The sequence below is a fragment of the Ruegeria sp. HKCCA5763 genome (assembly GCF_013034545.1).
In the GTDB taxonomy this organism is placed as follows: domain Bacteria; phylum Pseudomonadota; class Alphaproteobacteria; order Rhodobacterales; family Rhodobacteraceae; genus Ruegeria.
On sequence record NZ_WQGF01000001.1, the window covers coordinates 681,124 to 738,794 of the forward strand.

General features: G+C 55.9%; 51 protein-coding genes and 1 tRNA gene (1 of these 52 running past the window's edge). 23 read left to right on the top strand and 29 right to left on the bottom strand.

All coding sequences use genetic code 11. The features are described 5' to 3' along the window. The 3 genes in view from GOV89_RS03340 to GOV89_RS03350 are tightly spaced (at most 1 nt apart) and all read right to left on the bottom strand, a layout consistent with a single transcriptional unit that may run on beyond the window. Window positions 1-175: the 5' portion of a MarC family protein gene (locus GOV89_RS03340; RefSeq protein WP_171174478.1), read on the bottom strand. The gene continues 443 nt to the left of window position 1, outside the view; only the first 175 of its 618 coding nucleotides appear in the window; its start codon is at window positions 173-175; its stop codon lies off the left edge, out of view. A gap of 1 nt (window position 176) precedes the next feature. Beyond that, window positions 177-566, bottom strand: coding sequence for an ACT domain-containing protein (locus GOV89_RS03345; protein WP_171237459.1), 390 nt, complete (start codon window positions 564-566; stop codon window positions 177-179). Beyond that, window positions 563-2,413, bottom strand: coding sequence for an ABC-F family ATP-binding cassette domain-containing protein (locus GOV89_RS03350; RefSeq protein WP_171237460.1), 1,851 nt, complete (start codon window positions 2,411-2,413; stop codon window positions 563-565). Before GOV89_RS03350 ends, GOV89_RS03345 begins: the two co-directional genes overlap by 4 nt. Window positions 2,414-2,520: 107 nt before the next feature. Between GOV89_RS03350 and GOV89_RS03355 the strand changes: the two genes are divergently transcribed. Continuing rightward, a complete protein-coding gene (locus tag GOV89_RS03355) occupies window positions 2,521-3,723 on the top strand; it encodes a multidrug effflux MFS transporter (protein WP_171237461.1) in 1,203 nt (400 codons plus the stop codon). A gap of 115 nt (window positions 3,724-3,838) precedes the next feature. After that, the gene (ndk, locus tag GOV89_RS03360; RefSeq protein ID WP_155143779.1) at window positions 3,839-4,261 is read left to right on the top strand and encodes a nucleoside-diphosphate kinase; all 423 of its coding nucleotides are present in this window, start codon (window positions 3,839-3,841) and stop codon (window positions 4,259-4,261) included. Window positions 4,262-4,315: 54 nt separating this feature from the next. Here the strand turns inward: ndk and GOV89_RS03365 are convergent, their stop codons facing one another. Beyond that, window positions 4,316-4,663, bottom strand: coding sequence for a TfoX/Sxy family protein (locus GOV89_RS03365; protein WP_171174470.1), 348 nt, complete (start codon window positions 4,661-4,663; stop codon window positions 4,316-4,318). 167 nt (window positions 4,664-4,830) lie between these two features. Between GOV89_RS03365 and GOV89_RS03370 the strand changes: the two genes are divergently transcribed. From GOV89_RS03370 to GOV89_RS03380, 3 genes are read left to right on the top strand one after another with little or no spacing between them, the layout of a single operon-like run. Continuing rightward, window positions 4,831-6,351 (top strand): CHAD domain-containing protein, encoded by a 1,521-nt coding sequence (locus GOV89_RS03370; protein ID WP_171237462.1) that lies wholly within the window; start codon window positions 4,831-4,833, stop codon window positions 6,349-6,351. A gap of 3 nt (window positions 6,352-6,354) precedes the next feature. Further along, window positions 6,355-7,110 (top strand): ParA family protein, encoded by a 756-nt coding sequence (locus GOV89_RS03375; RefSeq protein WP_171174466.1) that lies wholly within the window; start codon window positions 6,355-6,357, stop codon window positions 7,108-7,110. Then, window positions 7,107-7,574, top strand: coding sequence for a CYTH domain-containing protein (locus tag GOV89_RS03380; RefSeq protein ID WP_171174464.1), 468 nt, complete (start codon window positions 7,107-7,109; stop codon window positions 7,572-7,574). Before GOV89_RS03375 ends, GOV89_RS03380 begins: the two co-directional genes overlap by 4 nt. Here GOV89_RS03380 and GOV89_RS03385 read toward each other — a convergent pair. From GOV89_RS03385 to GOV89_RS03405, 5 genes are all read right to left on the bottom strand, one after another. After that, window positions 7,571-8,884 carry a HAMP domain-containing sensor histidine kinase gene (locus GOV89_RS03385; RefSeq protein WP_253286244.1) on the bottom strand — a complete coding sequence of 438 codons (1,314 nt, stop codon included), beginning with the start codon at window positions 8,882-8,884 and terminating at the stop codon, window positions 7,571-7,573. The two genes, GOV89_RS03380 and GOV89_RS03385, sit on opposite strands and share 4 nt — an antisense overlap. Before the next feature lie 49 nt (window positions 8,885-8,933). Further along, window positions 8,934-9,614, bottom strand: coding sequence for a response regulator transcription factor (locus tag GOV89_RS03390; protein ID WP_171237464.1), 681 nt, complete (start codon window positions 9,612-9,614; stop codon window positions 8,934-8,936). Window positions 9,615-9,792: 178 nt separating this feature from the next. Beyond that, window positions 9,793-11,229, bottom strand: coding sequence for a Do family serine endopeptidase (locus GOV89_RS03395; RefSeq protein WP_171237465.1), 1,437 nt, complete (start codon window positions 11,227-11,229; stop codon window positions 9,793-9,795). Between the two features lie 745 nt (window positions 11,230-11,974). Beyond that, window positions 11,975-12,577 carry an NTP transferase domain-containing protein gene (locus tag GOV89_RS03400; RefSeq protein WP_171237466.1) on the bottom strand — a complete coding sequence of 201 codons (603 nt, stop codon included), beginning with the start codon at window positions 12,575-12,577 and terminating at the stop codon, window positions 11,975-11,977. 31 nt (window positions 12,578-12,608) lie between these two features. Next, window positions 12,609-15,026, bottom strand: a complete 2,418-nt coding sequence (locus GOV89_RS03405) for an FAD-dependent oxidoreductase (RefSeq protein WP_171237467.1) — start codon at window positions 15,024-15,026, stop codon at window positions 12,609-12,611. 192 nt (window positions 15,027-15,218) lie between these two features. Between GOV89_RS03405 and GOV89_RS03410 the strand changes: the two genes are divergently transcribed. Continuing rightward, entirely contained in the window at window positions 15,219-16,787 is a 1,569-nt protein-coding gene (locus GOV89_RS03410) for an ABC transporter substrate-binding protein (RefSeq protein WP_171237468.1), read from the top strand. A 52-nt stretch (window positions 16,788-16,839) separates the two neighbouring features. On the opposite strand, the gene GOV89_RS03415 is transcribed toward GOV89_RS03410, so the two are convergent. From GOV89_RS03415 to GOV89_RS03430, 4 genes are all read right to left on the bottom strand, one after another. After that, window positions 16,840-18,147 carry an HlyC/CorC family transporter gene (locus GOV89_RS03415; protein WP_171174450.1) on the bottom strand — a complete coding sequence of 436 codons (1,308 nt, stop codon included), beginning with the start codon at window positions 18,145-18,147 and terminating at the stop codon, window positions 16,840-16,842. 62 nt (window positions 18,148-18,209) lie between these two features. Next, window positions 18,210-19,166, bottom strand: coding sequence for a site-specific tyrosine recombinase XerD (locus GOV89_RS03420; RefSeq protein WP_171174448.1), 957 nt, complete (start codon window positions 19,164-19,166; stop codon window positions 18,210-18,212). 2 nt (window positions 19,167-19,168) lie between these two features. Continuing rightward, on the bottom strand, window positions 19,169-20,689 hold the full coding sequence (locus tag GOV89_RS03425; protein ID WP_171237469.1) for a hypothetical protein: 1,521 nt from the start codon (window positions 20,687-20,689) through the stop codon (window positions 19,169-19,171). After that, the gene (locus GOV89_RS03430) at window positions 20,679-20,828 is read right to left on the bottom strand and encodes a hypothetical protein (protein ID WP_171174444.1); all 150 of its coding nucleotides are present in this window, start codon (window positions 20,826-20,828) and stop codon (window positions 20,679-20,681) included. The genes GOV89_RS03425 and GOV89_RS03430 overlap by 11 nt, the downstream gene beginning before the upstream one ends. 79 nt (window positions 20,829-20,907) lie before the next feature. On the opposite strand from GOV89_RS03430, the gene GOV89_RS03435 reads away from it, so the two are divergent. Together GOV89_RS03435 and aroB are read left to right on the top strand one after the other, a co-directional pair. Further along, entirely contained in the window at window positions 20,908-21,495 is a 588-nt protein-coding gene (locus GOV89_RS03435; RefSeq protein WP_171174443.1) for a shikimate kinase, read from the top strand. Then, complete coding sequence (aroB, locus tag GOV89_RS03440) at window positions 21,495-22,607, top strand: 3-dehydroquinate synthase (protein ID WP_171174441.1); 1,113 nt, start codon at window positions 21,495-21,497, stop codon at window positions 22,605-22,607. Before GOV89_RS03435 ends, aroB begins: the two co-directional genes overlap by 1 nt. 9 nt (window positions 22,608-22,616) lie before the next feature. Here the strand turns inward: aroB and GOV89_RS03445 are convergent, their stop codons facing one another. Together GOV89_RS03445 and ssb are read right to left on the bottom strand one after the other, a co-directional pair. Next, a complete protein-coding gene (locus tag GOV89_RS03445) occupies window positions 22,617-23,687 on the bottom strand; it encodes a site-2 protease family protein (RefSeq protein ID WP_171237470.1) in 1,071 nt (356 codons plus the stop codon). A gap of 18 nt (window positions 23,688-23,705) precedes the next feature. Next, the gene (gene ssb / locus GOV89_RS03450; RefSeq protein WP_171237471.1) at window positions 23,706-24,194 is read right to left on the bottom strand and encodes a single-stranded DNA-binding protein; all 489 of its coding nucleotides are present in this window, start codon (window positions 24,192-24,194) and stop codon (window positions 23,706-23,708) included. Window positions 24,195-24,397: 203 nt separating this feature from the next. On the opposite strand from ssb, the gene GOV89_RS03455 reads away from it, so the two are divergent. From GOV89_RS03455 to GOV89_RS03465, 3 genes are all read left to right on the top strand, one after another. Next, window positions 24,398-24,976 carry a lytic transglycosylase domain-containing protein gene (locus GOV89_RS03455; RefSeq protein WP_171174435.1) on the top strand — a complete coding sequence of 193 codons (579 nt, stop codon included), beginning with the start codon at window positions 24,398-24,400 and terminating at the stop codon, window positions 24,974-24,976. 97 nt (window positions 24,977-25,073) lie between these two features. Then, window positions 25,074-26,036: a LuxR C-terminal-related transcriptional regulator gene (locus tag GOV89_RS03460; RefSeq protein WP_171237472.1), complete on the top strand. Its 963-nt coding sequence runs from the start codon at window positions 25,074-25,076 to the stop codon at window positions 26,034-26,036. Between the two features lie 129 nt (window positions 26,037-26,165). Next, window positions 26,166-27,152, top strand: a complete 987-nt coding sequence (locus GOV89_RS03465) for an MBL fold metallo-hydrolase (protein WP_171174424.1) — start codon at window positions 26,166-26,168, stop codon at window positions 27,150-27,152. A gap of 118 nt (window positions 27,153-27,270) precedes the next feature. On the opposite strand, the gene GOV89_RS03470 is transcribed toward GOV89_RS03465, so the two are convergent. From GOV89_RS03470 to miaA, 5 genes are all read right to left on the bottom strand, one after another. After that, a complete protein-coding gene (locus GOV89_RS03470) occupies window positions 27,271-29,358 on the bottom strand; it encodes an ABC transporter ATP-binding protein (protein WP_171237473.1) in 2,088 nt (695 codons plus the stop codon). Window positions 29,359-29,449: 91 nt separating this feature from the next. Further along, on the bottom strand, window positions 29,450-30,913 hold the full coding sequence (locus tag GOV89_RS03475; protein WP_171174420.1) for an ABC transporter permease: 1,464 nt from the start codon (window positions 30,911-30,913) through the stop codon (window positions 29,450-29,452). A 13-nt stretch (window positions 30,914-30,926) separates the two neighbouring features. Next, window positions 30,927-31,973, bottom strand: a complete 1,047-nt coding sequence (locus GOV89_RS03480; RefSeq protein WP_171174417.1) for an ABC transporter permease — start codon at window positions 31,971-31,973, stop codon at window positions 30,927-30,929. A gap of 135 nt (window positions 31,974-32,108) precedes the next feature. Continuing rightward, the gene (locus tag GOV89_RS03485; RefSeq protein WP_171174416.1) at window positions 32,109-33,779 is read right to left on the bottom strand and encodes an ABC transporter substrate-binding protein; all 1,671 of its coding nucleotides are present in this window, start codon (window positions 33,777-33,779) and stop codon (window positions 32,109-32,111) included. A 342-nt stretch (window positions 33,780-34,121) separates the two neighbouring features. Next, window positions 34,122-35,015: a tRNA (adenosine(37)-N6)-dimethylallyltransferase MiaA gene (gene miaA, locus GOV89_RS03490; RefSeq protein ID WP_171237474.1), complete on the bottom strand. Its 894-nt coding sequence runs from the start codon at window positions 35,013-35,015 to the stop codon at window positions 34,122-34,124. Window positions 35,016-35,112: 97 nt separating this feature from the next. Here miaA and pyrH point away from each other — a divergent pair, with 97 nt between their 5' ends. The 11 genes from pyrH (at window position 35,113) to GOV89_RS03545 (ending at window position 47,184) form a co-directional block, all read left to right on the top strand. Beyond that, window positions 35,113-35,865 carry a UMP kinase gene (gene pyrH, locus GOV89_RS03495; protein WP_171174412.1) on the top strand — a complete coding sequence of 251 codons (753 nt, stop codon included), beginning with the start codon at window positions 35,113-35,115 and terminating at the stop codon, window positions 35,863-35,865. A gap of 251 nt (window positions 35,866-36,116) precedes the next feature. Beyond that, a complete protein-coding gene (locus tag GOV89_RS03500; RefSeq protein WP_171237475.1) occupies window positions 36,117-37,343 on the top strand; it encodes an aminotransferase class V-fold PLP-dependent enzyme in 1,227 nt (408 codons plus the stop codon). A gap of 47 nt (window positions 37,344-37,390) precedes the next feature. Next, window positions 37,391-38,815, top strand: coding sequence for a deoxyribodipyrimidine photo-lyase (locus tag GOV89_RS03505; RefSeq protein WP_171237476.1), 1,425 nt, complete (start codon window positions 37,391-37,393; stop codon window positions 38,813-38,815). A 69-nt stretch (window positions 38,816-38,884) separates the two neighbouring features. Beyond that, window positions 38,885-40,093, top strand: a complete 1,209-nt coding sequence (locus GOV89_RS03510; RefSeq protein WP_171174405.1) for a cyclopropane-fatty-acyl-phospholipid synthase family protein — start codon at window positions 38,885-38,887, stop codon at window positions 40,091-40,093. A 15-nt stretch (window positions 40,094-40,108) separates the two neighbouring features. Then, the gene (locus GOV89_RS03515; protein ID WP_171174403.1) at window positions 40,109-40,549 is read left to right on the top strand and encodes a TrgA family protein; all 441 of its coding nucleotides are present in this window, start codon (window positions 40,109-40,111) and stop codon (window positions 40,547-40,549) included. A gap of 27 nt (window positions 40,550-40,576) precedes the next feature. Further along, window positions 40,577-41,692: an NUDIX domain-containing protein gene (locus tag GOV89_RS03520; RefSeq protein WP_171237477.1), complete on the top strand. Its 1,116-nt coding sequence runs from the start codon at window positions 40,577-40,579 to the stop codon at window positions 41,690-41,692. 68 nt (window positions 41,693-41,760) lie between these two features. After that, window positions 41,761-42,795, top strand: a complete 1,035-nt coding sequence (locus GOV89_RS03525) for a cysteine synthase A (protein WP_171174399.1) — start codon at window positions 41,761-41,763, stop codon at window positions 42,793-42,795. Then, on the top strand, window positions 42,795-45,218 hold the full coding sequence (locus tag GOV89_RS03530; RefSeq protein ID WP_171237478.1) for a DUF3772 domain-containing protein: 2,424 nt from the start codon (window positions 42,795-42,797) through the stop codon (window positions 45,216-45,218). Before GOV89_RS03525 ends, GOV89_RS03530 begins: the two co-directional genes overlap by 1 nt. A gap of 145 nt (window positions 45,219-45,363) precedes the next feature. Next, window positions 45,364-45,453, top strand: a tRNA-Ser gene (locus tag GOV89_RS03535). A gap of 307 nt (window positions 45,454-45,760) precedes the next feature. Continuing rightward, complete coding sequence (locus GOV89_RS03540; protein WP_171174395.1) at window positions 45,761-46,129, top strand: group 1 truncated hemoglobin; 369 nt, start codon at window positions 45,761-45,763, stop codon at window positions 46,127-46,129. Next, window positions 46,126-47,184, top strand: a complete 1,059-nt coding sequence (locus GOV89_RS03545) for an adenylate/guanylate cyclase domain-containing protein (protein ID WP_171174393.1) — start codon at window positions 46,126-46,128, stop codon at window positions 47,182-47,184. The genes GOV89_RS03540 and GOV89_RS03545 overlap by 4 nt, the downstream gene beginning before the upstream one ends. Window positions 47,185-47,190: 6 nt before the next feature. On the opposite strand, the gene GOV89_RS03550 is transcribed toward GOV89_RS03545, so the two are convergent. From GOV89_RS03550 to guaA, 9 genes are all read right to left on the bottom strand, one after another. Then, the gene (locus GOV89_RS03550; RefSeq protein WP_171174391.1) at window positions 47,191-47,805 is read right to left on the bottom strand and encodes a TetR/AcrR family transcriptional regulator; all 615 of its coding nucleotides are present in this window, start codon (window positions 47,803-47,805) and stop codon (window positions 47,191-47,193) included. Between the two features lie 104 nt (window positions 47,806-47,909). Next, on the bottom strand, window positions 47,910-48,779 hold the full coding sequence (gene ppk2 / locus GOV89_RS03555) for a polyphosphate kinase 2 (RefSeq protein WP_171234147.1): 870 nt from the start codon (window positions 48,777-48,779) through the stop codon (window positions 47,910-47,912). A 49-nt stretch (window positions 48,780-48,828) separates the two neighbouring features. Next, entirely contained in the window at window positions 48,829-49,782 is a 954-nt protein-coding gene (locus GOV89_RS03560) for an alpha/beta fold hydrolase (protein WP_171174387.1), read from the bottom strand. Beyond that, window positions 49,772-50,689 carry a homoserine O-succinyltransferase gene (gene metA, locus GOV89_RS03565; protein ID WP_171237479.1) on the bottom strand — a complete coding sequence of 306 codons (918 nt, stop codon included), beginning with the start codon at window positions 50,687-50,689 and terminating at the stop codon, window positions 49,772-49,774. The genes GOV89_RS03560 and metA overlap by 11 nt, the downstream gene beginning before the upstream one ends. A gap of 36 nt (window positions 50,690-50,725) precedes the next feature. Further along, a complete protein-coding gene (locus tag GOV89_RS03570) occupies window positions 50,726-51,598 on the bottom strand; it encodes an ATPase (protein WP_171234150.1) in 873 nt (290 codons plus the stop codon). Between the two features lie 52 nt (window positions 51,599-51,650). Further along, on the bottom strand, window positions 51,651-52,547 hold the full coding sequence (locus GOV89_RS03575) for a DMT family transporter (RefSeq protein WP_171237480.1): 897 nt from the start codon (window positions 52,545-52,547) through the stop codon (window positions 51,651-51,653). Between the two features lie 100 nt (window positions 52,548-52,647). Beyond that, window positions 52,648-53,811, bottom strand: a complete 1,164-nt coding sequence (locus GOV89_RS03580) for an OmpP1/FadL family transporter (RefSeq protein ID WP_171174378.1) — start codon at window positions 53,809-53,811, stop codon at window positions 52,648-52,650. Between the two features lie 127 nt (window positions 53,812-53,938). Next, entirely contained in the window at window positions 53,939-54,802 is an 864-nt protein-coding gene (locus tag GOV89_RS03585; protein ID WP_171237583.1) for a DMT family transporter, read from the bottom strand. A 364-nt stretch (window positions 54,803-55,166) separates the two neighbouring features. Continuing rightward, window positions 55,167-56,726 (bottom strand): glutamine-hydrolyzing GMP synthase, encoded by a 1,560-nt coding sequence (gene guaA, locus GOV89_RS03590; protein WP_171237481.1) that lies wholly within the window; start codon window positions 56,724-56,726, stop codon window positions 55,167-55,169. 158 nt (window positions 56,727-56,884) lie between these two features. Between guaA and GOV89_RS03595 the strand changes: the two genes are divergently transcribed. Continuing rightward, a complete protein-coding gene (locus GOV89_RS03595) occupies window positions 56,885-57,580 on the top strand; it encodes an MgtC/SapB family protein (RefSeq protein WP_171089683.1) in 696 nt (231 codons plus the stop codon). Window positions 57,581-57,671: the final 91 nt, after the last annotated feature.

A 57,671-nucleotide genomic window follows, 5' to 3' on the forward strand; every position in this document is an offset into this window, starting at 1 on the left:
AAGCGGCAAACAAAGCCAGAATGAAGCCTGCCGTCAGGCACGCCCGGATCGCAATGGATCGGCGCGTGTGCCAATCCATCCCCTGAGTCAACGCCACAAAGATCGGTGTTTGTGCAGGCGGGTCCAGGACAACGAAGAGCGTTGTGAACGCAGTAATTAAGAATGCACTGTCCATTTTAGTTGCTGCTCCGTTGCAGTGCCTGCAGGATTTTCAGGGCGTCTTTCGACAGGTTTGATGGCACATAGACATGATCGTGGTGATACCCAGCGACCATGTTTGCGGGAATGCCAGCCTGAGCCAGCGCGTCGGATACGGCTGCGGTCAAACCGACACCTTCCAGCGAAGAGTGAACCTGCAATGTGATGCAACGCATTGCGACGGCATCCTGCGGCGCCTGTGCGGTTGGCACGATGAGAGACAACCCCTCAGCCTCGACACAGCTCGCACGCGTGCCTTCTGGCCAGGTTTCGTTTTCTGACCAGACAACAAAGGCAAACTCACCAGGCTGCAAAACAGGATGCATACCGGCAATCATAGCGTTGGTATCCTTGATCGGTGTTGTCATGCTGTTTCTGCCTGTTCCAGCCGTTCTGCCGCAGCAACCCATAGTGCTTCGGCCTTTTGCATCGCCTCGGTCACTTCCGCGAATTTGCGGTTCCAGGTTTCCAGATCGTTGATCCTGTCGTCTTCATACAAAGCCGGGTCCGACAGTTTGGCCGAAAGCTTGTCATGCATATCCGTCAGCTTCTCGATCCGATCCTCGCATTTGCGCAAATCGGCCCGTAAGGCCAGCATAGCCTCGCGCGAGGGGCGTTTGGACTTGCTGACTTGCGGCTTTTCTTTGACCGGTTTGTCCCGCGCCAACAACAAAGATCGGTACGCTTCAAGGTCGCCGTCGAAGGGTTTGACTGTCCCGTCCGAGACCAACCAAAGCCGGTCCGCGACAAGGCTTAGAAGGTGCATGTCGTGGCTGACTAACACGACTGCACCGGAATAGGCGGTCAGTGCTTCGACCAGAGCCTCGCGGCTTTCGATATCGAGGTGGTTGGTCGGTTCATCCAGGATCAGCATATGCGGCGCATCAATCGTGGCGATCAGCAGCGAAAGGCGTGCTTTTTGGCCACCGGACAGACGACCAACCTCGGTTTCGGCCTGATCCGCGTTCAGTCCAAATCCAGCCAGCCGAGAGCGCCACTTGCCCGGCGCTTCGTCAGGACGCAGACGGCGCAGGTGGTCCAATGGCGTTTCGTCCACATAAAGCTCATCCACTTGATGCTGTGCGAAATAGCCGATGCGCAGCTTGTTGGAACGGCTCATCTTGCCCGCCATCAGGGGCAGGCGGTCAGACAAAAGCTTGGACAAGGTTGATTTGCCCTGACCGTTCTTGCCCAACAGGGCAATCCGGTCATCCTGGTCAATCCGCAGGTTCAGGCGGCGCAGAACCTCAGTCTCGCCATAGCCTGTCGCACCGCCCTCGATCTGGATGATCGGCGGCGACAGTTCTTCGGGTTCGGGGAAGGAAAACGCGCGCAGGGCGGCCTCTTGCGGGGTCGAGACAAGTTGAATGCGCTCGATCATCTTCAGGCGGGATTGGGCCTGAACGGCCTTGGACGCCTTATAGCGGAAGCGATCTACAAAGCTTTGCAAATGCGCGATGCGTGCCTTCGCCTTGGCGTTCTCGGATTCCGCCTGCGCCAGACGTTCGGCGCGTCGTTCGGCGAACTTGTCATAAGGCACCGCGTAATAAGTCAGCTTGCGGTCCTCGAGATGCAGGATCGAGCCGACAGCACGGTTCAACAACCCTCGGTCGTGGCTGATGATGATCACCGTGTGCGGATATTTGGCCAAATAGCTTTCCAGCCACAGAGCACCTTCAAGGTCCAGATAGTTGGTCGGTTCGTCCAGCAACAGCAGATCGGGCTGCGAAAACAACACCGCCGCCAAAGCGACACGCATCCGCCAGCCGCCCGAGAAATCGGAACACGGGCGCAACTGGTCTTCGTCGTCAAAACCCAACCCCTTGAGGATTGAGGCTGCGCGCGCCTCGGCGGACCAAGCGTCGATATCGGCAAGGCGGGTCTGGATCTCGGCAATGCGGGCCGGGTCATCCGCCGTCTCAGCCTCGGCCATCAGGGTGCTGCGTTCTGTATCAGCGGCAAGAACCGTGTTGATCAACGAGACGCCAGACGAGGGCACCTCTTGCGCCACACCACCAATCCGAGCGCGTTTGGGGACCAAGATATTGCCGGACTCCAGCGCCAGTTCCCCCCGGATCAGGCGGAACAGAGTGGTCTTGCCGGTACCATTCCGGCCCACAAGGCCAACCTTGTGCCCGTCTGGTATGGTCGCGCTTGCGCCGTCAAATAAAGGGCGGCCTTCAACGGCATAGGTGATGTCTTCGATCCGTAGCATGGGCCGCTCTTAGCAGAGGCGTGATGCCGCCGCCAGCGGCTTGGCATGTTCAAGCCTCATTCAATGTGTTAGCGCTGTGTCGTTTGCTTTTCTGATCGGTTTTTCCAATGCGCGCGGCCCAAACGCCCCCTCATCTGATCACGCTGATCTTTGCCACTGCGTTGTCGGTGCTGTCGCTGAACTTGTTCCTGCCGTCGCTGGCCCACATGAGCGAAGATTTCGGCGTGGATTACGGCCTGATGAACCTGTCAGTTGCCGGGTATCTGGCGGTTTCAGCCGTGCTGCAACTGATCATGGGGCCGCTGTCTGATCGCTTCGGGCGCAGACCGATACTGTTGATGTGCATGACCTTCTTCGTCATCGCCTCAATCGGATGCACACTGGCCCAGTCGATCTGGGTGTTCCTGGGGTTCCGTCTTTTGCAGGCCGCAGTGGTGGCCGGGTCGGTTCTGTCCAGCGCATCAATCAGAGACCAGTATCCGCCGAACGAGGCGGCCAGCAAACTGGGTTATGTGACGATGGCCATGGCTTTGGCGCCGATGCTTGGGCCGATGCTGGGCGGCGGGCTGGATGTGCTTTTTGGTTGGCGCTCGGGGTTTGTGCTTTACACGTTGCTGGGTGCAGGGGTGCTGGTTCTGCTGTGGTTTGACATGGGCGAAACCAACACGAACCGTTCTTCTACCTTTACTGCCCAACTGCGCGAATATCCGGATCTGTTTCGCGCCCGCAGGTTTTGGGGTTACGCCTTGTGTGCGTCGTTTTCGATTGGTGGATTCTATAGCTTTATCACTGGCGCGCCTCTGGTCGCGGCTGCCTGGTTCGATCTAAGCCCGGCGATGTTGGGTCTTGGGATTGGCATCATAACCGGTGGGTACATGGTCGGGAACTTCGTCACCGGTCGGATAGCGGCGCGGACACGCCTGACCACGATGATCCTGATCGGCCGGGTTGTGGCTTCGACCGGGCCATTCCTTGGATTACTTCTGTTTCTCACTGGCCTGGGGTCAGTCTGGGTGTTCTTCGGATCGGCCATCTGCGTTGGATTCGGCAATGGCCTGACCAATGCAAATGCCACTGCAGGGATCATGTCCGTGCGCCCTAAGTTGGCGGGCAGCGCAGCCGGGCTGTCTGGGGCAATGATCGTGGCGCTTGGGGCTATCCTGACCTCGGTGACGGGTGCATTTGTCAGCCCTGAAAACGGGCCCTTTCTGGTTCTGGGCATGATGTGGGCGTGCAGCTTTGCCGGGTTGTTGGCCGTAGTTTATGTTCGTCGTCTGGATTGGATCGACCCGCTGCCTGACACATTCTGAACCCCAAAGCGGCGAACGGGCCATCATAACACTTTTCATAAGCCAAAGACCGTGATACGCGGCGCGCGATGGATTTCGGCGCGGGCCCCGCGCCACATTGTAAGGAGAGGCCGATATGGCACTGGAACGCACATTCTCGATCATCAAACCCGATGCAACCCGCCGCAACCTGACTGGCAAAATCAATGCCAAGTTCGAAGAGGCCGGCCTGCGCATCGTCGCGCAAAAGCGCATCCACATGACCAAAGAGCAAGCTGGCAAGTTCTACGAAGTGCACGCCGAGCGTCCGTTCTATGACGAACTGTGCGAGTTCATGTCGTCGGCTCCGGTCGTTGTTCAGGTTCTGGAAGGCGAAGGCGCCATTGCAAAGAACCGCGAAGTCATGGGCGCAACCAACCCCGCAGACGCAGCCGCTGGCACCATCCGCGCCGAGTTCGCGGAATCGGTTGGCGAAAACTCGGTCCACGGTTCGGACGCTCCGGAAACCGCAGCGGTTGAGATCGCGTACTTCTTCTCGGGCATCGAACTTGTTGGCTAAGCCAACGCTTCTGCCAAATCATTGGGCCGCTCCAACTGGCGCGGCCTTTTTTGTTCAGATTTGCTTTAGATCTTGTGGTGCAACGCGCACGCCAATGGCATCCAGATCGGCGATCATCTTATTTTCCGGCGCGGCACTGTTGCCTGACTTTATGGCGTCAAAGCGTTGACGCAGGGCCTTCTTTTCTTCACCCTTGCAATCGTTCCACGGACGGCCCTGCAAGCCCATCACCAGCACGTAGTAACCGATGAAGTGGGCCTTAGTGCCTGCTTTGAGCAGGCGGGCATAGGCTTCATCCGGCCCGAGATCACGCAATTCTTCAGCCGAGTGAATACCCGCACGGGCGCAGGCTTGTTCGAAAGCCGGGCCAAGGTTTCGGATCGATGAAACAGGGTCGCTCATTCGTTCGTTTTACGTTTATCCCTGACCCCTGTCACCCGGGGATTACGCATGGTCAAAGCGGAATGTCTTGAAGTTTTTCCAAGCTTGAGATTGCATAAGGCTATGCTATCGCGGAGGGTCGAGTGTCAGAACACAAAAAGACCAGAGGTGGATCAACCGCAAGGAGGATGCCCGGGGCGTCTGAAGACCTGTTTTTTCTGCCCTCTGTGATGGACACGTCCGCTGTTGAAGCCGCCTTGCCGGGGTTCTCTGTTGTTGTTGAACAGGACAGCGAGGCCAAACCTTTTTCATTGCTGGATTGCCATGATCAATCTTTGCGGGCCAAGGGTTGGATGCTGATCGAAATCGGTGATGCGTTGCAATTGCTGCAAAAGGAACAGCGCCCATTGTTCCAGAACTGCTCAGGCAAGGGGCGGTTCATTCAGGATCTGCCGAGCGGTGAAGTGCAGGCGGCGTTGCGTGATTTTCCAAAGCTCAGAGCCCTCATGCAGATTGGGGCCGGTAAGTTAGAAGAAAAAAACTTTGTTGTGCTGGATGAATTGCAAAAGACCCAGGTCAGAGGGGTGATCTGGTCAATGACTTCAACCTCGGGGCAGGCCACGCTTGTCCGGCTTCAGAGGTTGCGCGGGTACGAACGGACATATCAAAAGGTCAGTACAGCCTTTGCCGATCTGCCAGACTGCGCGAAGGATGTTGAAGCGCTGTATGCCGGGTTGTTTCCTGGCATGGAGACCTATCGCGCCAAGCCCGATATCCAATTGGGAAGAGCGGAACCGTCCATCGAAGTTGCAGCAGATATTATTCACACATATCTGATGGTTGCCCGGCAAAACGAAAGCGGTATGGTTGCCGATATTGATACAGAGTTTTTGCACGATTACCGTGTCTCGCTACGTAAGATCCGGTCTGTGATCAGCCTGTTTAAAGGCGTCTTTTCCGAAGATCAAACCGTCGAGCTTAAGCGGGTGTTTTCCGACCTCATGGCACCGACCGGGCGCATGCGTGATCTGGATGTGTATCTTTTGGAAAAAGATATGTATTTCAATCTCATACCAGAGCATCTTCATTTTGGTTTGCAAGCGATGTTTGACCGGTTCCAGTCAGAGCGCGGGCAAGAATTGTCGCGCTTGTCTCGCAGATTGCGCAGCAAAGCCTATGCCACCTCGATGAAGCATTTGATCGAAACGTTCGACGGCATCGGTCAACTGCAACCCGGGCCAAATGCGGATCGGGGCGCGTACGACTATGCCTGCGCGCTGATCTGGAAACGCTATCGCAAGGTATGCAAAATCGCACGCGGCATCACCGATGACACCCCGGACGAAACGGTTCATAACCTGCGCATCGACTGTAAGAAACTGCGCTATCTGATGGAATTCTTTGCACCTCTCTTTGACGCAAAGGGATTTAAATTGATCCTCAAGCCTTTGAAAAAGCTTCAGGATAATCTGGGTCTTTTTAATGACTATTCCGTCCAGCAAGAGGCTTTGCTGACCTTTGTCTCTCAGCAAAGCAACACGCAGGGCCGTGTGGACGCCCAGGTTGGCCTGGCCGTTGGTGGATTGATTGCCGTGCTGGATCAGCGCCAAAAATCCGAACGCAGCCGTGTGATCGCCAGTTTCCAACACTTTGACAGCCCCGAAACCCGAAATCTGTTCCGCAGTTTGTTTCACGACAAAGAGGAGTGAGGAATGAAGATCATTGCCTGTTACAGCAACAAGGGCGGTGTCGGCAAAACCGCGACCTCGGTGAACCTGGCTCATGCATATGCACAGGCAGGCAAGCAGGTTTTGCTGTGTGATCTAGACCCTCAGGGCGCGTCGGGTTTTTATTTTCGCGTGAAGCCGTCCAAAAAGTTGACGGACGCGCGGTTTTTCGAGGACGTGGAACGGTTTACCAAAGCGATCCGGGCCAGCGATTTCGAAGGATTGGACGTGTTGCCCGCAAATCTGACCTTCCGCGATTTCGATGTTTTCTTGTCCCGAATGCGCAACAAGCGCTCACGCTTGAAAAAGGCGCTGGTGTCCGCCGGCAGCGATTATGACGTGGTCCTTCTGGATTGTCCGCCGAACTTTTCCACCCTGTCTGAAAACATCTTCAAGGCGGCAGATGAAATCGTTGTTCCCGTCATCCCCACGACTCTGTCCGAGCGAACGTTTGATCAATTGGTACGCTTTTTCGACGAACACAAGCTGCGCAAGAAGAAGTTGCGTGCGTTCTTTTCGATGGTGCAGAAACGAAAGGTTTTACATCAGGAGACAATGGCCTCGATGCGCAAGCTATATCCTAAACGGTTTTTGCAAACGGCGGTTCCATTTGCTGCGGATATTGAAAAGATGGGTCAGCATCGAGCGCCCGTCAGCACCTATGCCGGGCGCAGTGCAGCCTGTGTGGCCTATCGGGCGCTGTTCGACGAACTGGAAAACGGAGTGGTTTCAACCCAATGAGCAAAGAAATCGAGCGCAAGTTTCTGGTGGCAGCCGCGCCGGACCTGAGCAACGCGCAGAAATCCGTTGTGCGACAGGGTTACTTGACCGCGCCTGACGACTCGACTGAGTTGCGGTTGAGGCAGAAGGACGATGCGTTTTTCCTGACACTGAAAGGCGGCGGTGGTCTGGTCCGTGTTGAGCGCGAGGCACAAATCACAGCGGAACAGTTTGAAACCTTCTGGCCCGAAACAGAAGGCCGCCGTGTCGAGAAAGAGCGTTACACCGGGCGTTTGCCGGATGGGCTCATGTTCGAGCTGGATATTTTTTCCGGTGATCTGGCGCCGTTACGCCTGGTTGAGGTCGAATTCGACTCGGAGGATGATGCCGAAGCTTTTGTACCACCTGATTGGTTCGGGGCGGATGTAACAGAAGACAAACGCTTTAAGAACAAGACGATGGCAACAAACGGTATCCCGATTTAGGGATTCTGCGCCAGATAGATCGTCGCCTTCAGCCCAGGATCACAATTTTGGGCTGCAAACCTTCCGCCATGCATATGCGAAATCGCTGCGACCAATGCCAGACCCAGCCCGGCGTTTCGCTCCGTACGCGCAGGGTCAAGCGTTACGAAAGGCAGTTGCAGGCGATCCAGTTCTTCAGGTGGGACGCCCGGGCCTTGGTCGCGCACGTGCAGACATGCAAAACCGTTTTCGGTATCCAGCGAAATCGTGATGGTCGACTCCGCAGGCGCATATCGCATCGCGTTTTCAAGCAGGTTGGACAGGGCCTGTGACAATAGAGGGCGGTGCCCTTCGATTGGGGGGGCTGAGCCAGTCACCTCGAGTGTTATGCCCTGATCGGCAGCCACCGGGTCGTAAAGTTCGACAACATCGCCGACGAGGTGCTGCAAGTCGATGGTTTCAAACTGTTCGCGCCCAAGCCCGGCTTCGGCGCGCGAAATCTCGGTCAGCTGTGCCAGCACGCGCAGCACGTGGTCAATTTCTGCCGTAGCGCGGGCGACATCGACTTCTCGGTCCAGATCGGTTTTTCCCGGCTCTGACAGGGCTTCGACACGCTGGCGCAGGCGCGAGAGCGGAGATCGCAGGTCATGCGCTATGGAATTCGACGTGGTGCGCAGGTTGCTGATTAATTCCTCAATCCGATCCAGCATGTTGTTCAAAGTGCGCGAGACCTGGTCGAATTCGTCGCCGGTTCCGCGCAGGGGCATTCTTTTGGATAGATCGCCTGATACGATGTTTTCTGCTGTGCTAGCTATGTCCGAGAGGCGTGCAAAGACCAGGCGTGTAAACAGCCAGCCGGTAATCACGCTCAGTACAAAGGCAATCCCCAGCGCCAGTGCAACGGATCGGAACAAGACGCGGTCAAACTGCTGACGCGTGGCGGCGTCGCGCCCAACCAGAAGACGCTCTCCGCCGGGCAGGCGGATCGATGCAGCAGACACCGGGACAAGCTGGTCATTGTCGGCGCGGCGAAGCTCCAGATCGACCCAACCACTGCCTGCTGCAACATTGACAGGCCAGGATTTCAGGTTGCCCACCAGCTTGACCCCAAGCCGGTCGGTCAACAGGTAAAGCGCGTCGCGTTCAGAGGCGCTTGGCAGGCGACGTTCGATTGCGGTGATCAGCCCAAGCAGACCTCGCCGTTCATATTCATCCGCCAACCCGGTCAGCTCGGCCGAGACGACCGAGCGTGTCTCGGCTTCAATGCTTCGGTTTGCGGTGACGTACACCACGGCCAGTACCGACGCAGTCAGAAAGGTGCTGAGAAACATGCTGGTCGCGACCAGCCGTGTTCTGGAATTGTTTAGGGAAAGCCGAAGGTTATCCATCGGACATCATGTAACCCGCGCCGCGAACGGTTTCAATCAGGGGGGCATCGCCGCCTTCATCCAACTGCCGCCGCAGCTTTGAGATATGGACGTCGACAACATTTGTGTTTGGATCGAAGTGATAATCCCAAACGCCTTCAAGCAGCATGGTGCGCGACACCACACGGTTCTTACGGCGCAGAAAATATTCGAGGATCTGGAACTCGCGCGGGGTGAGGGTGATCTCGTGCCCGGCGCGAGTAACCTTGCGGGTCAACAGATCCATCTCAAGGTCTTTGCAGGTGAGTGTCGGTGTTTCTTCGGATTCCTGAGGACGACGCAGCAGAGCCTCGATGCGGGCGTGCAACTCCTGAAAGGAAAACGGTTTGACCAGGTAATCGTCTGCGCCCGAGCGCAGGCCCTTGACCCGTTCATCCACCGCGCTCATGGCTGTCAGCATCAGGACGGGTGTTTTCAAACCGGCTGCCCGCAGTGACTTGATCAAGGACAGCCCATCCAAGCCCGGCAGCATCCGGTCCAGTACAATGGCGTCAAACCCGCCATCTGTGGCGTGATACAACCCTTCGCGCCCATCTGCGGCGGTTTCGACCACATAGCCTTCTTCGCCGAACCCTTTGGCGATGAAGTCCCTGGTGTCAGCGTCATCTTCCACGATCAACAGGCGGCGGCTCATGGTCTGGCTCCTTTCTATCGGGATTTAAACACAATATTCAGGTGATGCACATGGAATTCGGGGGATCTTGCCGGGTTCTGGGCACGCACCCGGCAAGCCCGGCAGACAGTGGACAATTCTGATCTGCCGGGTGAGGCGCGCCGAAAATCCCCATCAAGCGGCGCGCCCGGTTTCCTGATCAGGCGAGTTCGACTGCGACGAAGATCTGACTACCGCCGCGATTGATCAGCACCAGAGCCGGATCGGTCTTTTCGCTGTCCAGCGCCGCCTTCAAAGCATCGGGTGTGAACGTCTCTTGGTTACCCAGTTTGACGATCACGTCACCACGCTGCAGACCGGCCTTTGCGGCGGGGCTATCGGGTTTCAGATCCGTGACGACAACACCGTCGACAGTCTCGGGAATGCCCGTCTCGGCACGGACCGTTTCAGTCAGCGGGGCTACAGTGACACCCAGTGTCGTACCTGCAACCTCAGCCTCGACCGGTGTATCAGGTTGGGCAGACGCCGCCTGATGCTGACCGACTGTCAGAGTCAGCGTTTCCTGCTTACCATCACGCAAAACCGTCAGAGTGCTGTCCGTGCCAACTTTGGTCGTGCCGACGAGAATGGGCAGGTCACTGCTTGAGTCTACGGCTTCATCGTTGAACGTCAGGATCACATCGCCTTGCTTCAGAACACCATCCGCCGGGCTGTCGGAAACAACATCGGACACCAGCGCGCCAGAGGAGGCATCGATACCCAAAGCGGCAGCAAGTTGTGGGCTGACGTTTTGGATCGAAACGCCCAACCAGCCACGGCTGACCTGGCCATCGTCACGCAGGTCGGCTGCGATATGCTGGACGATATTCGAAGTCACGGCAAAGCCCAATCCAACGGATCCACCGCTGGGCGAATAAATGGCTGAATTCACGCCAATAACTTCGCCTTCCATATTGAACAGGGGGCCGCCCGAGTTGCCCTTGTTGATCGCAGCATCGGTTTGAATGAACTCTGCATAGGGGCCTTCAGAGATGTTGCGACCTTTTGCCGAGACGATGCCGGTGGTCACTGTGGAGCTGAGGCCAAAGGGATTGCCGATGGCCACGACGTCTTCGCCGACACGGATGACATCGCTGTCGCCCAGTTCAACGGCCTGAAGCGCGGTGTCCGGGTCGATTTTCAAAACGGCGATGTCGGTCAGCGGGTCGGTGCCGACCACCTCGGCTTCATAGCTGCGATCATCACTCAGCCGAACGGTAACGGTAGAGGCGTTGTCTACGACATGATGATTGGTGACGATATATCCCGCCTCATCCAGCACAAAGCCCGAGCCCAAGCCCTGTGCCGGACCGCGCTGGGGTGCATTGAAACCTTCGGGCGCACCAAATCGCTTGAAGAACTCGCCAAACGGGTGCCCGTCAAAGTCGAAGTTTTGCCCAGGCGCTGCGCTAGGTACATTGTCCTGCTCCGCGATGACGGTCACCACCGAAGGGGAAACGGTTTCAACCAGATCAGCCAGTGCCTCGTCCGCCACGGACGGAATGGCTGTTGTCGCCAACAGCGCGGCCCCTAGGGCGCTGATGCCCATCCAGTTGGAGGTTCGGGGAAGTAAAAGCGATGATTTGCGGATGCTCATTTCTGTCTCCTGTATGTGTCGCGCAGATTCGACTGCGCGTTAAAGCAAGAGATGCAGCACCAGGATTGGTCTTTCCTGAGGGATACGTGAAGAAATCTTAATTTCGCCACAAAGGCGATGTTCTGTGACGGTCGACGTCAGACTGGATTCGTCGAAATTGACGGGTCGGAGTCGTGCGAATCGGAGGATTGTTGCTGAAATCGACGTCAAACTCTCAAAACCGTTGAATTATTTTTGTTTTGTTGACAATGATTGGTCAGCAGGATGGGGAAAATAGCTGCTCCCTCAATGGTTGTGTGTTTGAAGGCTGCTGGTCGGCCTTGACACCAAAAATGTAACGTGTGCGAGGTGAAATCGCGAATAAGTTTGCGCATAATCTCGAATCGTTATCTTGTGCATAAATTTGAAATCGCCCTAGGGTTGATCGTCGTAAATGGCGTTGTTGCCCAAAAACCATTCAGAGTTGAGCCAAGTTAACCATTCCCTCCAATTTTACATTGTTTTGAACGATCAGATCAGTGAGGATGAACATGCCCAAGTGAGGGGGAGCCAAAAGCGCTAGGGGGCGCTGCTGGTTCACTCGATCACCGAGAGTTTTAGCGGCGTGTTAACGAGGGGGTCTTGTTTAGGTTTGGCGGCTATTTAGTCAGCGTGCTTTGACGGCGCACTGGCCGGACTTTTGGGATTGAGAAAAGTGGTAGTCCTGTTTTGGGCAACGGCCCGGTCTTAACAGACCGGGCCGAGTTTATTCCGGGGCACGGTTTTTTTTCCAAACGTCCCAGTCTTGGGGTGTATCCAAGTCCAGCAACGCATTTCGGTCGGGCAGGCGGTGCAGGTACACTTTTTGTGCATGTGCCTGGACCACCTTTTGCGCGCCTTCATCGCCCCGTAGGCCCGAGAGTTGATCAAAGAGCGATTGGTCAAAGACGACTGGATGGCCCGGCTTGCCATTTGCAGTGGCCCCACGCCAGATGAGGTTTTCCGGGTGGGCATCGCGTGCCTGTAAAACCGCGCGCAGATCGACCTGAGTCAGGTTAGGCAGATCTGCGAGCAATACCATGACAGCTTCTGCACCCGGCGGAACATGTCGCATCGCCGCCCGTAAGCTTGCATTCATTCCCTCTGCGGCTTCAGCGACCGGCACCGGAAGAACGTCCAAACCCTTTAGCGCCTCATATCGAGGATGCGGTTTTGGGGGCAGGGCGACTAATACGGGACCTACAGCTCGCGCCGTGCGTGCGGATCGCTTCAGCAGCGGGGTGTCGTCGATTGGTTGCATCAACTTGTCCACGCCGCCCATGCGGCTGGATTGACCGGCGGCCAGCAGTATGATGGGAACATTTGTCATGCAACCACCATGCCGCTGGTTAAACGCAGTGTCATCCCCTCATGCGTGCCCCGTCCGGATCGAACAAGGGCGTCGAGATCACCCGGGCCTTACGCATCTGCCCCAGGATTTCGATTTCGACCTCAAGCCCGTCTGACACACGCTCAGAAGGCAAGAACCCCATCGCAATGGATTTCTGCGCGAAGTGAGAAAAGCCACCCGACGTGCAGAAGCCAACCACCGAACCGTCCAGCCAGATCGGCTCATAGGCGTTGACGTCTGCATCTTGTGCATCGACTTCAAACGCAACCAATGTGCGGGCGCTTCCGTCCGCGCGGTCTGCCTCGGCGGCGGCGCGGCCGATAAAGTCGCTGTTCTTGCGGAAGGAGATGAAGCGGTCCAACCCGGTTTCCGCAGCGGTGTAATCAGGCGAGAACTCTCGCATCCACGAGCCAAAAAACTTGTCCAACCTCAGGCTCATCATCGCGCGCATCCCAAAGGGAACCATGCCATGTGTTTGCCCGGCTTCCCACAATGCCCACCAGAGTTGACGCTGGGCTATCGGATCGCAGTAAATCTCGTACCCGAGATCGCCGGTATAGCTGACACGTTGAACGATACAATCGGTCATGCCAACGGTCATACGGCGGACATCGAGGAACTGGAAATCACTCAGATCGTCACGCGTGCAGACGGCCAGCACCTGTGTTGCCTTGGGGCCTGCGATCTGAAACCCGTTCAAGCGGTCGCTGATGTTCTCGATGGATACGCCTTCCTGCACATTTTGTAAGAACCAGCGCATGTGGAACGCTTGGCTGCCGTATGAGGCCGTAAGTCGAAACTCGTTTTCGCTCAGACACGACACGGTGAAATCGCCGATCAATTTGCCTTTGGGCGAGAGCATCGGTGTCAGGGACAGGCGGCCGGGTTTTGGCATACGTCCAGCCATGATCCGGTCCAGCCAATCCCGCGCCGCTGGTCCGGTGATCCGGTATTTGCCAAAGTTGTGGACTTCGTTGATACCAACATTCTCGCGCACGGCACGCACTTCGCGACCTGTCGCATCGAACGCGTCGGACCGTCGGAACGATGGGGTCTCGAACCCCGGCTCCTCTCCTTGGGCAAAGTAGTTGGCGACTTCGAGCCCGTATTGCTGGCCCCAAACCGCGCCCAGATCACTGAAGATGTCGTACATCGGCGTTGTGCGGTTGGGACGCGCTGCGGGCAGTTCCTCGTTCGGGTAGGCGACGCTGAAGCGTTTCTGATAGTTCTCGATCACTTTGGGGCGGGTATAACCGGGGCTGATCCAGTCGCCGAACCGGGCCACGTCCATGGCAAACACGTCGCGTTCGGGCTCGCCTTCGATCATCCATTGCGCCAGCGTCAGGCCAACACCGCCGCCCTGGCTGAACCCGGCCATCACGCCACAAGCCGACCAGTAGTTGCGCATTCCGGGAACCGGCCCGACCAGGGGGTTTCCGTCGGGTGCGAAGGTGAACGGCCCGTGGATTACAGACTTCACACCAGCTTCGGCGAGAACTGGGAAACGTTTGTAGGCAAATTCGATGCTGTCGGTGATCTTGTCATAGTCATCAGGCAGCAGTTCATGGCCGAACTCCCAAGGTGTTCCATCGACGGCCCAGGGTTTACAGGGTTGCTCGTAAAACCCGATGCAAAGGCCGCGCCCTTCCTGCCGGAGATAGCTTTCGCCCGCCGGGTCCATCACATGGGGATGCTCGCCACCGGCGTCGATGATCGCCTCGATCTGAGGGATCGAGTCCGTGACAAGATATTGGTGTTCCATCGGGTGCAGAGGGAAGTAGATACCCGCCATCGCGCCCACCTCGCGCGCCCAGAGACCGCCTGCATTGACCACATGCTCCGTGTGAATCGTCCCCTTGTCGGTCACCACATCCCATGTGCCATCCGGGCGCTGGTTGGTTTCTCGCACCATGCAATGGGTTTCGATCGTGGCCCCACCCATCCGCGCCGCCTTGGCGTAGGCATGTGTGGTGCCCGAGGGGTCAAGATGCCCATCGAGAGGGTCGTAGAGCGCGCCGATGATGCCATCGGTATTGGTGATCGGGGCGATATTTTTGATCTCGTCCGGCCCGACGATTTCTGTTTCCAACCCCATGAAACGGTGCTTGGCGCGCTCGGCCAGCAGCATGTCAAAACGGTCCTGATTGTCGGCCAGGGTCACGCCGCCGACGTGGTGCAACCCGCAGGACATGCCTGTGATTTCTTCCAGCTCTTTATACAGTCGGATGGTATAGCCCTGCAGCGCGGCCATATTGGTGTCGCCGTTGAGGGTGTGAAACCCGCCCGCCGCGTGCCAGGTCGATCCGCTGGTTAACTCGGAGCGTTCCAGCAGCATGACATCCGACCAGCCCAGCTTGGTCAGGTGATACAGGACTGAACAACCGACGACACCGCCGCCAATGACCACCACGCGGGTTTGCAGTTTCATAAAGACCTCCGATTGATTTCCGCCAGTGTGCGCAGGGCGCTACTGAGCGCAATGCCAAACGCGACAAAACTTGTCGTGGAAGTCATTCGCAAGGCTGGATAAACGCACCCAAGGTCGGTCACGCGCCCGTTACAGAATCAATCTAAAGGCGCTGCGACTGCACCTTCGTGAGACTCTCAGTTAGGAAATGAAATGAGTAAATTCGAACTCAACCCCCAAGCGTTGAGCCGCCGTGAGTTCATGGCGAAATCTGCGGCCCTGGGCCTGAGCGCGGCTGTAGCCAGCACCATTTGGGCTGAATCCGGGCTGGCGGATACGCCCAAGAAAGGGGGGCACTTTGTTCTGGGTCTGAAAGGAGGAGAAAGCACCAACACTCTGGACCCGGCCCTGTCGACGTCGCACGTGACTGCGAAGGCTTTGCGCGCCTTTGGTAACACTTTGACGATTGTCACCGCAGATGGCGACATTGCCCCCAGCATTGCTGAAAGCTGGGAAGCGTCCGGGGATGGCAAGGTTTGGACTTTCCGCATTCGCAAGGGAGTAGAGTTCCACAATGGAAAGACCTTGACGCCAGAGGATGTTCAACAGACGTTGGCGCGTCACTCGAACGAGGATGCTCAATCCGGTGCGTTAGGGATCATGCGTGGGATCGAGGATATCCGGGTCGACGGTGACTATGTGGTCGTCACCTTAACCACCCCAAATGCGGACCTGCCGTATCTGATGTCGGATTACCACCTGGTCATGCAACCGGGTGGCGGCATGGACAATCCGGCCGAAGGCATTTCGACCGGGGCATACAAGGTCGTCGCGGACGAACCGGGCGTACGCTATGGGTTCGAAAAATTCGCCAACCACTGGGATGACAGCGTCGGCCATTATGACAGCCACGAGATTCTGGTTCTGAATGATGACACCGCTCGTTCGGCGGCTTTGCAGTCAGGTCAGGTTCACGCGATGAACATCGTCCCACCACGGACCGCGAAACTGTTCGGGCGCGCGCCTGGCATCAACATCAACGCCACATCGGGCCGCGGGCACTACATCTTTGTTATGCATTGCGACACCGCTCCGTTCGACAACAAAGACCTGCGTCTGGCGCTGAAATACGCGATCAATCGCGAACAGATGGTCGAGAATGTGCTGCGCGGCTACGGCTCGGCCGGGAACGATATACCGATCAATGAAGCCTATCCTTTGTTCGATGATACGATGGAACAGCGCGCTTTTGATCTGGCCAAGGCTTCCGAGCACTACAAAGCGTCGGGCCATGATGGCTCGCCCATCGTGTTGCATGTTTCGGATGCCGCCTTTGCGGGCGCCGTAGACGCCGCGCAACTGTTCCAACTGTCAGCGCAAGAGGCGGGCATCCCGCTGGAGATTCAGCGTGAGCCCGCAGATGGGTACTGGTCCGAAGTGTGGAACAACAAGCCGTTCTGCGCGTCCTATTGGGGTGGTCGCCCGGTGCAGGATCAGATGTGGTCGGTTGGTTATCTTTCCACTGCCGACTGGAACGATACGCGTTTCAAAAACGAACAGTTCGACGCGTTGCTCTTGAAGGCGCGTTCCGAGTTGGACGAGACCAAGCGCAAAGAGCTCTATGGTCAGATGGCCCGGATCGTCTGGGAAGAAGGTGGTCTGATCAACCCGATGTTCAACCAGTTCATCGATGGCTACTCGGATAAGGTGACCGGCTGGGGCGCGCACGCCAATGGCGACCTTATGGACGGCTATGTCGCCAGCCGTACCTGGTTCGCCTGAGGTAGAGATTGCGACCGGTGCCCTGATTTTGGGCACCGGTTTTCGCGACGCCTTACAGCGGGCGGACTTTCAAAGCGGTGATACGATTGCCTTCGCGATCGGTCACTTCGAAGCGGAACCCGTGGAACGAAAACACCTGACCCACGACGGGGATCATTTGTGCTTCGTGTATGACCAGCCCAGCAAGTGTATTGGCCTCTTCATCCGGCAGTGACCAGTCCAGCGCCCGGTTGGCATCACGGATGGTCATTGCGCCTTCGACAAGGTACTGCCCGTCTTCGGTGCGGGTGACAGGCACTTCTTCATCAATGTCAAATTCGTCTGCGATTTCGCCTACGATCTCTTCCAGAATGTCTTCCAGCGTGATCAGTCCGCGCAAAGATCCGTATTCGTCGACCACCAGTGCAAAATGGCTGTGCATCCGCAGGAATTCACGCATCTGGTCGTCCAGAGTGGTGGTTTCCGGCACGAAATAGGGGTCATTGGCAACTTTACCGATATCAAAGCTGGCCAGACGGTCAGTGCCGCCATCGCTGCCACCGGCTTGCGCATACATCGCTCGGAAAAGGTCTTTGGCATGCACAACACCCACAATGTTTTCCGGCTCATCCCGAAAGACGGGAAGGCGCGTATGCGGGCTTTCCAGACATTGCTTAAGGATCGCTTCGGGCGCGGCGTCGGCGTCAATCATCTCGATATTCGAGCGGTGCAACATGATCTCTTCCACCGCGCGGTCACCCAAATCCAGTGCGCCCAGAATACGGTCGCGGTCTTCCTTTTCTACCACGCCTTCGGAATGGCCCAGTTGCAGGGCGCCGGCAATTTCTTCACGAACAGCCAGAATGTTGCTGTCGGGGTCGATCTGCACCCCAAACAGGCGCAAGACACCGCGCACCAGCAATCGCACAGCGGCAACGATGGGCGAAAACACCGTCACAACCACGCTGATGATTGGTGCAACCGCAGAAGCAGCTTTTTCAGAATTGGTGATGGCGTAGGTCTTCGGCAGCACTTCGGCAAAGATCAAAACCAGCAATGTCATCACCAGTGTCGCCAAGGCCACGCCGCTTTCGCCGAACAAGCGTGTGAACAACGCCGTCGCCAGCGACGCCGCCAAAATGTTGACCAGGTTATTGCCCAGTAGAACCGATCCGATCAGACGTTCGTTGTCATCGGTGATCTCGAGCGCCTTTTTTGCCCCGCGTGATCCTTTGTCGGCCTGCGCCCTGAGTTTTCCGCGAGAAGAGGCCGTAAGCGCTGTTTCCGAGCCAGAAAAGAAGCCGGACAAGACGAGCAAAAGGAGGATAGCACCAGAGGTAAACCAGAAAGTGCTGTCGATCAGAGAAGGTGAGGGTTCCATAGGTCCTTGAGAGCTAGAGTTCTGCATCCGTTATGGGGATGCGACCCCGCCGGATCAAGGGCTTAGCCCTCGTCTTTCTTGGGGTCTTTGCTCAGCGGGTGATGCTGCAACACCAGTTCCGCCAGACGTTCGTCCAGAACATGGGTGTAAATCTCGGTTGTTGCGACGTCGGCGTGACCCAACAGGGTCTGGATCGAACGCAGATCAGCGCCATTTGCCAGAAGATGCGTGGCAAAGGCATGTCGCAACGTGTGCGGCGTAACCTTTTCGGGTGAAACACCACCGTGCACGGCCAGTTCCTTGACCAGCAGAAAGAACCTGTGTCGCGTCAGATGGCCCGATTTCCCGCGCGACGGGAACAAAAAGCGGGACCTTTGGCCACCTTTCTCAACGGTCTGCTCTTCGGCTTCATCCCGTTCGGTCAGCCAATCGGCCAATGCATTCCGCGCAGGTGGGGACAATGGCACCATGCGTTCCTTGCCACCTTTGCCCAGCACCAGCAGCATACGCGGATCGCCGCGCGCCGAGGAAACGGGCAGGGACACAAGTTCGGTCACGCGCATTCCCGTGGCGTAAAGCAGTTCCATCAGGCAAGTGTTACGCAACCGGTCCGACTGGGTGCGTCCGGTTTGGCGCGCTGCTTCAAGAAGGCGGTCCACCTCGGGCACACCCAAAGTTTTGGGAAGACGTTTCTGTCGCCCGGGACCTTTGATCTGAATGGCCGGGTTCACATCGTGCCAACCTTCCTCGAAGGCAAATCGATAGAGTTGTTTGATTGCCGAAAGACGTCGCGCTCGGGTGGAACGGGACAAGCCCTGCGCATCGCAGTCGATTAGGTAGGCTTCGATTTGGTCGCGGTCGGCCTGTTCAAACCCTGTGGCTCGGTGCTCCAGCCACGCGGCAAGATCTTTCAGATCACGCCCATAAGCCAGCAACGTGTTTGTCGCCGCGCCAAGTTCAGCCGCCTGCGCTTGCAGGAAGGTTGAGATCCATAGCTCGTTGGATGCTGGGCCGCCCATGGTCACCGCTCTTGCAGGATCAGCAGCGTCAGCGCGGCACGGCGGGCCGTGTCCTCAAGCCCCACCTTTCGGAAGGTTGCGATTGCTCCGGCCAGATCCACCAGATTGCCGCGCGCGCCATGGGCAAACAGTTGCATCGCTTCCAAAATGGCTTCGCCCAACTGACCGTTGGCTAACAACGCGTCGATGTCGCTGGGCACAGGTGCCAACCACTCGAATCCCTGCGCGACGGCATCTGCCAAGGGGGAAGGGGAAACAGCGCGTCCGGGATCGCCTTGCGCAAGTGCCGCAAGGAACAATGTGTCGGTCCCGTTGTTGGGCGTAGCAAGGGCTGCACGCTCATACATGTCGGACAACATGAGGATGCGCCAGCGCAGGTTTTCGGTGGCGGGCACCGGCAAAGTTACCTGCGACAAGCGCTCGGCAAAAAGGTCGGCAAAGGATACTTCAAGTCCCACGCTGCGCATCTGTTGCCAGACTGTAGGCAGAGTCTTTCCGATGGCGTCGGCATTGCCCGTATTCAGCGCGCTTTCAAATTGTTGGATGGCTGCGACACGATCCCAGACTGCGCCAGAAGCAGCGGGATCACGTTCGGTATACAGGCCCAAGAGCTGATTTGGGGTCAAAGCACCGATCCGCGTCAACCGTTCTGCGGCTTCGATCTGAGCCTTCCAGCCCGCGACGTCCCGCAGATCTGCATTGGCAAAAGCACGCGGCAAAGGGGCGGATGGCAGGCGTTCCCCGATGGCTTCGAACAGCCGGAAACTCAGCGGGTCCGGGTCTTCGGGCTGCGGCAAATAGGCTGCGCCCTCATAAAGCTCGGGGCTTAGAAACCGATCAAGAACAGCAAGGTCTTCGGGCGGCAGAAGTTCTAGTGCGTGCGCCGCTTCGAGTGTCAGCGCCGCAGACGCCCAATCCCCGCGACGTGCTTTGCAGAATATCTGCACCGCATAGTTCTGCGACAGATGAGGTTGGGCAATCAGGGCGGTGCAGCTGCGATCTTCGTCCCCGGTCAGCAGAGTTGCGTCAAACCAGCGTTGAAACCGCTCTTGGGTATCCGTCGGTCCTGCCAATTGCACAAGGGATTGTACAGGATCTGCTGCACCCAACTGCATCAGCCGATCCAGGCGGGCCAAAAGCAGCACCTCTTGCGCATCAGGCCCGGACGGGGCGCGGGATTCGGACAAGAGCAACGTGAACAGCAAGCGCTGCATGGCAGGATTGTCACGAACAGGGATTTTGGAGATCAACTCAGCCAGGCGAGCGGGGTCACTGCCTTTCCAAAGGTCGATCGGCAGTCCCGTAACGGTGGACGAAACAAGACCCAACGGCCGCGACAGAGCCTCAAGCGACGTCACCTCGATGTCCGGTAATGCGCCGTTTTGGGCGACCGGGGGCTCTAGCAGAACGGTTCCGGGAAGGTTTTCGGGCGGATTCGACAACCAATCGATGGCTGACAAAGGGTCCTGCGCCTGTGCCGATCCTGCCAGAAAGACGGCAAAAAGCGCCTGTTTAGTCGACATCCAGCACGACCGGTTCGCGGATTTCACTTTGGGGTGCTGAGAAATCCGCGCCAAAGAAAGGACCGACATAGGCATAAGCCACCAGCCCAATGAAACCCAGGCAAAGAACATATATCACGAATTTGATCAGACGGCCCATGGCCCCACGCTGCCTCAATTTTTGATTTTGGCCAAGTTATAACTGGCATTTTTCCTAAGATCACGTCATTCACAGAGAAATGAGCGAAATTAAGCATAACACGCACATCGCAGACGCACAGGGCAGGTTTGATCTGCACAAAACCGTGGTTTTGGTCGGGATGATGGGGGCAGGCAAGACTGCTGTGGGCCGCGCTTTGGCGGCGCGCTTGGGCGTTCCGTTTCTGGACAGCGACGCCGAGATCGAATCAGCGGCCAACATGACCATCCCGGAAATTTTCGAACGGGACGGAGAACCGTTTTTTCGGGCAAAGGAAGCGCAGGTTATCGGCCGCTTGCTGGAAGAGAAGAAGGGTGTCCTGTCCACTGGCGGCGGGGCATTTCTGCAACCGGGAAACCGGCGAACGATCAGCCAGCAGGGCGCCTCGGTATGGCTACGGGCTGACCTGAACGTGTTGTGGAACCGGGTGCGCCACAAGGACACGCGCCCGTTGCTTCGAACCGCAGATCCGTATGCGACATTAAAAGCCCTCTACGAGGCGCGCGTACCGGTTTACGCCGAGGCGGATTTGACGGTCGAGTCCGATGGCGAAACCTCGATCGAGAATATGGTGGACAGGGTTGTCGCAGCGTTGCTGGCGCGCCCCGATGTTTTGGAACAGAAGTAATGCATCAAACAGTACATGTGGATCTGGGCGACCGTTCGTATGATGTCGAGATCGGCCCGGATCTTCTGGCGCGGGCAGGAGAGTGGATTTCCCCACTATTGCCGCGCCCCAAAGTGGCCGTCCTGACCGATGAGAACGTGGCTGAGTTGCACTTGGACGCTCTGCGTGCGGGTCTCAACGCCGCCGGTGTCGAGATGACTGCCTTGGCCTTGCCTGCGGGCGAGGCCACCAAAAGCTGGCCACATTTTGAACGCGCGGTTGAATGGCTGCTGGCAGAGAAAGTCGAGCGCCGGGATGTGGTTGTGGCTTTGGGTGGTGGGGTCATTGGTGATCTTGCAGGTTTTGCTGCGGCTGTCCTGCGCCGCGGGGTCAGGTTTGTGCAGATCCCTACCTCGCTGCTGGCGCAAGTTGACAGCTCGGTTGGCGGCAAAACCGGGATCAATGCGCCTCAGGGAAAAAACCTGATTGGGGCGTTCCATCAACCATCGCTGGTTTTGGCCGATACCTCGGTCCTGGGAACCATGACCCAGAGGGATTTTCTGTCGGGCTATGGCGAGGTCGTGAAATACGGTCTGCTGGGTGACGCGGAATTCTTTGAATGGCTCGAGCAAAACGGCCCAAGCGTGTCCGCCGGAGACATGGCGGCACGCGTGCGGGCCGTCACCCGTTCAGTGCAGATGAAAGCCGATATCGTTGCACGGGATGAAACCGAACAGGGTGATCGTGCTTTGCTGAACTTGGGGCATACGTTCTGCCACGCGCTTGAGGCGGCAACAGGGTATTCCGACCGGTTGCTGCATGGCGAAGGCGTCGCCATCGGCTGTGCGCTTGCGTTTGAACTGTCCTCGCGTCTTGGCCTGTGTTCGCAGGAAGACCCAAGCCGGGTGCGGGCGCATCTACGCGCGATGGGGATGAAAACCGATCTTGCTGATATTCCTGGAGACCTTCCAAGTGCCAACGCGCTGGTGGAACTGATGGGGCAGGACAAGAAGGTTGTGGATGGGCAATTGCGCTTCATCCTCGCGCGCGGCCTCGGTCAGGCTTTTGTTACGTCTGATGTTCCGAAAGACGCCGTTCTCTCAGTCCTGTCAGACGCTTTGGCGGCGGCGTGAAACAGGGTCCTAGCGGCCCTGAATCACCATGAGTTCACCGATATTCTCACGCGTGATATAGCCCACCATGCGCCCGCCATGGGTGACAACAGCGATGGCCGGAGCGCCTTTGTGAAGATGCTCCAGCACCTCTTCTAGCCCAGTGGTCAGGGCGACTGAGGGAATATCGGCATCCATCACCGAAAGCGCAGAGGTTGATCGGGGCTGATCGCTGGCCAGAGCGGCGAACAGGCGATCCCGGGTTACGAAACCCAGCAGGCCACGATCATCCTCCAGGACAGGAAATTCGTGCTGTGTCGTATGAATGACGGCTTGCGCCGCCGTGCTGAGCGTGTCGCTGGGGGATAAGGCGTGAAACTCGGTGATCATCGCGTCCCGGGCCAAGACGCGGCGGGCGGCGGACCGCAATGCAACATCCTGGCTTTCTGCGTTGGCTGCGATGAAAACGAACACCGCAATCAGGACAAGGATGGGGTTTGCGGTGCTAAGACCAAGAAAGCCAAGGCCGATGGCGACGATCTGGCCGCCTATTGCGGCCAAACGCGTTGCTTTGACCCGGTCCATGCGCAAGCACAGCAGGGCCCTGAACACCCGCCCTCCGTCCATGGGAAAGGCGGGGATCATATTGAATGCGGCCAGCAGCAGGTTGATATAGGCCAACCTGTCCATCAACCCGGTACCGGGCGAGTCGATCTGCGCAAAGGTTTCAAATGGCGTCCCTGCGCCAAGGGCAACAAGTACGATCCAGATGACAATATTCACAGCAGGGCCCGCAAGCGCCACATAGACCTCTTGCATGGGTTTTTCCGGCATGCGTTCCAGCCGAGCCAGTCCACCGATTGGCAGCAGCGTTATGTCAGGAGTTTTGATACCATAGCGCCGGGCCATGAGGGCATGGCCAAATTCATGCGCAACCACACAGGCAAAAAGCGCCAGAACAAAAATAAGGTTGTCTATGGCGGCGGGCAGACCGCCCGCGGAATAGGCTGCAAAGCCGACCCATGCTAAAAGCAAAAGAAAAGTGACATGGACCCTCAGTTCGGAACCGAGCAACCGGCCGAGAGAGAAGGACCATGTCATGTCGTGTCTCCGTTTCGATTAGAACGGAATCTCGTCGTCGTCGATTCCACCTGATGCAGGCGCTGGTGAGCTGGACGGGCCACCGTAAGGGTCGCCGTAACCGCCACCAGCTTGGCCGCCGCCATAACCACCGACACTTCCGCCGCCACCTTCGCCACGGCTGTCCAGAAGGGTCAGTTCACCTCGATAGGGGCGCAGGACAACTTCGGTGGAATAACGATCCTGACCGGATTGATCCTGCCACTTGCGGGTTTCCAGCTGACCTTCGATGTAGACCTTGCTGCCCTTGCGCAAATATTGCTCGGCAATGCGGGCCAAAGGTTCTGAGAAGATGGCAACCGAATGCCATTCTGTACGTTCGCGACGCTCGCCTGTGTTGCGGTCTTTCCAGTTTTCCGAGGTGGCAATGCGCAGATTGCACACTTTGCCGCCGTTCTGAAACGACCGAACCTCGGGGTCGCGGCCAAGATTACCTACCAGAATGACCTTGTTGACTGAACCCGCCATGTAATTCCTCGTTCTGTTTCGCGTATATGCACCGAATCCGGCGCGGCTTGTTTCGTGAGACCCTATACGGCCTGCATCGTGGTTGAAACACAGTTGATACAACAGTGTTCAACAAGAGTCTTACTTTGATGTTTACCAAGCTTTCATTTTTGTCGGGAATACCTATACTCCGACTGGTTTCTGATCGAGCAGGATTGGCATTGATGCGTTCTTGGGTTGCTGGGTTTACTGTTGTCTGCCTTGTGCTGGCTGTTGCGCCCGTGCAGGCGCAAACGCTGTCCACCAAAAGCCGTAAGGATATTTTTCTGAAGCAATCCAAAGTTTTGGATTCACGCGCGGCCACTCAGTATCGGGATTCTGAGCGTCTCAAACCCAAAACGTCCCGCGCGCAGGTCAGCAAACGCTATACCGGAAAGTACCGGGGTCAGTATCTGGACCTGGCGAAGCAAGCTGCGAGGCTTCACAACATCCCCGAGGACTTGTTCCTGCGCCTTGTACAACAGGAAAGCGGATGGAATCCGCAGGCGAAATCTCACAAAGGCGCGCTGGGACTGGCGCAGCTGATGCCTCAGACCGCCGAGCTTTTGGGTGTAAATCCGCTCGATCCCAAACAAAACCTGGAAGGCGGGGCCAGATATCTGTCCTGGCAGTATCGCAAGTTCAAATCCTGGCCACTGGCTTTGGCTGCTTATAATGCGGGTCCCAAAGCGGTTGAAAAACATGGTGGTATTCCGCCGTATAAAGAAACGCAGAACTATGTGAAGGTCATCTGGGGCGGGTAAGCCCGGATGCTGCGACGCAGAGCGTCCAATTCTTGATTCCGTGCGGCTCGTCCAACTAACCTGAGAGGGTACCGCCCAGTAACTGGTGAGGCCCCTCATGCCTGTTGACCACCCGCAAATTCCCAAAGAAACACTGGCCAACTGGCAGCAACTGGTTGATCTGGTCGCCGAGTTGGCAGATGTGCCCGCGAGCCTGATCATGAAAACCGATGCGCCTGACCATGCGGTTCTGATCACCTCAGATCATCCCGAAAACCCCTATCCGGTCGGATTGACTTTCCAGCTGAATCCCAAACTCTATTGTCAGGGCGTTCTGCAGCGGGACGGAGAGCTGGTGGTCGAGGATGCCACCTGTGACCCGGTCTGGTCGGACAATGACGATCTGGAACACGGCATGACGTTTTACATCGGTCTGCCGCTGAAATGGCCCGATGGATCCGTGTTCGGAACAATCTGCGTTCTAGATCGCAAACAAAACCGCCGGGCATTGCTGTTCCGCGAAGGGCTGACGCAGTTTGCGCGCATGGTCGAGGCGGATTTGGCTTTGTTGCAAGAGGTTTATCTGCGCCGCGCGTTGGAAGAGAAACTGAATGAAACACTTGCGCAGCTTGAAACGCGGGTCTCGGATCGCACGCGTGAATTACAGGAAGCCAACACGGCGTTGCGCGTGTTGCTGTCTAGTCTTGAAGATGATCGCAAGAGCCGTGACATGGAGATTGTCGAACAGGTGCGTAGCCGGGTGCTGCCCTATCTGGATAAGGTTCGAGCGCAGTTGGCAGGTGATGAGTCGCAGAGTGTTTACCTCGACCTGGTTGAGAATAACCTGAACGAGATCACGTCGTCGCTGTCCGACAAATTGACAGATGCGTTTGCGGCGATGACCCCGACCGAGATGGAAATTGCCCAGATGGTGATGTTTGGAAAGACTACCAAGGACATCGCAAAGGCGCTGTCGCGCGAGACTTCGACAATCGACTTTCACCGCAACAACATTCGCCGCAAATTAGGCCTTGATGGGCGCGACCAGAACCTGCGCAGCCATCTTCTCTCAATTTCGTGATGGTGGAATATGGGGATTGCCCCCATATTCCACCCCTAATTTTCCGGTCTGAGCCAACATTCTTTGGCTTGTTACCCTCTGTGATGGGGTGCGGGCAAATCGCACACGTCCAACAGAGAGGTACATTAAATGGATCGCAAAGATCTGAAACCGACCATCCTGAACGGGGACAAGGATCACCTGGCACCTGGGCTTTCACGTCGATCATTTTTTATGGCCGCAGGGGCTGCCGGCGTTGGTGCGACGGCTTCAGTACTGGGCGCAAAACCGGCTGAGGCGCAGTCTCAAGCCTGGTTGCAACCGGGAAACAATAACCACGTCATCGATCTGCAGGGATCGACCGGGCAGGCCAGCACCGGAACGGTAGGGATCGACTATTATGGTCATTGCGCCATCAAAATCACGTCACCCAACGGGGCGACCGTTCTGTTTGACCCGTGGCGCGATGATCCATCAGGGGCGTGGGGTTTGTGGTTCCGCAACGAGTTTCCTCAGATCCCGGTGGATATCACGTTGTCGACCCACGCGCATTTTGACCATGACGCCATCGAACGGCCAAGCTCGACCATGGTGCTGGACCGGATGGTTGGCAAATTTGAGTTCGCCGATCTCAAGATCACTGGTTTTGCAGACAAGCACGCCTGCGTTGCACCCGGGTGGTATGATTGGACCAATGCGCTGGCCGAGTTCGGGGCAGAAGCCTGTCCGCCGAACAATGTGGGTCACATGGATATGGTGGTCTATCTGGTGGAAACCGGTGGAATTCGCACGCTGATCTGGGGCGACAATCGTCACAACCCGCCGCAGGAGTTCTGGGATGCCATTGGACAGGTGGATGTTCTGACATTGCCGGTGGACGGATCGGAACATATTCTCAGCTTTGAGCAAGGCAATGATATCGTTTCTAAACTTAAGCCCAAGGTTATCATTCCCACCCATTACCTGAACGAAGTCACATCCTACACACTGACCACGTTGCAATCGGCTGACGATTGGGTGAAGGGGCAGCAAAGCTACAAAATGCTCGAAAGCGCCAGCTTGCAGCTAGAGGCCGGTGACGTTGCCGGAATGAACCAAGAGTTCATGCATTTCGGCAACAATGTCATGACAGGCTGAGGACAATCGGGGACACCACTCACGCATATTCCTAAGCGCCGCCTGTCTCCCCGCAAAACGTGGCGCTACCAGAAAGGGCCGGTCAATGACCGGCCCTTTCTAAGTCTTATTGGCAAGGTTACTCCGCGGCGACTTTGATCACCGGTTCCATCCGCGCCAGAATGTCTTCGGCCAGATGGCATTTCACCTGATGCCCATCTGCCAAGGTCTGCACCGGCGGAACATGTGACTCGCAACGCCCATCCGGCACTTCGGATTTCCAGCGGCATCGTGTCTGGAACGGGCAGCCCGGCGGCGGGTTCATGGCTGAGGGAATATCACCTTCAAGCACGATATGCTGCTTCTCGACCGAAGTATCGGCGATTGGAACAGCGCTCAAAAGAGCTTCGGTGTAGGGGTGATAGGGCGGGGCAAAAACCTGATCGGTCGTGCCCAATTCGACTACATGACCCAGATACATGACCATGACCCGGTCACTGAGATACCGCACGATGGACAGATCGTGGCTGATGAACAGCAAGGTGGTTTTATGCTCTCGTTGGATTTCCATCAGCAGGTCGGTCACAGCTGCCTGCACCGACACGTCCAGGGCCGAGACAGGCTCGTCCGCAACCACGATACGAGCATCACCCGCAAAGGCGCGCGCAATGCCCACGCGCTGTTTCTGACCACCGGACAACTGGCGCGGCATCCGATCCGCAAATGCACGCGGCAGCTTCACCAGATCCAGAAGCTCCAGCATCCGCTTCTTGCGCTCGGCCTCAGAGTTTCCAACCCCAAAAATCTCGAGCGCTCGAATGATCTGACGCCCGACGGTCATCGAGGGGTTCAAGGTGTCAAACGGGTTCTGGAACACCATCTGAACTTCGCCAACCGTCTTGGCATCCCGTTCTTCGATGGGCACCTGTTCGATATTCCGATTGTCCAACAGGATTTGACCATCCGTGGCCGTTTCCAGCCCCATGAGCACCTTGGCAAAAGTAGATTTGCCGCAACCGGATTCACCCACGATGGCCAGCGTCTCGGATTCATGTGCTTCGAAACTGAGCGTTTCGTTGGCTTTCACAACTTTCGTCTCGCCGCCACCGAACAGAGCGTTTGCCGCAACCTCATAGTATTTCTTGAGGTTGTCCATTTTCAAAACAGTCCGCCCGATTTCGCCTTTCTCTTTCTGTTCGCCTACCGTGATCGGTGCGTTCCAGTCGATCTCTTGGAATTTCAGACAGCGCGTATGGTGCCGGTCATTTACTGGCACAGCCTCCATCAGAATGTCTTTTGCGTCGCAGCGCCCCTCTTCGAAGTAGTCGCAACGCGGACCAAAGTTACACCCCGGAGGCCGCTCATGGGGTAGGGGGAAGTTGCCGGGGATGGCCACCAGCGGACGCGAATTCTTGTCGGCCCCCGGCAGCGGGATCGACCGGAACAACGCCTGTGTATAAGGATGCTGCATCTCGTCGAACACATCCTTGATCGAGCCACGTTCGACCGCTTCGCCCGAATACATCACACACAGCCGGTCGCAGGTTTCCAGAACCAGCCCGAGATTGTGCGAAATGAACAGCATAGAGGTGCCGTATTTCTTGCCCAGATCCTTGACCAGCTCAACAACGGCGGCTTCGACTGTCACGTCCAAAGCGGTTGTTGGCTCATCCAGGATCAGCAGCGCCGGTTTCGACATCAGCGCCATCGCAATCACAATGCGTTGCTGTTGACCGCCAGAAAGCTGATGCGGGAAAGAATTCAGCATTCGCTCCGGGTCAGGCAAGCGCACATCCGTCACCACTTCCAGTGCTCGTGAATATGCTTCTTCCGCACTGACGCCTTCGTGGATCATCGGGACTTCCATCAGCTGTTTGCCGATCTTCATCGCCGGGTTCAGCGATGCCATCGGCTCCTGATAGATCATCGCGATTTCGTTGCCGCGAACATCGCGCAACTCTTCCGCCGACATTTCTGAAAGATCCCTGCCTTTGAACTTGATCGTCCCTCCGACGATCCGACCGTTCTTGCCAAGATCCTGCATGACACCCAACGCCACGGTTGACTTACCGCACCCGGATTCACCGACCAATCCCACAGCCTCGCCGGGCTGCACACTGACTGAGAAATCCATCACGGCGGGAATTTCCCGCAGGCGGGTAAAGAATGAGATAGACAGCTTGTCGATCTCCAGGATCGGACCGTCATAATCCGCCATTTTGCTCATCTTGTTTACTCCTCACCAAATGCGGGGATCCCCTTCATCTGGCTAAAAATACCTCGGGGGTCCGGGGGCAGAGCCCCCGGCCTCGATCACATCAGTCCTTCAGGCTTTCTTCGCGCAGACCGTCAGCCAGCAGGTTCAGACCCAGAACCAGCGACAGCAGGGCAAAGGCAGGCGGAAGGGCAGGGTGCAGGTAGATCGACAGAAGCTTACGCCCCTCGTTGATCGTCGAACCCCAGTCCGGGCTTTCAGGTGGAAGGCCCAGTCCGAAGAAGCCCAAGGTTCCCAGCAGTATGGTTGTGTAACCGATACGCAGACAGAAATCGACGATCAGTGGACCACGAGCATTAGGCAGGATTTCCCACAGCATTATGTACCACGGTCCTTCGCCACGAGTTTGCGCCGCCGCAACGTAATCACGGGTTTTGATGTCCAGCGCCAGACCCCGCACGATACGGAACACCGTGGGCGAGTTCACAAAGACCACTGAAACGAACACCACCAGAATACCGCCCGGAATGTCGAACAGATCCAGATATGTCGGCAGGCCCCAGATGCGATAGTCATCCGTATTAATCACATACCCACCGGTCGAAATCAGCGATAGGTACAGCCAGACCGTGATCCCCAGCACCGCCACCAGAAGCGGCGTTCGGAATTTCGGACGTGTATAGAACCGAGAGTTCAGCAAAACCGCCAGGAACAGGATCGGGAATACAAACAGCACCGCAGCCATATAGTTCGGTACCCCAGTCGCGACGATCTCGGGCGTTACCAGAAGGTAGAACAGCAGGATCACTGGGAAGGCAAGGATCAGGTTGGCCAAGAACGACAGGAACGTGTCCAGACGACCGCCATAATATCCTGCGGGCAGACCCAGAGTGATGCCGACCATGAAGGCAAACATCGTGGCAAGCGGCGCGATTTGCACCACGATCCACGCGCCCTTTACCATTCGGCTGAAGACGTCGCGGGCCAGATTGTCACCGCCCAGCAGGTACCAGGCATATTGCCCGTCTTCCAGATTTGGCAGAGGCGTGCCAGGTACCTTGTTCTTCATGCCCGAAAGCTGCGTCAGCGGGTCATGCGTCACAATCATGTCCATTGCGCCGAAGATGCCGGTAAACACCCAGAACATCACAAGACCGAAACCGATCATGCCGATGGGGCTGTCATAGAGTTTGCCGTACAATCCAAGACGCCGTTTAAAGGCGATGGACGACGCGAACATGATGATCAGCGCTACCCAAACAGGCAGGAACTGTTGCGACATCGCGCCGATGATCCCTGCATTGGTCCCCATAAAAATGCCCAGCAGCAGATACGCAACCGACAATCCGACGCTGGCCAGAAAGCTGTAGTGTAGCGCCGTTTGGATGAGGCCTCTCAGCCCACCGCTTGAACTGACAGAGCCATCCGAGTTTACGGTGATCTGCTGTTCAGGCAAAAAGATGCTCGCGACGATCCAGACTATGATCGAAAGCGCCAGTGCGGCGAGTGCGAGCAACAGGATTGGATTCAGGAAGGCGATAGAGCCGGTCCAGGTAAGTGGTTCCATAATCTATCCCTCCTTAAGAAATGCGAATGCGCGGGTTAAGGTAGACATAGCCGATATCCGAAATCAGCTGAGTCAACAGAACCACAAAGACCGACACGACCGAGATCGCCAGCAGAAGCTGAATGTCGTTGTTGCCCGCCGCCTGAACCAGTGCCCAGCCAAAGCCCTTGTAGTTGAAAAGGGTCTCGACGATCACGACGCCATTCAGCAGCCACGGGAACTGCAGCATGATGACGGTGAAGGGCGCGATCAGCGCGTTGCGCAGCGCGTGTTTCATGACGATGTTGCTGAAGGACACCCCCTTGAGCCGCGCGGTTCGGATGTATTGCGCGGTCATCACCTCGGTCATCGAGGCGCGGGTCATGCGGGCGATATAGCCCATCCCGTAAAGTGAGATGGTCAGTACCGGCAGGAAGAAGTTCTCGAAAGTCGGGTTTTCCATCGCTGATGTCGCCGTGCCCTTGAACCATTTTAGTCCAACGGTCGACGAGGTGAAAATCGCGATGAAGATCACGCCCGAGACGTATTCAGGCGTCGCGGTCGTGATGATAGAGAATGTCGACAGCGACCGGTCCAACGCGGATCCTTCGCGCATCCCAGCCAGAACTCCGACTAAAAGTGCAGACGGAACCATCAGGACCAAAACCCAGAACATGAGATAGCCGGTGTTGCCAAGACGGACGCCGACGATCTTTCCGACCTCATCCTTGAAGACAGTGGAATACCCCCAATCCCCTTGCAGGACGCCGCAATAGCGGGGCGTATCTTCTTCGGTCAAACCGGGACGCACACAGGTGCCCTGAAATGTGCCGTCTTCCAGTGTTTTGGTGAAGCCCGGCATCACGCCAAGCCACTGACCATACTTGATCAGCGTTGGCTGAAGGTAGCCACGATTCCCCAGCCATGTTTCGACCTGCTCGTCAGACATCCGCTGGTTGCCTTGCGTTTTGGCAAGCTTTTCAAGGTTCGGGTAGAGGTTGGTCAAAAAGAAGACCACGAAAGTCAGGCAGAGTGCTGTGAGTAGCATCACGCCAAACCGTCGGAGGATAAAAAGTCCCATGTTGGCCCCTGTTGTTCGGGTGTTCCGCAGATCAGTGGACCATTTTCTGGCCTCGGACATCCGACCCCGTGTCGGCAGGTCTGCGGCTGGAAAGGGGCGCCCAATCAGGCGCCCCTTGTGAGAAGCAGGCTGGCGTTAAGCGGCCCAGCCCCACTTGTAGTGATGATGTTCGAACGACACGTGCATGTCAGTACCGACCAGACCATCTTTCATATGGCGATAGAGCGCACGCCAATAGGGCTGGATGGTTACACCTTCTTCCTGGATCAAGGCCTCGCCCTTGGCGACGACTTCGCGGCGCTTGTCCGCATCTGCGATCGCCAGAGCTTCCGTCAGGATTGAGTCGAACTCGGCGTTGGACCAGCCAAATTCATTCCACGCTTCGCCTGTCCGATAGGCCAGTGCCCAGATTTGAACACCAAGCGGACGGTGGTTCCAGTTGGTCGAGCTGTAGGGGTACTTTGCCCAGTCGTTCCAGAAGGTGTTGCCCGGCAGAACGGTCCGCTTGACCTTGATCCCCGCGTCGCGCAGCTGCGCGGCCACGGCGTCGGTTGTGTTCCGGCGCCAGTCGTCGTCGATCGAGATCAGCTCATGTTCGAAATCGGCCATTCCGGCCTCTTCCATAAGGGCGCGTGCACCCTCAGGATCCACTTTCTGCGGTGGCAGTTCGTAATAATCTGGATGAATCGGGCCGACATGGTGGTTTTCGGCAGGCGTGCCGCGGCCACCAAAGCCCAATTCCAGGCAGACCGAATTGTCAACGGCCATTTGCAAAGCCTTACGCACGCGCTTGTCCGCGTAGACTTGCTTGCCATCAATTTCGGCCAGCTGGTTCGGCCGGATAACAATGGTGTTCATCGTGACCACTTCGGACTTCACATAGCCAAGTCCGTCCATCACGTCGATGAACTCGCCAACTGATTCATACAGCATGTCGACTTCGTCGGACTCCAGTGCCGCCAGCCACGCTGACGGGTCGGTTCCATAGTCGGTGTACACGATGCTGTCCAAAGCAGGGCGACCAAAGACCTCTTCTCCCCACCAGGTGTGATCTTCGTTGCGCGTCAGAACCGCTTTCACACCGACTTCCAGCTCACTCATCAGGTAGGGGCCCGTACCGACGTTGTTCAGCAGGTCAGTTTCGCTGAATGAGCTGTGTACGATCGCAGCCGGATAGTCAGCCATACCTGCGATCAGCGAGATATCAGAAGCAGGCAGGTTCAGCTTAACGGTGTTGGCGTCGACAACTTCGATCCCGCCTTCCACGGCCTGACCTGTATCTGCGTCAACCAGCGTAGCAAAACGACCAGCCATCGAGTTGGTTTCCGAACTCTTGTCACACCAACGTGCGATGTTGCGGGCCACGTCATCAGCGGTGAAATCATCGCCATTGTTCCACTTGACGCCCGAACGGACTTTCAGAGTGTAGACCGTTGCGTCTTCGTTGACTTCCCAGCCTTCCAGCAACATGCCGCGGAATGTCCCGTCCGAGTTGTACTCGACCAGATATTCCAGCGTCCCGCGTGAGACGTTCGCGATTTGCGACCAGTCATAAGTGCGCGGATCTTTCAGTGCGCGTACTTCTTGTTGAACGCGAATGGTTCCGCCTTCTTTCTTGGCGTCTTCGCCTTCGGCTTGAGCAGGAGCGGCAAGGCCGATCATGCCATATGCAGCGGCTGCGGTAACGCCCAGACCGGTGGCACGGGTCAGGAACTCACGGCGGCTCAGCTTGCCGTCACGGTATTCCTGTGCGTGCATCTCGGCCGCCCAGTGCACCTTGTCATTGGTGGTTACGTCATTCGTCATAGATGTCTCCCTGTGACATTAGATTTTGTTGATTGATTATGGTTCTACGCGACCCGGTTTTTACCGGTCGCCAGATTGAAGGGTTTTGATTTTTGGTTTCTGTGCATCCCCATGACGGTATTCGGCACCAGAATTCCGCCAACGTCAATGTTCGAATTCGTCATTAAACGTTCAAAAACGACATTCTCGCCAAGTTGAACACGTGGTCTGTCGTCATTAGACGGTAAAGATTCGAGCGCGGCCGTTGTTAAGGGTCACTTGTGGATTTGAAATAAAATCATTAAAAACAGTGTCTTGACGGCGCTTAAGGAGATCATCCGAGCAACGTTAATGTGCTTGGTATCATGGTGAGATTTCGACGTGATTCCATTCTTTCATGCGCGCCCGAAACCAGGTGCGCTGACGCTTAGCGAATTGCCGTGTCGCAATCGTTGCGCGTTCACGAGCCTGATCCAAGGTCATTGACCCGTTCAGGTAGGCCCTGAGCTCGGGTACGCCGATGGCTTTGCACGCGGGCAAGCTGGGGTCAAAACGATCCTGCATGGCGCGCACTTCCTCGATGGCACCTTGATCCAGCATCTGATCGAATCGACGCTCTATTCGCGCCAAAAGCCAAGCCTTATCAACGTCGAAGACAATTGGCACGGTGTCCCTTAGGTTCAAAACCGGTGGTGGCGTGTCGGCCTGCCAAGACAGCAGGCTTCGTCCGGTGGCGCGTTGGACTTCCCAGGCGCGTTGCACGCGAGCCCGGTTTTGTGTGTCCAGACCGGATCGCGTGTCGTTGTCTATTCCGTCGATTAGCTCTTGCAGCGGTATCTGGTCCGCCTCAGACCGGATCGCTTGGGGTGTGGCCGGGATCTGTGCCATGCCCTCGGTCAACGCGGTAAAGTACAAACCGGTGCCGCCCACGATGATTGGGCGCTTGTTCCCGGTCAGCAAAGGGATCACCTCGCGCAGCCAATGACCTGTTGAATAATCCTGATCATATGCGACATGACCATAAAGGCGATGCGGGGCTCGGGCCTCTTCTTCGGCGGATGGTCGGGCAGAGACAACGCGCCAGCAATCATAAACCTGGCTGGCATCCGCGTTAACGATCACACCGCCAAACCGTTCGGCAATCTCAAGCGCCAAAGCAGACTTTCCTGACGCCGTCGGGCCCGCAATCAGCACCGGTTTGTCGTCGGGGATGGCGGGTAAGTGTCGAAATAATTGCGCTGTTGATTGCTGGGCCATGTGCGGTTGCCTCGATCCTCACCAACCGCATTGAACCTGCGGAGCTTTTGCTTCATTTTGCGCCGGAAATTAACCCCGTGCCAGCCCGGAGCGCAATATGAGCCTTTCCCCTTCATCAGAAACCGCAGAAACCCCGAAAACCAAGTATAACAGAGTTATGCTGAAAATCTCGGGCGAAGCATTGATGGGGGATCAGGGATTCGGCTTGCACCCACCAACCGTTCAGCGCATCGCGCAAGAGGTGAAATCGGTTCACGATTTGGGCGTTGAGATCTGCATGGTCATCGGCGGCGGCAATATCTTCCGTGGCCTGAGCGGATCAGCTCAGGGCATGGAACGAACCACGGCAGATTATATGGGCATGTTGGCCACGGTTATGAACGCGCTGGGAATGCAGTCGGCACTGGAAGAAATCGGGGTGTTCACGCGTGTGATCTCGGCCATTCGCATGGATGAGGTGTGCGAGCCCTACATTCGTCGCCGCGCCGTGCGCCACCTTGAGAAAAAGCGGGTCTGTATTTTTGCAGCCGGAACCGGTAACCCGTATTTTACTACGGACACCGCCGCCACCCTGCGTGCCAATGAAATGGCGTGTGAGGCGATCTTTATGGGCAAGAACGGTGTTGATGGCGTATACGACAAAGACCCCAAAGAACATGCTGACGCGGTACGCTATGATACCGTCTCATACGATGATGTGCTGGCTAAGCGACTGCGTGTTATGGATGCCTCGGCGATTGCGCTGGCGCGGGACAACAACCTGCCCCTGATCGTTTTCGGCTTGGATGAGCCCGGTGGTTTCCGTGGCATTTTGGCGGGCGAGGGGACGTACACCAAAGTTCAGGGCTAAATCCCGTTCCAACGCGCGATGTAAACCTCGGGTTCTTTCCGGGGTTTTCTTTTTTTTGCAGCGACTTGACGGTTATGGAAGCGGCTGTCTAAGTACTACTGCTCTTTCTTATCAAAGAGCTGCCGTGTGGTGCGCCTTTCTTCGGCGTAACGATAGGCTGGGCTGGAAGACCTGCCATGATTTCTGAGGTGCCTGGAAACATGAGCGGGCATCTCATTGATCTGACTGAAAAAACTAAGGAGCAAAGAGGCATGAGCTCTCTTGATATCGATTTTGTTCGGGCGCAATTCCCAGCTTTTTCCGAACCCAGCTTGCAAGGTCAGGCTTTTTTTGAAAACGCCGGTGGGTCGTACACGTGTCAACCGGTGATTGACCGACTGACGCGGTTCTACACGCAACGCAAAGTTCAGCCTTATGCGCCTTACGAGGTCAGCCGTTTGGCAGGGGCCGAAATGGATGAAGCACGAGCGCGTATGGCCGCAATCCTGGGGGTCGACACCGATGAACTAAGTTTCGGCCCTTCGACCACGCAAAATACCTATGTTTTGGCGCAGGCGTTCCGGCAATGGATGAAGCCCGGCGAAGCCATCGTCGTGACCAATCAGGATCATGAGGCAAATTCTGGCCCTTGGCGTAGATTGGCCGATGAGGGGATCGAAATTCGCGAATGGCAGATTGACCCTGAAACCGGTTCGTTAAAGCCCGAAGACCTTGAAAATATGCTGGACGAAAGGGTGCGTCTGGTCTGTTTCCCGCATTGTTCAAACGTTGTAGGTGAGATCAATCCAGTGACGGAAATCACCGCAATTGCCCACGCGGCAGGCGCGTTTGTCTGCGTTGACGGCGTTTCGTACGCCCCGCATGGTTTTCCGAATGTTGGTGACCTTGGGCCAGATATCTACCTGTTTTCGACTTATAAAACCTATGGGCCGCATCAGGGCTGCATGGTCATCCGACGCACAATAGGAGAGTTGCTTCCCAATCAGGCGCATTATTTTAACGGTGACGTTTTGTATAAACGGTTCACCCCGGCCGGTCCGGATCACGCGCAGATCGCTGCCTGTGCGGGCATGGCGGATTATGTGGAATTGCTGAGTGCGCACCATGGCGGGCCGACCTCTGATGCCGCCGCACAAGGCGCTTTTGTACATGACCTGATGCGCGGTCAGGAAGTGTCCTTGCTGCAGCCGGTGCTGGACGCGGTCAAGGATCGCAACGCAGTGCGTTTGATCGGCACATCTGACGCCACTCGGCGCGCGCCAACAGTTGCGATGTCGTTAAATCGACCGGCTGAAACTGTTGCCGCAGAGTTGGCGCAACACGGCGTTATGGCAGGTGGCGGAGACTTCTATGCCGTGCGCCCGTTGCAAGCCATGGGGGTTGACCCGGCACAGGGCGTGCTTCGGGTCAGCTTTACGCATTACACATCGCAACAGGAAATTGATCAACTTTTAGAGGCGCTTGAACGCGTTTTGTGATCCATTATCCCTGAGCCTTCGTATACGAAGAAAACAGCAGGGCAAACATGGCACACGGGCAAACTCCGATCATTATTTGGTTCCGGCGGGATCTGCGCCTGTCGGACCATCCAGCCTTAACAGCAGCGGCTGAGAGTGGTCGCCCGGTTATTCCGGTCTTTGTTTGCGATGACCTTGTTGGACGCCTGGGTTCGGCACCAAAATGGCGTCTTGAGTTAGGATTGGGCGCGCTTGCCGAGGGATTGGCGCGACTGGACAGCCGTTTGATCCTGCGAAGCGGGGATGCGCTGGCTCAATTGCAAAACATAGTGGCAGAGACCGGCGCCACTTCGGTCTATTGGTCGCGTTCTTATGATCTGGCCTCGATTGAGCGTGACACAGAGATCAAGGCCGCGTTGACCGAGCAAGGTGTGACAGCCAAGTCCTTTGCCGGGCATTTGCTGTTTGAGCCTTGGACAGTCGCAACCAAGGCCGGTCAGCCCTTTCGCGTTTACACCCCCATGTGGCGCGCGGTTCAGGGCCGGGACGTTCCTGCGCCCGCTGCGAAGGTGACGCGTTTGCAATCACCTGACACCTGGCCTGCAACTGAGGATCTGAACGCGTGGCAGATGGGGCGTGCAATGAACCGGGGCGCAGCCGTTGTGCGACCTTTCGTTCAACCTGGCGAGCAGGCCGCCCGCGATCATCTGGACGAGTTTCTGGACCGCGTTTCAAAGTATTCCAGCCAGCGTGACCGGCTGGATCAGGACGGAACATCGAACTTATCTGAATACCTGTCGCTGGGCGAGCTTGGCCCGCGCACGGTTTGGCACCGGGTCCACCAAGCTGCTTTGATGGGGGTTTCGGGCACCGAGGCTTTCTTGCGTCAGTTGGTGTGGCGTGAGTTTGCCTATCACCTTATGTACCACACGCCGCATCTGCTAAGCGACAATTGGAAGCCAGAATGGGATAGTTTTCCGTGGAACACGGACCCCGAACATCCGGACGTTATTGCATGGACACAGGCCAGAACCGGTATCCCTGTGGTCGATGCTGGTTTGCGCCAGATGTATGTGACAGGCCGGATGCACAACCGGGCGCGGATGATCGTGGCCAGCTATTTGACCAAGCATCTGATGACACACTGGAAAATCGGGATGCAGTGGTTTGAGGAGTGCCTGATCGATTGGGATCCGGCCTGCAACGCGATGGGATGGCAATGGGTGGCGGGTTCTGGCCCTGATGCCGCGCCGTTTTTCCGGATTTTCAACCCTCAGACGCAGGCTGAGAAATTTGACCCGGACGGCGCTTATCTGAGGCGCTGGATTGCCGAAGGCCATAGAAAATCCAGCGCAACGGCCCGTTCCTATTTTAAAGCGGTCCCCCGGTCCTGGAACCTGCACGAGGACGCAGACTACCCAGCGCCAGTTGTTGCTTTGGCAGAGGGTCGAAGCCGCGCGCTTGGCGCTTATGAAAGCCGAAAAACCCACTAAGGAATTGAAAACTTGCCAGAAACAAAATCGCGGCCTAGCTTAATATCGACACCGCAAAGGGGAGAGCGGATGATCCTGACGACGACTGAAGGGCAAAAAGACTTGCCCAGATATTTTGCTCAAGTTTTCAAGATGCTGACCAAAATGGAATACGGGCGGCTTGATATCGTTTTACCCGATGGTCGCACATTCCGCGCCGAAGGAGCCAAGCCGGGGCCGGTTGCTGAGGTCCACGTTCATGACGGCGATATCTTTGCGCGCCTGGTACGAGAGGGCGAGTTGGGCTTTTCCGATGCCTATCTGGATGGCCACTGGAGCACGCCCGACCTGCGCTCGTTCATGGACCTTGTGCATCTGGGATCCGAGACCGTGTATGACGGGTTTACCGGCAAATTCCTAGTGCAAGCCTATGAGCGGCTTCGGTTCTGGTTGCACCGTAACAACCGGACGCAGGCGAAAAAGAACATCTCGTACCACTACGATCTGGGCAATGATTTCTACAGCCTTTGGCTGGATGAAACCATGACCTATTCCAGTGCGATTTTCGAGACCGGGCAGGAGAGTTTAGAAAAGGCACAGACCGCCAAATATGCAAGCCTTGTGGATGAGATGGGCGTCAAACCCGGCGATCATATTCTGGAAATCGGCTGCGGCTGGGGTGGGTTTGCGGAATATGCGGCCAAAGAGCGTGGTCTGCGTGTGACCTGTCTGACCATCAGCCAGGAACAGTTTAAATTCGCCAAGGAACGTATTGACAACGCAGGATTAAATGGTCAGGTGGAGTTCAAGTTGCAAGACTATCGCGACGAAAAGGGCTTGTATGACGGTATTGCTTCAATCGAGATGTTCGAGGCAGTGGGTCAAAAGTACTGGCCGGTCTATTTCGAAACTGTTCGTGACCGGCTGAAGCCTGGCGCACAAGCGACATTGCAGATCATCACCGTGGGCGATCATCGCTGGGACTATTACAAGAACGGTGTTGATTTCATTCAGAAATATATCTTCCCGGGGGGTATGTTACCGTCCCCCTCGATCCTGCGGCAGCAGATCGACCAAGCCGGATTGAGCGTGGTTAAATCCAAAGAGTTTGGCAAAAGCTATGACCTGACACTGCGCCGCTGGTACGAGACGTTCAATTCCAAGTGGGACCAGATCGCTGAAATGGGTTTTGATGAGCGTTTTCGCCGCATGTGGAATTATTATTTGACCGCATGTGGCGCGGCCTTTGACACAAGCAATTGTGATGTGACACAGATCACCATAGCAAAACCAAGTTAACGAACGGACCGTCATATGCCCACTGCCTCGCGTCTTGTTGCCGCTGTTTGCCTTGTCGTGCTGGCCTTCATCGTCTCAGGGATGATCATCGACAATGGTGAAGAAGGTAAGGACTATGGGTACTTTACCTATGTAAACATGGCGCTTGGCGCGGCCTGTGGCTGGACAATCATGGGCAAGCGCGCCGGACGAGGATGGACGGCGGGCATCAACAACGGCCTGACAGGTGTGGCGTCGTTGGTATTTTGGGCCTTGTTCGTACAGGGCTGCTACGAGATGTTCCGCCTTGCCATGCGCAATAGATATGGCGGTCCGTTTGAGGCGGTCATGGCCATTTTCCAGATTGGTATCGAGTATGGCAAGTTGCTGATGGTCCCCGAAATTTTGATCGCATTTGCCGTTGGAGCAGTTGTCGCTGGTCTGGCCACTGAACAGGCCCATCGCCAATGGCGCTGATGCGAAGTGCCACCTGAGAGATTGAATTTGTCTGATTTGTTTTTCTACGGAACGCTTCGACATTTACCGTTGCTTGAACGCGTTCTGGGACGTCCGCTACAAGATATTTCCGTTCAATCGGCGGTTCTGCCTGATCACGCTGTTAACGCAGTGAAAGGGCAGGATTTCCCGATGATCCTGCCTTTGTCTGGCGACAGCGCGCATGGCGTGTTTGTTCAGGATTTGTCGTCTGAGGATCTGGCCAGGTTGGCATTTTATGAAGGAGCGTTCGGCTACGACCTGACCCCTGTGACAGTTGATCTGCACGACGGAAACAAGCGTGAGGCAAAGGTCTTTTTTCCCGCACCCGGTAGTTGGGAACCGGATGGACAATGGTCTTTGCAGGGATGGGCAGACAGGCTGGGTGACATCACGGCTTTGGCCGCTGAAGAAGAGATGGCGTATTTTGGCAGGATCGAGCCTGAGGTGATGGCAGGTAACATTCGCGCCATTCAAACCCGGGCTTGGGCCAAAATTCTTGCGGACAAACGGCGCACAGGCGACCCAAGAGATACAAATAAGGATGTCATCGTGCATCGTCACGATCGCGCCTATGTCAACTATTTCGGGATGGAGGAAGTCGACCTTCAACACCGCCAGCATGATGGTTCAATGGGGCCTGTGCTGCATCGGGGCAGCTTGATGCAAGGTAGTGCCGTGTCCGTTCTGCCCTACGACCCGGCGCGGGATACGGTGCTTGTGGTCGAACAATTCAGGCCACCCGCTTTTTTGATTAACGACCCCGAACCGTGGCTTTGGGAGGCCGTGGCAGGGATGATAGACCCGGGCGAAGAACCCGAACAGGCCGCGCATCGTGAAGCAATGGAGGAAGCCGGTGTAAAATTCGATCGGTTGGAATACGCGGGTGGGGCCTATTCCTCAAGCGGGTCATCCACCGGCTTCATGTATCTGTATGTCGGATTGGGAGATTTGACCCATACGACAAACACCGGCGGTCTCGATACCGAAGGCGAAGACATTCGCAGTCAGATCCTGCCTTTCGACGCGTTCATCGACATGGCAGACCGTCATGTTTTCAAGGACGTACAATTGGTTGCTCTGGCTTACTGGCTGGCCCGTCATCGCGACAGGCTGCGTGTATGACTATCACGCTTGTGGTCACGGCGGCGCGGCTGTAAATCTTCTTCGATACCAAACGACAAGAGGGCGCCATGCGCATTGCACGAGACCTTGCCGACGCAGTCGGGAAAACACCGCTGATCCGGTTAAAGCGCATCAGTGAAGAAACCGGTTGCGAAATCCTGGGGAAGGCCGAGTTCATGAACCCTGGCCAGTCCGTCAAGGACCGTGCGGCGCTGTATATTATCCGGGATGCGATTGCGCGGGGCGAATTGAAACCCGGCGGAACAATTGTCGAAGGGACAGCAGGCAACACGGGGATCGGCCTGGCCCTGGTCGGAGCTTCGATGGGGTTCAAGACAGTGATTGTCATCCCTGAAACCCAGTCCGAAGAAAAGAAAGACATGCTGCGTCTGGCAGGCGCTCAGCTTGTGCAGGTTCCTGCCGCGCCTTACCGCAACCCCAACAATTTCGTGCATTACTCGCGCCGTTTGGCCGAGAAGTTGGCCAAGACCGAACCCAATGGCGCGATTTGGGCCAACCAATTTGACAATGTGGCCAACCGTCAGGCGCATGTGGAAACAACAGGCCCTGAAATTTGGGAACAGACGGACGGCAAGGTCGATGGTTTTGTCTGTGCCGTAGGATCTGGTGGAACGTTGGCCGGCGTGGCCGAGGCGCTGCAGCCCAAGGGTGTTAAGATCGGTCTGGTCGATCCGATGGGGGCAGGGCTTTATTCCTATTATACCACCGGCGAAATCGCGATGGAGGGGGGCTCGATTGCCGAAGGCATCGGTCAGGTTCGCATCACAAAGAACCTGGAAGGGTTTAAACCGGACTTCGCATACCAGATGAGCGACAACGAAGCGCTGCCGTATATCTTTAACCTGCTGCGCGAAGAAGGTCTGGTCATGGGGGGCTCGACCGCGATCAACATGGCCGGTGCGGTACGTCTGGCCAAAGAATTGGGGCCGGGCCATACCATCGTTACTATTCTCTGTGACTATGGCACACGCTATCAGTCCAAACTGTTTAATCCGGAATTCCTGCGTGAAAAAGAATTGCCTGTGCCGGATTGGATGACAGAGGCCCCCCGTAGTATTCCCGGCGTATTCGAGGACGTGTGATGCTGGCACAGGTCCGCCTGTTTCTGGTCCTGATATTTTTGTGCCTTGTTGGGTTCACAAGCAGCGCGAATGCGCAGTTGACCGATCGGCAAAGCGAGTACTACCAGGGGTGGCTAAGAACGGCGGACCGAGCTGAATCCGTGATCGAAGCGAACCGCGCTTCGGACGCGGCGTTAGAGAATTTACGTTCCGAAATAAACAATTACAGGGACGACTTCAATCGCGCTCGCGGGGCAAATACTGACCGTATCAACACGTTGCAAAGTCAAATCAAGGCTTTGGGTCCAAAACCCGAAGGGGACGCGCCCGAGCCTGAAGACATAGCTCAGCTTCGGGCCCATCTTGAAGAACGGCTAAACAGCCTGCGTGTGCCGCGTATCATATCTGAAGAGGCTTACAGCCGTGCAAATGGGCTGATCAGCGAAATAGACCAAATCCTGCGCACACGGCAAAAAAAAGAATTCTTTGAGCAGGGCCCATCGCCGATAAACCCGTCACACTGGGGCCCAGCATGGGTGGATATCAAAGAAGCAATCCAGAGCCTGACAAATGAAACGGTAACCAATCTGCGATCAGACGTCGTACGTGAACAGATTCGTGATCGCGGACTGGCGATCTTTGTATTGTTGGTCATTGCGGCTGTGCTGCTCATCTTTGGTAAACGTTGGTCTGAACGGGGTGGGGATTACCTGAGGTCCCTGGGTGGTGCCGGTACGGGTGTATGGTCTTTTGCCATATCCCTTTTTCGCATTTTGCTGCCTTGGGTTGGGGTGTTGGCCGTGGTCGTAGCAATCAGCCTCACCGGCGTGACCGGGTTGAGGGGAAGCTTGCTTCTGGAAAACGTCCCTTATTGGGCAGCGATCATTTTGTTTTATGACTGGATTGGTCGTCAAGCGTATGTGATCGGGGCGTCACAAGGGTTCAAAAGGTTGTCTGCCGCGCGAATTTCCGAACTTCGCGTGTATATCGATCTACTCGCTGTGCTGTTGGTTCTGCACGGAATGGCGCTTTTGTTTGAACGTATTGAAAACGTTTCCGACGCGACCCGTGCCGTCGTAAGTTTTCCGATTATCGTCGCAACAGCGTTGTTGCTTTTGCGAATACGCCAGATTCGATCAACAGACAGCTCAGATCAATCTGCTGCAACCGGCTCTGCGGGTTTCAGTCAAGTCGTAGAGTTCTTGCGTCGGGCGTTGTTCCTCTTGGGCATCAGTTCTCCTGTCCTTGCGATCTTCGGGTATACCAATGCCTCTGAAGCCATCGTGTTTCCCGCTGTAAAAACACTCGTGCTGATCGGCGCGCTGGTCATCCTGCAAAGATTTATCAGCCAAGTTTATGGATGGATCACGGGGCAAGGAGACGCGGCGCGGGATTCGCTGTTTTCGGTACTGGTTGGATTTGCACTGGCCATCATCGCGTTGCCTATTCTGGCGATATACTGGGGCGCGCGTAAAACTGATCTGCTGGAAGCATGGTCGCGGTTGCTGCTTGGATTTGACATTGGTGGCGTCACAATCTCTCCCACCAATTTCCTGACCTTTGTTGCTGTTTTTGCGATCGGCTACACCCTGACGCGACTGTTGCAAAGCGGCTTGCGCAATTCGCTTCTTCCGAAAACCAAAATCGACCCCGGTGGTCAGAACGCAATTGTATCCGGGTCTGGTTATGTCGGGATCACGATAGCCGCGCTGATCGCAATCATGGTGGCAGGCTTTGATTTGTCATCGCTGGCCATTGTTGCGGGTGCACTGTCTGTTGGGATCGGCTTTGGCCTGCAAACGATCGTGTCCAATTTTGTGTCGGGCATCATTCTTCTGGTCGAGCGCCCGATCTCGAAGGGGGACTGGATCGATGTGAACGGGATGATGGGTTATGTCCGTGACATCTCGGTTCGGTCGACCACGATTGAAACCTTTGACCGAACCGATGTTATCGTTCCGAACTCGGATTTGATCAGCGGCGTGGTGACCAACTATACACGTGGCAACACGATCGGACGCGTCATCGTTCCTGTGGGCGTAGCGTATGGCACTGATACGCGACAGGTTGAAACCATTCTGGGCGAGGTTGCTAATAACCACCCGATGGTTTTGGCCAACCCTGCACCCAGCGTTGTTTTCCAAGGGTTTGGTGCGGATTCCCTGGATTTCGAGATCCGCGCAATCTTGCGTGATGTGAACTGGGTATTGTCCGTGAAATCGGACATGAACCATGAAATCAACCGCAGATTCGCAGAAGCCGGGATTGAGATTCCCTTTGCTCAGCGAGATGTTTGGTTGCGCAATCCTGAAGCTCTCCAACCTGCTGAAAATGAAAAGCAGGGGCCTGTTAAGCCTGAGCCAAGCACGCCAAACACTCATTCGAACAGGCCCGTGGATATGACAGAGGCTGATTTGGATCCCGATACCGGGGATGAGGTGTGATTGCGTAACTGCTGCCTCTGAACGGGCAGGTATTTGCGTTGTGAAAGCCGCGTGAGAACTGAATAACTTATTTGTTCCGTTCCCGATTTTTCGCCACATTGGGGCCTTGCAAATCTAACCGCATTGGTCCAAATAACGCCGACACGGAGAGGTGGCCGAGTGGTCGAAGGCGCACGCCTGGAAAGTGTGTAGGCGGGAAACCGTCTCCAGGGTTCGAATCCCTGTCTCTCCGCCATAACCTTCCTAAAATTGACGGCAGTAGGCGAACTGGTGCTGGTCGAGTTGTTTCACTGTTGGCAAACTTCGAAACTTTCGTGATGAACGAACGGGTGGGAGCGGTCATTAAATCTCGGCGCTTGCGTTTGCTAAATCTGCTGCATTGATCCCTTGAAGTTGTTCACCCGCTGAAACCTGTGGCGGTTCTGGTTTGTATTCCCCAAAAGTTCTCCGTCGGCCGGATCGGGTAGATCATAAACGTTAACAAAAATATCAAATTGATATAGACTTGTGGTGTTATTGATCAGTAACGCGCGGGTATTCGTGTGGCACAGACACTTTATGAAAAGTATGGCGGCTTCAAAACAATCAGCCGCGTAGTAATGACCTTCTATGAGATGGCATTGGATTCTGACGAAATCGGCCATTACTTCGAAGACATCGATATGCCCCGTCTGATCGACCATCAGACGAAGTTTGTGTCTTCGTTAATCGGCGGTCCTGCATCCTTCAACGACGACAGAATTGAAGCTGTTCATCGGCATCTGAACATCTCGCACGATGAATTCGACGTCATGGCGGAACTGTTCGGCGATGCGCTGAGCGTTCATGGCATGTCGGACAATGACATCAAAACAGCGCTGGCTGCAATTGAGGGCAAACGGTCCATCATCGTCGTCCGGACAGCGGCATGAGCATACTGGCAATCAATGAGCAACTGTTGCGTGCCATTGGTGTTGGTGTCGCCGTGGTTCGTGCCTCGGATCTGGAGTTTGTGTTTCACAACGGACCTTTCGCGGAATGGTTTGGGGTACCAGAAGAAGGCAATACGCTTACAGACATTCTGCCGGACCTCGACTCCAAAGAGCTGGAGGATGTCAAACAATCTGGCCTTAGGTATTCCGTCGAACTTCAGATCAAACCAAAACGCCGAACGTTGATCTTTGCGGTGGCAGTTTCTCTGGCCAATGGTCTTTCTGAACAGGTGCTGATTGTCGAATGTCAAAACATCACGCGCATTCGCGAGTTGGAAAGCATGATCGACAGCTATTCCACTATGGTCGAGCGCAATACCCGAGAACTTGAGCGCGAAAAGGAGAGGGTGGAGCGTCTGTTGCTGAACCTGATGCCAAAAGCTGTGTATGAAGAATTTAAGACCTTTGGTGTCGTGACACCGCAGCTGTACCAGCAGGTATCGGTGGTCATGCTGGATTTTGTCGGGTTCACCGATTTTGCTGCCAAAACGGATCCGACCGTGACCCTTAGTGAGCTGAACGATATTTTCACAGCCTTTGACCGCATCGTCGAGCAATTCGGGTGCGAGCGGATAAAGACAATTGGTGACGCTTATCTGGCGGTGTCCGGCATGCCTGACCCAACCCCGGATCACGCCACGGCCGTTGCACATTGTGCCGTACGTTTTCTGCGTTATCTGGAGCGCCGGAACGAAAGCCACCCGCATAAATGGCAGGCCAGGATCGGTTTGGGGATGGGGGCTGCGGTCGGATCGGTCGTCGGTATTCAAAAATATGTCTATGACGTTTTTGGTCCGGCTGTGAATATTGCTTCCCGCTTGCAAGTATTTGCCAACCCGATGAATATCGTGGCCCCGGAAGAGATGAAATATGCGCTGATCGACGAATTTCAGGTTTCTGACCTTGGGTGTGTCGACATCAAGGGTATCGGCGAGATGGACCTGATCAATGTGACCTCAGGTCTGAGCATGCCACAGGGCAACAGGTTGCTCTGACCTGTTTCAGTCGTCCTGCGGAATGAGGCCAAGACCGCGCAGGTAAATGCCAATTCCACTTTCCAACAATTCTTCGGGTGGGAAAGGTGAAGTCGCGCCCGTGTTGCGCGCGAACAGTTCAACAACACCGTGGCTCATCGCCCAGATATGAGCGCTGAACATTGATGCAGGTGGGCGTTTTTCTGGCGGAATATGTTGAGACAGGTCCGCCGCTGCTTTTTCCAAAACCGATTTGGCGCGATTGGCCGCCAGCGAGAGCTCGGTCGTCCGGTTTAAGGAAATCCCACTCTCGAACATGGCGATGTAATGGCCGGGGTTCTTGCGGGCAAAGGCCAGATAGGCGCGTCCGGTTGCCTCGAATGCCGCCAGCGCTGACGGTTGCCCCTTGTCATAGGCATATTGCATGAGGTCAGCGAACATCTCGAACCCTTGCCGCGCGGCCTCGGCAATCAGGTCCTCGCGCCCCTGAAAATGGCGATATACAGCTGCGGGCGTCACTCCGGCGGTTTTTGCGGCTTCGGACAGAGTGAAACCGGTCGGGCCTTTTACTTCGATCAGGGACAAGGCGGCCTCGACCAAAGCCTGTTTCAGGTTCCCGTGGTGATAACCGCGTTTCGTCATCCAGCCCTCAGTTGTTTTGATTCAGTGTTAAAAAGCAACGAGATAGCGCATACATGTGCGACCGTCCAACCTTTGCCACCATATGGACGCGATGAAACGAGGGTTTATGCATCCCAAATATCCGGGCCACCGCAAATCTTTGGATCAATCCTTCCGATGCTCTTTTTGTCTTTCTCATCATAGTCCAACGCGTGCAGCACGGTGCGAATGGCAGCGAGACGTGCGCGTTTTTTGTCGTCTGAACGCACAATCGTCCAAGGGCATACATCGGTGTGCGATCTGGTCAGCGTTTCCGAGATCGACTGTGTATACTCATCCCACTTGTTCAGGCCCGCCACATCAATCGGGCTAAGCTTCCACTGTTTGAGCGGGTCTGTTTCACGTGCCAAAAAACGGTTCAGCTGCTCAGCGCGCCCGACATTGAGCCAGAACTTGAAAAGTTGAATGCCGTCATTCACCAGACCCATTTCCAGCGGCAAAACCTGACGGAAAAACCGCTCACGTTCCTCCTGTGTACAAAACCCGAAAACATTCTCGACGACACCCCGGTTGTACCAGCTTCGGTCAAAGAACACGATTTCGCCCGCAGCAGGCAGGTGAGAGATATAACGCTGAAAATACCATTGGCTGCGTTCCGCGTCTGAAGGTTTGGCAAGTGCTACGTTGCGCGCGCCGCGCGGGTTCAGGTTTTCACGGAACCGTTTGATGGTGCCACCTTTGCCGGCGGCGTCACGACCTTCAAAGATGATCGCCACCCGCTGGTCGGTTTCTTTCACCCAGGACTGCATCTTGACCAGCTCAATCTGGAGAAGATCCATCTGATCGTCATAGTCCTTGGTCTTCATTTTCTCGCGATAGGGGTAAGAGACGTTCAGAATATCCCCTTTTCCTGATTTTTTGATTTCTTCCCGCACCGCTTTGGGAGCGTCTTTTTGATAATATCTTTCGATTGAACCTTTTTCGGACCGGGCCATATGTCACCTCGCGATAAAATCCATATCTTACTATGGATTAGAGCCCTGACTAACGCAAACCTGCGCGCTGTGCCGCACGATCTATTGCGGCTGCAACTTCCGGGGCGGCGACCACCTGTGGCATATGTCCGATCCCGGGCAACTCGATAAGTTCGGCCCCGGGGATCTGGTCGATCAGGCGTTCTGAATGCCATTCAAGACCAACCGTATCGTCAGCGGTTCCGTGGATGATTTCCGTCGGTACGGAAATCTCGCTATATCTTGGCTGTAGGCGTGTGATCTCATCCAACAGATTGGCGCGCTGTTTGGCGTTTGCGTGCATCGAACCCTGCCGGATCGTTAGCCCGGGACCGAAGTGTTCGGCATATCCCTTGGGCGCTGATTGCGGTGCAAACACTTTGTCCAGCGCTTGGGTGACATACCAGTCGGGTATGAACGAGCTGATCAGGGGCAGGGCCAGCGCATTGCCTGCGGTGGTTGAGGCCAGCCGGTTGAACCCATCCAAAGGTGTTTCCCACGGGATAGCAGCGGGGGCGATCAGAACAAGGGCCGAGATGTTATCAGGACGCGTCACAGCCCAGGCAAGCGAGACCGACCCGCCATAGCTTTGGCCTGCAACGATGGGTTTATCCGCCCCAAGCTGAGCCGCTGCACGTTGCAGAATATCTGCTTGTTCGATGATAGTTTCACCGTTGGGGTTAAAGCTTTCAGAATAACCCAGACCAGGACGATCAAACACGATGACACGGAAGTTCTGCGCCAGAATGGGGGCCAGCGCGAAGGTCATGTCACGTGTGTTCCCGCTGGATCCGTGGATCAGAACGACATCCGGGCCTTCTCCCATGACAACGGCATGAACGGCGATGCCGTCGACATCCAGGAAATGACCTTCTGGCGGAAAGGCTGCCTCGGCCATCGCCTCATTCCTGGCGCTGCGCCAAGCGGTCAAAACGGCCAGGCCTAAAACGATAAGACCAATGGATATCAAAGCTTTACTTGCCAATTTCACTCATATCAAAAGGTGTGGACTGATAGATCTCGTTGATCCAGTTGCCATACAGCAGATGCGCATGGCTGCGCCATCGGTTCTGTGGCGTCTTAGAAGGGTCATCATCCGGGTAGTAGTTGACCGGCACGTTGATTGGCGTGCCATTGGCAACGTCCCGGTCATATTCCTGTTTCAACGTATCGCTGTCATATTCGAAATGGTTGAAGATATAGAGTGCACGGTGCTCGGGATCTTCGACCAGACAAGGGCCCACGTCATCGCTACCCAGAAGAGTATTCAGACCAGAGGCGCGATCAATTTCATCTTGTTTCATTTCCGTCCAGCGGCTGACCGGGATCACACAATCATCCGAGAACCCACGCAAGAACGGCGAGGCCGGGTTCAGGTTCCGGTGGCGGAAACAACCAAAGGCCTTGGCATCCAGCATGTGTTTACGCACGCCGTGGAAATGGTTGATCATCGCCATACCGCCCCAGCAGACACCAAAGGTGGAATGAACATTCGTTTGCGTCCATTCGAAGACCTTGCTGATCTCTTCCCAATAGGTGACGTCGCCAAATTCCAGATGCTCGATCGGCGCACCCGTAATGATCAGACCGTCAAACTTCTGGTCTTTGACCTCCTGAAAGGGGTGGTAAAACTCCGACATGTGTTCTGCCGCAGTGTTCCTGGTACGATGTTCCGTCATGCGGATCAGGGACAGGTCGATCTGCAAGGGCGTCGCACCAATCAGGCGGGCGAACTGGTTTTCCGTCTGGATTTTCTTGGGCATCAGATTCAACAACCCGATGCGCAAAGGTCGAATGTCCTGACGCATGGCCTGATCTTCATCCATGACCATGACGCCTTCTTTCGTCAGGACGTCAAAAGCAGGAAGATCAGATGGGATTTTGATGGGCATGTGTCAGACTTCGAAGAGAATAAGGAAAACTGCTAGTTAGGCGTTCTTGGGCTCGGTCTCAAGGGTGCGCTCGATCAACTCATCGAAATCAGCCGCATCGCGGATCTTGCCAATGTCATCTGCGGCAATCGTCACGCCCCAGTTTTTGGCCATCGCCTCATAGCGAGGCTGTCGGTGCGCCAGAGCCTGTGCATAGGTCCAGCGGACAAAATCATCGGGGTTTACATCGGATTCTGCGCACCCTTTTTGATCCAGATACTCGGCCCATGTGCGGGTCAGAAAGTCGGCTTGATAAGACATGGGTTTGGGTGCTTTATCGAACCGGCGTACCAATTCGGTTGTGTGTCCTTCATCACCCTTCAGCCAGATCATAAGAGTGTGACGGGACAGCTCTGACAAGATCTGATCCTTGGGGTCTTCGGGGTCGACCCATTCGCAGATCGAACCGCCCGTATCACAAATAAAATGCGGGTATTCATACAAACGTTCAGCACGATCGATGAAATACTCGGTGTCAAGAAGGGCGTGAATTTCAGCCAGGCGGAACTGTTCCTGTCTGCGACGATACTCTGGCATCTCAAGACCACCGAGAGCCGGATTGCCTGGTTTGCCAAGATAGGTGGCAACTGGGGTCAGGTTTTCGAACGAAATGTTCGAGCCGATAAAGATCGAATCCGACAACAGCAGTTCTCGTAGAAACGGAACCTTCATAGCCTCGGCCTTGGCGTTGTCGGTGATGTATTCGCCCATGTATCGTGTGCCGATCCGGTAATCGATCGAATAGTGGAACCAGTTCCCAGAATCCCTGAGGATGTTAGAGACATAGGTCTTGCCCAGGCCAGACATGCCAAAGAACAGCACTTTCTTGCGGCGGGCGGTGCGCCAGTCTTCGGCGGAGGTGTAAATCATGGTGAGCTGTCGTCCCTATTTTTGCCTTTGCTAAATCGGGCAACGGACGACGTCAATCACGACGGCCAGAGCGATTGAGTACCAAAAGACCCGTGGCAAGAATGCCAAAGCCCAAATAGGCATTGGGGGGCAGGGCTTCACCGCGCAGTAATGACCCCAGAACGATGGCGACAGGGGGAATAACCAGTGTCACCAACATCAGATTGCCACTGCCGGCCATGGCCAGAACACGGTAGTACAGCAGATAGGCCCCGGCGGTTGCAACGATCGCATAATATGCGATGGCAGCCCAGGTGACGGCTGGCAAAACCAGACTTGGCCAGCCGTCGATCATAAGTGTCAGCGGAAGGACCAAAATGGTCGATCCCGTCAACATGCCAGCCGCAGCAACGATCGGTGGAAGGTCGGACAGAGCGTATCGGGCCCACGCGGCCGCAAAGGCGTACGAAACTGTTCCTGCCAGTACCGCAAGCTGCGCTGTGCTTTGCAGGCTGAACCCAATGAAGTTTTGAATCCCGATGGCAATCGTGACGCCGATAAAGCCTAGACATACGCCAAACAGACGCGACCTTGTCAGGCGTTCATCGCGAAAAAACAGTGCTGCAACCAGCACTCCAAAAACGGCGGTTGTTGCGTTCAGAATCGCGGTCAATCCGGTGTCGATGTAGAGCTGCCCCCAAGCCATGAGACTGAAGGGGATGGCATTGTTGAGCAGCCCCATGATCAGAAACGCACCCCAAACCCGAGGCGCACGCGGCACTTTGTGCCCTTGGGCCCATACGACAAGCCAAAGCACCAGCATGGCCCAAAAGGTGCGATGCAGAACGGACGTCATGACTGGAATCGTGTCCAGCGCGATTCGGATCGAGACAAAGGACGCGCCCCAAATGATTCCTAGCAGCACGAGTTCGGCCCAGGCGTGGGGTGAGAGGTGTTTTTGAGCATTCATGGCGTCACTGTCTCATCCAGGGGCTCATACCGCGACCCGGTTCTTGCGAAAAAGCCCCGCTGAAACAGCGGGGCTTTGACATGTTCTGAGATGGTGGCGATCAGTTCAGAGCGTATGTGATCTGGAACCCAACACTCCAGGCGCTGTTGCCTGTGAATGTTGCGCGCGCACCGGGACCAGCGCCGTCTGCTGTTGCGTCGCCAATATCCGTATAGCGAATGCCGCCAGAAATCTGTGCATTCTCAAGAGAGTAGGTACCGCCTACGCCGATGCTCCAGAAACCATCGGTCGGACCGAGGTTTGAAACCGGGGTACCTTGAGACGACTCGTAGCCAAGAGTCACAGCGCCGGAGAACTCTTCCGAGAACTGGTAGCCCAGTCCCAGTGAGTAGGTGAAGGTGGCATCGTCATAGTCAACAAGGTTGCTGGTCGGTGGATAGTTTGGCGGGTTGTAAACCAGCTGTGGCCAGTCGACCCAACGTACCGATCCGAACAGCAAGGTTTTGGGGGCAACACCTGTCTGGAAGTCCAGATTGATGGACTGGGGCGTTTCAATTTCGCTGTTGGTGTTGAAGGTTGCAACCGTTCCCGGAGGAATTGGGGGAATTGGCGGTGGGTTCAGAGATTCTGTCTGCGAAAGATCATGGCTGATCTTCGAGTTGTAGGTCAGCGAGACGCGGGCCGCGATCTCAGGCTTTTCCCAGGCTACACCTATTACGTACCCAAATGCTGTGTCAGCGTTCGTGTCTACGTTATAGCCCGCAGCAAGTGGTACGGTGACTGACGCTTTTACGCGCTGCGCACGAATGCCGCCGATGGCACTAAAACCTCCGTCGAACTTATAGCGCAACAATGCGGTGATCGCATCCGTGTCCGCCGTTGCCCTCAGAACGTCCGACCGACCACCGGGAATTGGGTTGATCGACAGTGGATAATTAGCTGCATATTGGATGTCAGCGCCAAAAGGCTGATCATACATGATCGCGAAATCAAGCTGTTCGGTCAGCGCCGCCTTGTAGCCCAGGTGCGGCGTAAAAAAGTCGTTCGCCACCTCGCCAGAGTCTTGAGGTTGACCAATGTTTGGACCTGCTAATGCAGGCATTGTTCCGGTCACGCTTGGATTGGTATATCCAAGACGGAACTGCACGACCGAGCCTTCTTCGAAAATCAAATTGATCCCCTGACCGCTTCGGTCAAGGCCACCTGCATGGGCTGTCGCGGCCCCAACGCACAGCGCGCAGGTTGTGAGTAATGTTCTTTTCATTCTGTCCTCCCTGTAGGTCTCCTGCGGGTTTTATTGGCGACTGTAGTGAGTGAATAGATCGCCTGCCCGTTGTATTCCGCACGATACTTTCTTTTTGGTTACTTTAAGGTCAACTGGTGACGGAGCGTTACTTGGTTCGACTCATGTTTGAAGTTGTTGCCAAATTGCTACGATTTTCAGACCAGGTATTTAAAAAGATGCCAGAGAAAATGACCGCAGCACCGATCAGAACCCAATGGTCGATGGGTTCGTGATATAGGATCATGCCAACGACCGCTATCGTGGGAAGCCGGGCAAAGTCGAATGGAATGACGACGGTGGCCGGGGCAATGGCCAGCGCATTGGTGATGCAGAAATGGGCCAGCAATCCGGCCAACCCTACAAGTACAAGGTAAGGGGCCGTGGTTGCGTTCGGCAGTGAAACCTGACCATCGAAACCCGCCGCTACAGCCCCCAATACAGCCTGCATGGCCGTTAACCAGAAAACGATGCACCCAATGCTGGCGAATCGTGTGAGTTTCTTGGTGGTGATCGTTGTAAAGGCAAAGAAAATCGCCGACAGCGCCGCGGTGACAAGGCCGGGGCTCAGCGGTGCCGAGCCGGGTCGGGTGACGATCAGAACACCTGCAAATCCGATAAGCGCTGCTACAATCTTAAGCGGGGTCAGGCGTTCTTTGAGAAACAGAGGGGACAGCAGAATGACCCAGAGGGGTTGCGTAAATTCCAGCGCAAAGACCTGCGCCAACGGGGCCACCGCAAGCGCATAGAACCACAGGTTTTGTCCTGTGAAATGCAGTGTGTTGCGTATGGCGTGCAATCGCAAGCGTTCCGTTGAAACCTGCGTCCAGTTGTCTGTGACTGTTAAAACGACAGCCACGGTAAAGAAACCCACGATGCTGCGGTACATCATGATCTCGAAAGTGTCGTGGGTCAGGCTCAACTCGCGCCCGGCAACGGCCATGGATGAAAAAGAAGCAATGGCACCGGTCATCCAGAGTGCAGCTTGAAGTGTTTTTGCTTGTGGCTGTGTCACGATAAATCTGCTGATCCGGGTGCGCCTACACAGCACTCTTAGGCATTCCGAATGTCAACGGGTCAATGGTCGTTTAGGTATGGAAAAGCCCAAATGCGCTACAATAAAAACAATACCGCCGGGCGACAGCAGATAAATGGCATAACTTACAGAGTTTACGCGATTTTCCAAAACCCGATCTACTGCGCATCGGCTCTGGTTGCAGGCGCATTCGATTTGCAGAACGTGGATCAAAGCGACCAACGTATCTGCAAATCCGAATTTCCCAACACTATTGGTCCTGAGTGTTGAGTAGAAAACGCCCGTGCTCAATGTGGCAGGTTTACTCCCACTCGATCGTTCCCGGCGGTTTCGATGTGATGTCATAGGTGCATCGGTTGATGCCTTTGACCTCGTTTATGATCCGTGTGGCGGTTTCGCCCAGGAACTCGTGGCTGAACGGATAGTAGTCAGCGGTCATACCGTCGACTGAGGTGACGGCCCGCAGCGCACAGGCATAGTCATAGGTACGACCGTCGCCCATGACACCCACGGTGCGGACAGGCAGGATGGCGACAAACGCCTGCCAGATTTCGTCATACAAGCCATGCTTGCGAATCTGGTCGATATAAACGGCATCGGCCTCGCGCAGAATTTCCAGCTTCTCACGGGTGATCTCGCCGGGGCAGCGGATTGCCAAGCCCGGTCCGGGGAAGGGGTGGCGGCCGATGAAGCTCTGCGGCAGTCCGAGTTCACGGCCCAGTGCGCGAACTTCGTCCTTGAAGAGTTCACGCAGCGGTTCGACCAGTTTCAAACCCATCTTTTCCGGCAGGCCACCCACGTTGTGGTGCGACTTGATGGTCACCGAAGGCCCACCCGAGAAGGACACCGATTCGATGACATCCGGATAGAGCGTACCCTGAGCCAGGAATTCAGCACCCTCGATGGTGTCGGCGTGTTTCTGGAACACGTCGATGAACAGCTTGCCGATGATCTTGCGCTTGGTTTCCGGATCGCTTTGACCTTCGAGTTCGCCCAAGAACAACTCGGTTTCGTCTGCATGGATCAGCTGAATATTATAGTTGTCGCGGAACATGCCCACGACCTCTTCGGCCTCGTTTTTACGTAGCAAACCGTGGTCCACGAAGACACATGTCAGCTGATCCCCGATGGCTTCGTGGATCAGGATCGCCGCGACCGAGCTGTCGACCCCGCCGGACAGACCGCAGATGACCTTCTTGTCGCCGACCTGTTCGCGTATTTTGCGGATCATCTCTTCGCGATAGGCACCCATGGTCCAGTCGCCCTTGAAACCCGCCAGCTTGACGAAATTCTCGTACAGTTTAGCACCTTTGGGCGTGTGATGGACCTCGGGGTGGAATTGCACTGCATAGAAGTGGCGCGATGCGTCAGCCGTGATCGCGTAAGGCGCGTTGGGCGAGGTGCCAAAGACCTCAAATCCGGGCGCGATTTCACTGACGTGATCGCCGTGGCTCATCCAGACCTGCTCATCCCCATCGACGAACCAGCCGTCCAGAACATCCAAGGTGTTTTCAGGGGTGACAAAAGCCCGACCAAATTCAGCAGTGCCGTGGCCGCTTTCCACCTTGCCGCCCAGTTGATGCATCATCACTTGCTGGCCATAACAGATGCCCAGAATTGGTACGCCATAATTGAAAATCTCTTGCGGTGCGCGGGGCGAACCTTCGCGTGTCACGCTGTCGGGACCACCCGAGAAGATCACGGCGCGCGGGGCCATTTCCCGCACGAAATCCATCGTGACGTTCTGATATGGGTGGATTTCGCAGTAGACATTCAGCTCACGTAGGCGGCGGGCAATGAGCTGCGTCACCTGGCTGCCGAAGTCGATGATCAGAAGGCGGTCATGGGATGTCTGGGTCATGCCTGCGCCTTAGGGCAAGCCCGCTCAATTCGCAAGGGCGACATCCAATTCCTGTGGATTTTCAGGACCGGAAAAAAGCCAATTGTAAAAGTTTTGTAACAAAAATATGACAACCGGATGGAATCCTAGTCTGGATTCGTCTGGATAAGGATCATGAATTGCCGATTTCGATAGAAATTGCTGCGTTGAATCTGGCGCTGGCGTTGTTTTGCGGCGCATTGATCGGGTCGGAACGGCAAGTCCGACAGAGGATGGCGGGTTTGCGCACAAACGCACTGGTGGCCCTGAGCGCTGCGGCCTTTGTTGTGTTTTCTGCGCTGTTTCCGGATGAAGTCAGCCCAACCCGAGTGGCGGCACAGGTCGTATCCGGTATTGGATTTTTAGGGGCTGGGATCATCTTTCGTCACGGCTTCACGATCCACGGTCTGAATACGGCCGCAACCTTATGGTGTTCGGCGGCGGTTGGAATGATGGCGGGGACGGGGGCTTGGCTGTTCGCTTTGATGATGACGGGCTTCGTCATTTTCGTGAACCTGGGTCTCAGGCCATTGGTAAAATGGCTCAAGCGTACAACGCGGGCCGGGGTTCCGTTGACGCAAGAATTCAAGATTCTGCTGCAATGCAAGGAAGAGACGCAGGCCGATGCGCGTGTCGCGGTTTTGAAGGCTCTGGCCCAAAATGACATTCGAATCGTGGGGTTCGAAAAAGGAGACAGCGCAGACGGGTCGCAAACAATCGCGGTTTTGGTTTCGATGGAAGACCACCCCGAAGAGCTTCAGCACAAGGTGGTTGCGCCACTTATGCTGGAACCGAGTATCGAGAGTATTGAGTGGGATAGTGTTTCGGAAGCCTGATGAACTTTGACGTGATGTTCACCGCCAAGTAGGGTGGCAATGTCGCTTTTCCCCCTAGAGCGCCGCAATCCCGATGCCTGCGATTCGGTAA

Coding starts and splice junctions, on each gene's coding strand:
- miaA (WP_171237474.1), bottom strand. CDS start 35,015: ATGGCCCAGCAATCAACAGCGCAATTATTTCGACACTTACCCGCCATC.
- GOV89_RS03415 (WP_171174450.1), bottom strand. CDS start 18,147: ATGGAACCCTCACCTTCTCTGATCGACAGCACTTTCTGGTTTACCTCT.
- GOV89_RS03475 (WP_171174420.1), bottom strand. CDS start 30,913: ATGGAACCACTTACCTGGACCGGCTCTATCGCCTTCCTGAATCCAATC.
- GOV89_RS03470 (WP_171237473.1), bottom strand. CDS start 29,358: ATGAGCAAAATGGCGGATTATGACGGTCCGATCCTGGAGATCGACAAG.
- GOV89_RS03515 (WP_171174403.1), top strand. CDS start 40,109: ATGCCCACTGCCTCGCGTCTTGTTGCCGCTGTTTGCCTTGTCGTGCTG.
- metA (WP_171237479.1), bottom strand. CDS start 50,689: ATGCCCATCAAAATCCCATCTGATCTTCCTGCTTTTGACGTCCTGACG.
- GOV89_RS03525 (WP_171174399.1), top strand. CDS start 41,761: ATGCGCATTGCACGAGACCTTGCCGACGCAGTCGGGAAAACACCGCTG.
- GOV89_RS03480 (WP_171174417.1), bottom strand. CDS start 31,973: ATGGGACTTTTTATCCTCCGACGGTTTGGCGTGATGCTACTCACAGCA.
- ndk (WP_155143779.1), top strand. CDS start 3,839: ATGGCACTGGAACGCACATTCTCGATCATCAAACCCGATGCAACCCGC.
- GOV89_RS03455 (WP_171174435.1), top strand. CDS start 24,398: ATGCGTTCTTGGGTTGCTGGGTTTACTGTTGTCTGCCTTGTGCTGGCT.
- GOV89_RS03430 (WP_171174444.1), bottom strand. CDS start 20,828: ATGGGCCGTCTGATCAAATTCGTGATATATGTTCTTTGCCTGGGTTTC.
- GOV89_RS03545 (WP_171174393.1), top strand. CDS start 46,126: ATGAGCATACTGGCAATCAATGAGCAACTGTTGCGTGCCATTGGTGTT.
- pyrH (WP_171174412.1), top strand. CDS start 35,113: ATGAGCCTTTCCCCTTCATCAGAAACCGCAGAAACCCCGAAAACCAAG.
- GOV89_RS03350 (WP_171237460.1), bottom strand. CDS start 2,413: ATGCTACGGATCGAAGACATCACCTATGCCGTTGAAGGCCGCCCTTTA.
- GOV89_RS03370 (WP_171237462.1), top strand. CDS start 4,831: ATGCCCGGGGCGTCTGAAGACCTGTTTTTTCTGCCCTCTGTGATGGAC.
- GOV89_RS03505 (WP_171237476.1), top strand. CDS start 37,391: ATGGCACACGGGCAAACTCCGATCATTATTTGGTTCCGGCGGGATCTG.
- GOV89_RS03405 (WP_171237467.1), bottom strand. CDS start 15,026: ATGAAACTGCAAACCCGCGTGGTGGTCATTGGCGGCGGTGTCGTCGGT.
- GOV89_RS03420 (WP_171174448.1), bottom strand. CDS start 19,166: ATGGGCGGCCCAGCATCCAACGAGCTATGGATCTCAACCTTCCTGCAA.
- GOV89_RS03380 (WP_171174464.1), top strand. CDS start 7,107: ATGAGCAAAGAAATCGAGCGCAAGTTTCTGGTGGCAGCCGCGCCGGAC.
- ssb (WP_171237471.1), bottom strand. CDS start 24,194: ATGGCGGGTTCAGTCAACAAGGTCATTCTGGTAGGTAATCTTGGCCGC.
- ppk2 (WP_171234147.1), bottom strand. CDS start 48,779: ATGGCCCGGTCCGAAAAAGGTTCAATCGAAAGATATTATCAAAAAGAC.
- GOV89_RS03460 (WP_171237472.1), top strand. CDS start 25,074: ATGCCTGTTGACCACCCGCAAATTCCCAAAGAAACACTGGCCAACTGG.
- GOV89_RS03400 (WP_171237466.1), bottom strand. CDS start 12,577: ATGACAAATGTTCCCATCATACTGCTGGCCGCCGGTCAATCCAGCCGC.
- GOV89_RS03390 (WP_171237464.1), bottom strand. CDS start 9,614: ATGAGCCGCCGCCTGTTGATCGTGGAAGATGACGCTGACACCAGGGAC.
- GOV89_RS03345 (WP_171237459.1), bottom strand. CDS start 566: ATGACAACACCGATCAAGGATACCAACGCTATGATTGCCGGTATGCAT.
- GOV89_RS03500 (WP_171237475.1), top strand. CDS start 36,117: ATGAGCTCTCTTGATATCGATTTTGTTCGGGCGCAATTCCCAGCTTTT.
- GOV89_RS03355 (WP_171237461.1), top strand. CDS start 2,521: ATGCGCGCGGCCCAAACGCCCCCTCATCTGATCACGCTGATCTTTGCC.
- GOV89_RS03395 (WP_171237465.1), bottom strand. CDS start 11,229: ATGAGCATCCGCAAATCATCGCTTTTACTTCCCCGAACCTCCAACTGG.
- GOV89_RS03485 (WP_171174416.1), bottom strand. CDS start 33,779: ATGACGAATGACGTAACCACCAATGACAAGGTGCACTGGGCGGCCGAG.
- GOV89_RS03445 (WP_171237470.1), bottom strand. CDS start 23,687: ATGACATGGTCCTTCTCTCTCGGCCGGTTGCTCGGTTCCGAACTGAGG.
- guaA (WP_171237481.1), bottom strand. CDS start 56,726: ATGACCCAGACATCCCATGACCGCCTTCTGATCATCGACTTCGGCAGC.
- GOV89_RS03580 (WP_171174378.1), bottom strand. CDS start 53,811: ATGAAAAGAACATTACTCACAACCTGCGCGCTGTGCGTTGGGGCCGCG.
- GOV89_RS03410 (WP_171237468.1), top strand. CDS start 15,219: ATGAGTAAATTCGAACTCAACCCCCAAGCGTTGAGCCGCCGTGAGTTC.
- GOV89_RS03585 (WP_171237583.1), bottom strand. CDS start 54,802: ATGACCGGTGCCATTGCTTCTTTTTCATCCATGGCCGTTGCCGGGCGC.
- GOV89_RS03530 (WP_171237478.1), top strand. CDS start 42,795: ATGCTGGCACAGGTCCGCCTGTTTCTGGTCCTGATATTTTTGTGCCTT.
- GOV89_RS03365 (WP_171174470.1), bottom strand. CDS start 4,663: ATGAGCGACCCTGTTTCATCGATCCGAAACCTTGGCCCGGCTTTCGAA.
- GOV89_RS03385 (WP_253286244.1), bottom strand. CDS start 8,884: ATGTTTCTCAGCACCTTTCTGACTGCGTCGGTACTGGCCGTGGTGTAC.
- GOV89_RS03375 (WP_171174466.1), top strand. CDS start 6,355: ATGAAGATCATTGCCTGTTACAGCAACAAGGGCGGTGTCGGCAAAACC.
- GOV89_RS03550 (WP_171174391.1), bottom strand. CDS start 47,805: ATGACGAAACGCGGTTATCACCACGGGAACCTGAAACAGGCTTTGGTC.
- GOV89_RS03570 (WP_171234150.1), bottom strand. CDS start 51,598: ATGATTTACACCTCCGCCGAAGACTGGCGCACCGCCCGCCGCAAGAAA.
- aroB (WP_171174441.1), top strand. CDS start 21,495: ATGCATCAAACAGTACATGTGGATCTGGGCGACCGTTCGTATGATGTC.
- GOV89_RS03425 (WP_171237469.1), bottom strand. CDS start 20,689: ATGTCGACTAAACAGGCGCTTTTTGCCGTCTTTCTGGCAGGATCGGCA.
- GOV89_RS03465 (WP_171174424.1), top strand. CDS start 26,166: ATGGATCGCAAAGATCTGAAACCGACCATCCTGAACGGGGACAAGGAT.
- GOV89_RS03435 (WP_171174443.1), top strand. CDS start 20,908: ATGAGCGAAATTAAGCATAACACGCACATCGCAGACGCACAGGGCAGG.
- GOV89_RS03510 (WP_171174405.1), top strand. CDS start 38,885: ATGATCCTGACGACGACTGAAGGGCAAAAAGACTTGCCCAGATATTTT.
- GOV89_RS03575 (WP_171237480.1), bottom strand. CDS start 52,547: ATGAATGCTCAAAAACACCTCTCACCCCACGCCTGGGCCGAACTCGTG.